The following is a 52885-nucleotide window of genomic DNA, read 5'->3' on the forward strand; positions in this document are numbered from 1 at the left end:
ACCGGCCCCACGCTGGCGGGCGGGGCGATCGTGGTCGCCGGGGTCTGCCTGGTGGTGAGCGTCAGCCGGCGGCCCGCCAAGGCGCCCTCGCGCCGCTGAGGGCTCGGCCCCTGCCTTCCTGTCCGCCCCGGCGCCTTTTGCGCGCCGGGGCTCTCGTCAATTGCGCCAACCAGGTTCCGTTTATGGGCCCGTTCGAGTGGAATCCATTCGTCAACGAACATTTGCGTGGATAGGCGTCCGGTCCGATCCGGTTTGATCCCCACCGATCCCGACCGATCCCGACCGATCCCGGCCATTGTGGAGATATCCGGTCATTGTCCCGATGTGCCGCATGAGTCCGGCGATCCCGGGATATTCCTAGTATCTGTTCGGTGGAATGCAGATGACGCACCAGGTAACGCGCGGGCGCAACGGTCGCCGCGCAACGTTCCCAGGGCCTTCCGGGTCGGCCGCCACAGCCGTTGACCAGGGAGGTCGAAGGCGCCGAAAATCCCACGGGAGTCCGGAGAATGGACAGTCAAGGCACCCTTGAGCTCGACTCCGACCAGGTCGCGGAGTTCTTCAGGCTCGGCTTTCTGGTACTCCCCGCTTTTCTTCCGGCGGAACTGATCGGAAGACTGGAGCCGGAGGTCGACCGATGGGTGGACACCGGTCTTCGGGACCACTCGATCGCGGCCTGCCTCGATCCGGAGTTCTCGGGTGCCCCCGGCGTCCTGGAGATAGAGCTGGCCGCCCACGGTGAACTGGTCGCATTCCCGCCACTGCTCTCGATGATCTCCCGGCTGATCGGTCCCGATTTCGTCTTCCACCACATGCACAGCAATCGCCAGGCCCCGGGCGCGGCCGGCAAGGAATGGCACCACGACTACGAACAGGGCCAGCTGGCCGACCGCTCGAAAATCATGGTCCACGCCCTGCACTATCTCGGCGGCCTCGACCGTACGGTGGGCGGTCTCGCGGTACTTCCCGGTTCGCACCGGGAACTCGCCGGGAAACGCGCCAAAGCCCATCTCGGCACGGCCGAAATCCCCGGCGAGGTACTGATCGAGGAGCTGCCGGCCGGCTCCACCGTCCTCCTCCACTCGGCGCTCTTCCACGCCCGCCGCCCCTCACCCGCAGGTCAGCGCCGCGAGCGGTACATGGTGGACAGCTCGTACTGTCAGTGCGGCGTCAGCTGGCCGCCGGTGAAGCCGTACTGGCGGCACCTGCTCGCCCGCGGCCGGGCGCTCGGACTGGACGGCGGCCGGTGGCCCGAACTCTTCGCCGAACGGCACTTCGCCGAATACGTCCGGCCGAACTGAAAGGACCCGACAGGCCGTACCCGCGATCCGAACCCGCCGCGCCCCGACAGCGAAGGAACCGCCCCCGATGAGAATTCTCGCCAGGACCGATTTCGAGACCGTGCTCCGCCGCTACCGGCGCGACCACCCGGTGGACCGGGAGCACGAGGACAACTCCAACAGCGACGGCGACGCGCACCTGCTCGCCGCCGAGGGGCTGTTCGGCGGCTGGGGGAAGGTCCTGCTCGACCGCGCGGACGTGCTGGACACCGTGCTGCCGTGGCACCTCGGCGAGGGGGGCGAGCTGGAGCTCGTCCCCGCCACCGGGATGACCGTCGCCGAAGCGGTGGAGCGGCTGCGGGGCATCGGCGACGGCTACGGCGGGCTGAACCCCTCCTGCGGCCGCAAGCTGCGCCGTCAGGCCGATGCGCCCTTCACCCCGGTCTTCCTGAGCGTCCCGGCCATCGGCAGCACCGACTACCAGGGGCTGCTGCGCTCCGACGGGCTGACCCACCTCGACGGGCTGCACCGCATGATCGCCTGGGAGCTGTACGGCAGGCTCGGCCCGGGCGTCGAGATCGAGGCGTACGTCGCGGGCCTTCCCGGTGCGACCGCGACCGCGACCGCGACCGCGCCTGCGACCGGGACCGCGACTGCGACCGTGACTGAGAGTACGGCCGTGACTGAGACTGCGGCCGGCGCCGGGACCGGACGGGACGCCCGGCGGACCGGTTAGGGCTGCCGGGCTCACCGCCCTAACCCCGGCCGGCGTTGTACGGCATGGCACTCGGCATCACCGTGACCGACGGGATGTTCACCCCGAGCGGGAGCGCGGCCATCGCCACCACCATCTCCGCCACATGGCGGACGTCCATGGTCGGCTCGACCCGGAGGCTGCCGTCGGCCTGCCGGGCGGCGGGCTGCTCCCGGTCCGGTGGCGTCACGTTGCCGATGTCGATCTGACCGCAGGCGATGTCGTACCGGCGGCCGTCCAGGGAGAGCGACTTGGTCAGACCGGCCACCGCGTGCTTGGCGGCGGTGAACGCGATCGAGTCGGGGCGGGGGACGTGGGCGGAGGGCGCGCCGTTGTTGATGATCCGCCCACCGCGCGGCGACTGCTCCTTCATCATCCGGTAGGCGGCCTGGGCGCAGAGGAAGCCGCCGGTGGCGATGGACCCGAGCACCCGGTTCCAGTCCTCGATGCCGACGTCCTCGGTGGGCAGGTAGGGCATGGTGTCGGCCGCGTTGTTGAGCAGCAGGTCGAGCCGGCCGAACCGCAGGGCGACCTGGGCGAACAGGTCGGCCACGGCGACCGGGTCGGTGATGTCGGCCGGGACCGGCACCAGCCGCTCGGCGAGTGGGCGCCCGCCCAGCCGGGCGGTCTCCTCCAGGGCCTCCTTGCGGCGGCCGACCAGGACGACCGTCCAGCCGTCCGCCGCCAGCGCCAGGGCGCAGGCCCGGCCGACGTTGCTGCCCGCCCCGGTCACCACGGAGACCTTCACCGCCATCGGTGCAACTCCTCGAATATTAAGTGAACATGACGAGAGATCAGTTTTTGGATGACGGTGACCGCCGTCAAGAGCGCAGATCCGGTCAGGCGGCGGAGAGCCGCCGGCCGGCCGCGCGATCAGGCGGTCCGGACACGGGATCCGCGCCAGGGGATCCGACCTACTGGGACAGGACGAGCGAATGACCACTCAGCAGACCTTCGGCGCCGGACCCGACTCCGGGGTGCCGGTGGGCCCGCGGACCGAAACCAGCCGGGCCCTGTTCGAACGGGCCAAGAAGTCCCTTGCGGGCGGTGTCAGTTCGTCGTCCCGGATCACCTCCACGGGTCCGCACCCGTACCCGCTGTACATCGAGCGCGGCGCCGGGGCGCACATCTGGGACGTGGACGGCAACGAGTACGTGGACTTCCTGATCTCCTACGGCAGCGCGGTGGTCGGCCATGCCGACCCGGGGATCACCCGGGCCCTGGGCGAGGTCCTGCTGACCGGCACGATGTTCGGCACCTGCAACCTGCCGGAGGTCGAACTGGCCGAGCAGATCCAGAAGACGGTGCCGTGTGCCGATCTGGTGCGCTATGCCAACTCCGGCTCGGAGGCGATCCAGGGCGCGGTCCGGGCGGCCCGCGGCTTCACCGGGCGGTCCAGGATCGTCAAGTTCGAAGGGCACTACCACGGTTGGGTGGACACGCTGGCGATCTCCAACCGGCCCACCGCCGCCGAGGTGGGCCCGTACGAGGCGCCGGCGGCGGTGCCGCACTCCCCGGGCATCCCGGTGGGGGTGGTGGACGACGTGGTGGTCTGCCCGTGGAACGACCCGGACGCCCTCCGCACCGTGCTGGACGCGTACCGGGGCGATCTCGCGGCGGTGATCTGCGAGCCGATCGTGGCCAACAACGCCTGCACCATGCCGGATCCGGGCTTCCTGGAGCTGCTGCGCGAGGAGTGCACCAGGCGGGGGGTGGTGCTGATCTTCGACGAGGTCTGCACCGGCTTCCGGACCGGCCCGGGCGGCGCGCAGTCGCTGTTCGGCGTCGTCCCCGACCTGGCGGTCTACTCCAAGGCCCTCGGCGGCGGCCTGCCGATCGCCGCCTTCGCCGGTCGCGCCGACATCATGGGCGAGGTGGCGGCCAACCGGGTCAAGCACGGCGGCACCTACAACGGGTCCCCGCTCTGCTCCGCCGCCGCCCTGGTGACGCTCACCCGGCTCGCGGACCCGGCGGTCACCGGGTGGATCGACGAGGCCGGCCGGCGCCTCATGACCGCCGTCCGCCGGGCGTCCCGCGACCACGGGGTCCCGTGCGCGGTCCAGGGCGTCGGCGCGATGTTCCAGGTGGTGTTCTCGGCCGACGGCGCGCCGACCCGGCAGTACCGCGACACCCTCACCCTGGACCAGCGACGCTACGAAGCCTTCCGGCACGCCCTGTTGGAGCGCGGCATCCACGTGAACGCCTACGGGCTGGCCTGCTGGTTCGTCTCGGCCGCGGTGACCTCGGACGACGTGGAGGCGGCCTGCGCGGCGATCGACGAGGCCTTCGCGACGATCCGCTGAGCGGGCGGCCGGCTTCGCCGGCCCTCCTGCGGAGGCCCTTCCCGAGCCCGGTCCCTCCTGAGCCCGGCCCCGGCCCGGGAGGGGCCGTTCCGCGCGCCCTCAGTGCGCGGCGGCGAGCAGCTCCCTGGTGTAGTCGGTGTGCGGGGCGGCGAACAGCCGGTCGCGGTCGGTGCTCTCGACCAGGCGGCCGTGGTGCATCACGGCCACCCGGTCGCAGAAGTGCCGGACCACCGCGAGGTCGTGGGAGACGAACAGGAAGGCGACGCCCAGCCGGTCGCGCAGCTCCATCAGCAGGTTGAGCACCTGGGCCTGCACCGAGACGTCCAGCGCGGAGACCGGCTCGTCGGCGATGATCAGACGCGGCTCGGGCGCGAGGGCCCGCGCGATGCCGATCCGCTGGCGCTGCCCACCGGAGAACTCGTGCGGGTAGCGGTCCAGGTGGGCGGCGGTCAGGCCGACCTGCTCCAGCAGTTCGGCGGAGCGCTCCCGCCGCTCGGGCGCGGTCAGGGCGGTGTGCAGCCGCAGCGGGGTGTCCAGGGTCTGGGCGACGGTGCGGCGCGGGTTGAGCGAGGCGTACGGGTCCTGGAAGACCAGCTGGATCTCCCGGCTGAGGCGCCTGCGCAGCGCCCGGTCGGGGCGGGTGGCGTCCACGCCGTCGTACCGCAGCCGCCCGGCGGTCGGGGTCTGCAGTCCGGCCAGTACCCGGGAGGTGGTGGACTTGCCGGAGCCGGACTCCCCGACCAGGCCGACCGTCTCGCCGGGCGCGATCCGCAGGCTGACGTCCTCCACCGCCCGGACGGGCGTGCCGCGCCGCCCGCCGAGGCCGCGCCGGCCGGGGAAGTGCACCGAGAGCTCGGCCGCCTCGACCAGCCAGCGCTCCGGCGGGGCCGTCGGGCGTACGGCGAAGGAGAACGAGGGTGACGGATCGTCAACTGTCGGCAGTGGGGTGCCCGGTACCGTCTCCAGGGTCAGTGCGGCGCCCACCAGGGCCCGGGTGTAGGGCTGTTGCGGTGCCGCCAGCAGCTCGGCCGTCGGCGCCGACTCGACCTGCCCGCCGTCGCGCAGCACCAGGGTGCGGTCGGTGGTGCCCGCGACCACGCCCAGGTCGTGGCTGACCAGCAGCACCGCCGTACCGTGCTCGCGCTGCAACTCCCCGAGCAGGTCGAGGACCTGGCGCTGCACCCGGGCGTCCAGCGCGGTGGTGGGCTCGTCGGCGATCAGCACGTCCGGGTCGTTCATCAGCGCCATCGCGATCATCACCCGCTGGCGCATGCCGCCGGAGAACTGGTGCGGGTAGTCGCGGACCCGGGCGGTCGGGATGCCGACCCGGTCGAGCATCGCGGCCGCCCGCCGCCGGGCCTCGGCCCGGCCCGTGCCGGGGTGGTGCAGCCGGTACATCTCGGCCAGTTGGGCGCCGACGCCGTGGAACGGGCTGAGCGAGGTGAGCGCGTCCTGGAAGACCAGGGCCACCCGGCCGCCGCGCACGCCGCGCAGCACGGACTCCGGCGCGCCGACGAGTTCCTGGTCGCCGAGCCGGATCGAGCCGGTGACGGTGGTGGTGCGCGGGTCATGCAGGCCGAGCACGGCCAGCCCGGTCGCGGACTTGCCGGAGCCGGACTCGCCGACCAGGCCGAGGACCTCGCCCCGGGCGAGGTCGAAGGAGAGCTCGCGGACGGCGGCGACGGGGGCGCCGCCGCGCGGGTCGGCGAAGGTGACGGACAGGTCGCGGACGCTGAGGACGGGAGCGCCGGAGGGAGTGGCACCGGGGGCGCTGGGGACGGCAGTCATGGCAGGGGCTCCGAAGCGGGGAGGCGAGGTCAGCTGAGGCGGATGCGCGGGTCGAGCCAGGCGACCGCCAGGTCGGCCAGCGCGACGAACAGCACCACGAAGCAGGCGGCCAGCAGGACGGCGCCGACCACGGCCGGCAGGTCCTGGCCCGCGACCGCCTCGGCCGCGAAGGTGCCGACGCCGTTCAGCCCGAACACCGTCTCGGTGATCACCGCGCCGCCCAGCAGCGCACCGGCCTCCAGGCCGAGCAGCTGCACCAGCGGTCCGGCGGCGCCCCGCGAGGTGTACTTGAGGTGGGCGCGCAGCCGGCCGAGGCCCTTGCCGCGCGCGGTGCGGACGTACTCCTCGTTCATCGTCTCCAGCAGCTGGGAGCGGGAGAGCCGGGCGAACACGGCCGAGTTGACGAAGCCGAGGACCAGCCAGGGCAGCAGCATCCCGCCCGCCCAGGCGGCCGGGTCGTCGGCCGGCGGGGTGTAGGAGGGCAGCGGCAGCAGGCCGGTCGAGTACACCAGCGCCCACTGGGCGACGTACCCGAGGAAGTAGATCTGCACGCTCGCGCCGACCAGGGTGAAGCCGGACAGCAGCCGGTCGGTGCGGGTGCCGTGGCGCAGCGCGGAGACGAAACCGGTCCCGAGGCCGAGCACGATCAGCACGGCCAGCGCGCCCGCGGTGAGCGAGAAGGTGACCGGCAGGTGGTCGACCAGCGCCTCGGTGACCGGCTGGTGCAGCCGGTAGGAGTAGCCGAGGCAGGGCGCGTCGCAGTGGATGACCGAGCCGTCGACGTCGCTGATGTCCCGGCCGGCGACCACCCCGGTCAGGTAGTCGGTGTACTGGGCGAGCAACGGCTGGTCCAGGCCCATGCTCTGGCGGACCGCCGCGACCTGGCCGGAGTCGCAGCGCGGGCCGCAGGCGGCACGGGCCGGGTCGGCGGGGGCGGCGTAGAAGAGGGCGAAGGCGGCGGCGGAGACCGCGACCAGGACGGCGAGGGCCTGGAGGGTCCGCCGCAGGGCGAAGGAGAGCATGGCCGGTCCGGGGTCGTCGGGGCGGGAAGGGGCGGGAAGGGGAGGGGCGGGGAGGGAGAGCGGTGCGAAGGCGTGGGGTGGTGGCCCCGGCCGCGTCAACGGCCGGGGCCACCGGAGTACTTCGGGCGATCAGGACTTCAGGTACACCCAGGCCAGGCTGACCGTCCCGTAGATCGGGTGGACGAACGCCCCGCCGAGGTTGCTGCCGTGCAGCTGGTTGATGTTCGGGTAGGCGAACGGCAGCACCGGCAGGTCCTTCATCACGGTCTGCTCCAGCGCGTACAGCTCCTTGGCCTTCTGCCGGGGCTCGCCGATCTGGTTGATCCGGTCGATCTCCTTGTCCACCTCGGCGTTGTGGTACCGGGCGGAGTTGAGGTCGCTGTTGGCGCGGCCGTCGAAGGAGAACGGGATCAGCGTGGAGGGCGTCGGCCAGTCCACCGAGCTGGTCTCCTCGAACAGGTCGTACGGGGAGTCGGGGCGGTGCGCCTCGTCCAGCAGGGCCTTGGGGTCGACCGGCTTGGGCACGATGGTGATGCCCGCCTTGGCGAAGCCCTCCACCAGCACCTGGGCGACCCGCTGCCCGTTGGGGGTGTTGGCGTACGCGTAGGTGAGGGAGGCCGGCGCCTGCTTGGCCTTGGCCAGCGCCTGCTTGGCGGCCTCCGGGTCGCCCTCCGGCTTGGCCGGGTACAGGTCGTACTTCTGCCAGTCGACCAGCGCGGGCGAGCTCAGCGTGGTGGCCAGCTCGCCGACCCGGCTGCCGCCCTGGACCTGCCGGGCCTGCTGGCGCGGGTAGGCGAGGTGCAGGGCCCTGCGGACCTCGACGTCCGGCACCCGCTCGTTGTTGATCATGAGCTGGGTGACGAAGGCGCCCTGCCGGCCGGAGACCACCAGCTCCTTGGCCTTCGGGTCGGTGTCGACGGTCTGGTACAGCTCGGGGGAGAGCACGGTGGAGACGGTGGTGGCATCGGCGCCGCCGTCGCGGCCGGAGAGGATCTCCTGGTTGATGTTGAGCGCCTCCTTGCCGAAGCTGAAGACGAACTTCTCCGGGTACTGGTTGCGGATCGGGTCGGTCTCCGGCTTCCAGTGCGGGTTGCGCTCCAGCACCATCCGGGTGTTCTGGACGTGCTCGGCGATCCGGTAGGGACCGCTGGAGAACGGCAGCCGGTCGTAGTCCGTCCCGGTGTCCTTGTCCTTGCGCACCGGCGAGGAGGAGGACTGCGCGGCCATGTACGGCACGTCGGCCTGCGGCTGCGGGAAGTGGAAGACGATGGTGCGCTCGTCCGGGGTCTCGATCGCGGCGAGGTCGCCGTCCTGCGGGCCGGCGTACTTCTTGCGGGCGTCCTCGTAGCTGGCCTCGCCGGTGAGCCACTGCGGCCAGTACGGCGGGCCGACCTCGTAGCCCTTGCCGAAGCTGCGCTCGATGCCGTACCGGACCTGCTGGGAGGTGATCGGCTGGCCGTCCTCCCAGGCCACGCCCTCCTTCAGCCGGTACGTCCAGGTGCGGCCGCCGTCGGCGGACTGCCCGGTGTCGGTGGCGAGGTCGCCGACCAGCCTGGCCTTGCCGTCCACCACCTGGTACTGGGTCAGCTGGCGGCCCCAGAGCAGCGAGGTGTTGTACGCGGCGCCGGCGTACACCTTCTGCGGGTCGAGGTGGCGGAACTCGGTGGTGTTGTAGACGTTGACCGTGCCGCCCGCGCGGGCCCCCGGCACCGCGGGGGCGGGGCCGGCGCTCTCCTTCTCGGAGCCGAGCGCGGCGGTCAGCGGGGAGGTGTCCTTGGCGGCGGCGGTGCTCCCGCCGGTGCTGGAGCCCGCGCCGGCCGAGCAGGAGGTCGCCAGCAGCGCGGTGGCGATGACGGCGAGGGACGGTTTGATCCAGCGCATGGCGAATCTCTCCTTGCCCCGGGATCCGGGGCGGCTAGGTGAAGGGGGAGCTGGGTGAAAGGGGAGGAGGAGGGGGTGCGGTGTCAGCGGGCGGCGCGCGGATCGAGCGCGTCGCGCACCGCGTCCCCGAGCAGGTTGAAGGCGAGCACGAACAGCAGCAGCGCCACACCGGGGAAGAACATGTACGTCGGGTCGGCCTGGAAGACCTCGGACCCGCGGGCGATCATCCGGCCCCAGTCCGGGACCGGCTCGTTGATGCCGACCCCGAGGAACGAGAGCACCGCCTCGGTGGCGACGAACGTCGGCACCGCCATGGTGGCGTGCACCAGCAGCTGCGCCCGGACGTTCGGCAGCAGTTCGCGGAAGACGATATGGAATCCGCTCGCGCCCTGGGCCCGGGCGGACTGCACGAAATCCCTTTCCCGGAGTGACCGCACGGAGGCGCGCAGGGAAAGCGCGAGCGGAATCCAACCGAACGCGGAGAACACCAGGATCAGGACCAGGAACTGCATCCACTCCGGTTCCGCGGCGTCCGGATCGACCAGTCGGGACTGGATGACCGGGCTGAGCGAGAGCAGCAGCAGAAGTGTCGGAAAGGCCAGCAGCACATTGGAGAGGAATCCGAAGAGCCGGTCCGTGATCCCGCCGAGGTAGCCCACCGCGACCCCGGCCAGCACGCCGAGCGCGGTGGTGACGGTCGCCGCGGCGAAGGCGATCAGCAGCGAGGTGCGCATGCCGTAGAGCAGCTGGGTGAACACGTCGCGGCCGAGCCCGGGCTCCAGGCCGAACCAGAAGTCCCCGGAGATCCCGCCGTTGGGCAGGACCGGCAGTCCACCGTCGCTGAGCAGGCCGGGAGTGTTCTGACCGTAGTGCTCGACCGGGTTGCGCCCGTACAGGGCGGCGATCAGCGGGGCGGCCAGCGCGAGCAGCAGGAAGAGCAGGACGACGGCGAGGGCGGCGGTACCGGTCCGGCTGCGGCGGATACGGCGCAGCAGGCCCTGCGGGGCTGGTGCGGCGGCCGGCGCTTGGGCGGCCGGCTCTGCGACTGTCTCGACCACTGCCATGAGAGGCGTACTCCCCGAATTCTCCGCCGCCCCGTGGGTGAGGGTGCGCTGATGTGCATTTCCGGGCGGATGCCGGGGGTTTCCCGGCGGCCCGCCGAACGCCATCAGATCGGATGCGCCGGGAGTTCCGCAAATCATTCCGACCCGAACTCACCGGCCGTGTTGCGGGGATTGTGACGGCGTCATTCCGCCGCAATACTGCCGTCGCAATAGAACGGACATTTGGCCGCAAAAGGTGCGCCCTGGCGGGCCTGTCCCGCATGTTGAGATCTCCGCCACAGCGCGCCGGGCGTTGGTACGATCCCGGTGAGCCGCGACTGGCGCGCAGGGATGGAATCAACCATCGGGAAGCGGCTCCGTGAATCCTCACGTCAGTTGCCGTGCGCCTGGGCCGTCCGTATCCCGACGAGGAGACAGCCTTGGCCATCCCCGGTACCACCGACGCCGCCCAGCCGCCGCACACCGCCGCGAGCGCCACCGCCAACACCGCCTTCCGCAGCGCCCTCGACGTCGTCCGCGAGGTCGAACCGCGCATCGCCGCCGCCATCGGCCAGGAGATAGCGGACCAGCGCTCCTCGCTCAAGCTGATCGCCAGCGAGAACTACGCCTCCCCGGCCGTCCTGCTCGCCATGGGCAACTGGCTCAGCGACAAGTACGCCGAGGGCACCGTCGGCCGCCGCTTCTACGCCGGCTGCCGCAACGTCGACACCGTCGAGTCCATCGCGGCCGAGCACGCCCGCGCCCTGTTCGGCGCCGACCACGCCTACGTCCAGCCGCACTCCGGCATCGACGCCAACCTCACCGCCTTCTGGGCCGTGCTCTCCCAGCGCGTGGAGAGCCCCGCCCTCGAGCGCGCCGAGGTCCGCAACGTCAACGACCTCACCGAGCAGGACTGGGCCGAACTGCGCCGCGAGCTCGGCAACCAGCGGATGCTCGGCATGTCCCTGGACACCGGCGGCCACCTCACCCACGGGTTCCGACCCAACATCTCCGGCAAGATGTTCGACCAGCGCAGCTACGGCACCGACCCGGCCACCGGCCTGATCGACTACGACGCGCTGCGCGCCACCGCCCGGGAGTTCCGCCCGCTGATCCTGGTCGCCGGCTACTCGGCCTACCCGCGCCGGGTCGACTTCCGCCGCATGCGCGAGATCGCCGACGAGGTCGGCGCCACCCTGATGGTCGACATGGCGCACTTCGCCGGACTGGTCGCGGGCAAGGTGTTCACCGGCGACCACGACCCCGTCGCCCACGCCCACATCGTCACCACCACCACCCACAAGTCGCTGCGCGGCCCGCGCGGCGGCATGGTCCTGTGCACCTCGGAGCTGGCCGAACACGTCGACCGGGGCTGCCCGCTCGTCCTCGGCGGCCCGCTCTCGCACGTGATGGCCGCCAAGGCGGTCGCCTTCGCCGAGGCCCGCCGCCCCGAGTTCCAGGACTACGCCCGCCGGGTCGTCGACAACGCGCAGGCGCTCGCCGAGGGCCTGCTGCGCCGCGGCGGCCGCCTGGTGACCGGCGGCACCGACAACCACCTGGTGCTCGCCGACGTCTCCGGCTACGGCCTGACGGGTCGTCAGGCCGAGTCCGCCCTCCTGGACTCGGGCATCGTCACCAACCGCAACTCCGTCCCGCAGGACCCGAACGGCGCCTGGTACACCTCCGGCGTCCGGGTCGGCACGCCCGCGCTGACCACCCGGGGCCTGGGCACCGCCGAGATGGACGAGATCGCCGGCCTGATCGACACCGTGCTGCGCGGCACCACCCCCGCGGCCGGCCCGGGCGGTGCGCCGTCCAAGGCCCAGTACGTGCTGGACGAGGCGCTGCGCGACGGCGTCGCCAAGCGGGCGGCCGACCTGCTCGGGGCCTTCCCGCTCTACCCGGGCGTCGACCTGGTGTGACGGCGCAGTCCGATGCCTGAACAACCGCGCAGCCGCACGGCTGCGCAGCTGAGCACCTCGGGGGTGCGGGCCGACCGGCCCGCACCCCCGGCGTGCTTCCACCTCCCCGCGCTGCGGGTCGAGTTGACGGGCCCGCGTGCTGTGCGGGCGCCCGGGCCCGCGGACGGCTTCGGCCCCCCGCGGGCGGTCCGGTGGGAGGGTGCGGGCGGTGGAGATCATTCCGGCAGATGATGACAAACCGGTCGTGAGGCGGCAGGATGGAGAGCTGCCTTCGCGTTGCCGTGTTCACCGTCCGGTCGTGAAATGACGGTCTACGAAACTCTCTCGCCGAAAACCGTCTCACAGCCGATCGCAGAGCTGTAGATTGCAGCGAACTCGGGCGCGTGGGACTACTGTTGCCGTTGGGTTGAAGTGGCGTGGACTCCATCAGAACGGCAGGCCACCCGGAACGCAGACGAGGTTTCCCCGCCGCCGAAGAGAGTCGCCGAAGTGAGTCCGAGACCGTTCCCGCAGGTCCTCCGTACCGCGTAAGGAGCATCCCAGTGACCGACACCGCGTTGACCGGTGAGCAGCCACGGCTTGTCGAGCCCGCCGTGCTGGACGATGTACCCGGTTGGTTCTGGGACCACGACCGCCATCTCTTCGAGTGGTTCCTCGGTCGGCAGGAGAAGGCCGGGGTCACCGGCGACCTGCTGGAGATGGGCGCCTACCTGGGCCGCAGCGCCATCGTGATCGGCGAGCACCTGCAGGACGGCGAGACCTTCACGGTCTGCGACCTGTTCGACTCGGACGCCCCGGACGACGAGAACGCCGCCGAGATGGACATGTCCTACCGCAAGACGCTCACCCGGTCCGCCTTCGAGTCCAACTACCTCTCCTTCCACGAGCGGCTGCCGGAGATCATCCAGGCGCCGACCTCGACCCTGGCCGGCGGCCGGGTACCGGCCGGCTCGTTCCGCTTCATCCACATCGACGCCTCGCACCTGTACGAGCACGTGGTGGGCGACCTCCAGGTCGCGCGGGTGGCGCTGGAGCCGCACGGCGTGGTGGTCCTGGACGACTACCGCTCCGCGCACACCCCCGGGGTCGCCGCCGCGACCTGGGAGGCGGTCTTCAACCACGGCCTCAAGCCGATCGTGCTGACCGAGTGCAAGTTCTACGGCACCTGGGGCGACCCGGACCAGGCCCAGCTGGACCTGCTGCACGGGGTCGACCTGGCCGAGGGCTGTCAGCTCAGCGTGGAGACCGTGAACGAGCGGCGCGTCCTGCGGATCACCGGAAGCTCGGAGGGCATCGAGCCGTTCCGCGTCTCCCGCCACCACGACCGGCTGACCGCCGAGGCCGCCCGCCGCGAGGCGGTCGAGGCCCGCCGTGAGGCCGAGCGGGCCCAGGAGCAGGCCGCCGCGGACCTCGCGGGCCGCCGCGCCCGGGCCGCCGAGCGCCGCCGCCCGACCAACGTCGCCAAGCGCGTCGCCGGGGACCTCCTGCCGCCGGTGGTCACCTCCGCGATCCGCCGCGCACGCCGCGGCTGAACCCCCTCACGCGTGCGCCGACCGGGAGGACCGGTCGGCGCACGCGGTGTGTCCGAACGACTCAGACCCGCGCGGCCTCCGGCTCGCCCGCCGGCCGCTCCGCGTCGCCGCCCGCCGCGCCCTCACCATCCGCCGCAGCGGTGAGCTCCTGGCGCACCTGCGCCAGCGAGGGGTTCTGCCAGGCGCTGCGCACCCCCCACCGGTAGAAGGCCAGCGCGATGACGGCGACGGTCAGCAGGTCCCAGCCCGGCGCCAGGTAGCCGCGCCCGCCGAACTCCGTGCCGCCGGCCCAGGACACACCGGCCATGACGAAGAGGTAGGCGATCACCCAGACGCCGGCCAGCAGGTGAGGCCTGAGCTCCGCCCACGGCTTGCGCAGCTCGTACCAGGCCCAGATCGGCAGGCCGGCGGCCATCAGCAGGATGACCTTGCCGGTCAGCGGCCAGCGCGCCCAGTACAGCACCAGTGAGCCGAACACCATCGCGATCGGCGCGATCACCGGCATCGCCCGCAGCTTCACCGGGCGGGGCAGGTCCGGGGCGAGCCGGCGCAGCGCCATCACGGCGACCGGACCGGTGATGTACGAGATGACGGTCGCGACCGAGACGATCTCGGCGAGCGAGCCCCAGCCGCGGAAGACCGCGAGGAAGAGGAAGGCGATGAGCAGGTTGAGCAGCAACGCCGGCCGCGGGATGCCGGTCCTGCGGTCCACCCGGCCGAAGATCGCCGGCAGGTGCCCGTTCTCCTGCACCCCGTGGATCATGCGCGAGGTGGTGGCGGCGTAGATCATGCCGGTGCCGCTGGGGGAGACGAAGGCGTCCGCGTAGAGCAGCAGGGCGAGCCAGTTGAGGCCCCAGGCGATGGACAGGTCGGCCAGCGGCGAGGTGTAGCCGAGGCCGCTCCACCCGTCGGCGAGGTCGGCCGTCGGCACGGCGCCGAGGAACGCGACCTGCAGCGCGACGTAGATCACCAGGGCGATCAGGATCGACCCGATCACGGCCTTGGGCAGCGACTTCCCGGGGTTGCGGGCCTCACCGGCCAGGTTGAGCGGGGACTGGAACCCGTTGAACGCCCAGACGATGCCGGAGACGGCGACCGCCGTGAACACCGCGCTCCAGCCGTTCGGCGCGAAGCCGCCGTGGTCCTGGAAGTGGGCGGTGTCGAAGTGCGCCAGCAGCAGGCTGCCCGCGGTCAGCGCGGGGACGACCACCTTGAACACCGTGATCGCGGTGTTGGTCTTCGCGAACAGCGTGATCGCGAACCAGTTGAGCAGGAAGTACCCGACCAGCAGCACACTGGCCAGCGCCACCCCCGTGACCGTCAGCTCCTCGCCGTCGAACAACCCCTGCGCCCACCCGAAGTGCCAGGAGCTCATGTACTGCACCGACGCGGTGGCCTCACCCGGGATCACCGAGACGATGGCGATCCAGTTCGCCCAGGCGGCCAGGTACCCCGCCAGCGACCCGTGCGAGTACTGCCCGTACCGCACCATCCCGCCGGCCTTGGGGAACATCGAGCCCAGCTCGCTGTACGTCAGGGCGATGGTCAGCGCCACCACGGCACCGATCACCCACGCGACGATCGACGCCGGCCCGGCCAGCCGGGCGGCCCGCTCGGCCCCGAAGAGCCAGCCCGACCCGATGATCGAGCCCAGACCGACAGCGGTGAGGCTGATGGTTCCGAGCGAGCGGCGGTAGTTCTGGTGGGATGCCGTCGTCGACTCAGGCGCGCTCAACTATCAGTCCTCCATCTGGGTAAATTCCGGGCAAACGGGAAACACCCTACGAGGAAGAAACGGGCGAAAGCCTCAGATCAAGCTCAGACGGCACCGATCGTTGCTGTCTCGTGTCCGGTTATCGGACACCTGATGAGCGGGGAAAACAAAAATTCCCCGTGGGCTCCTGGGAGCCTCACGGGGAATTCCTTGGTGTCCGAGGGGGGACTTGAACCCCCACGCCCGATAAAGGGCACTAGCACCTCAAGCTAGCGCGTCTGCCATTCCGCCACCCGGACAGGGTGTGTGCTTCGGGGGTTTCTCTCGGCGCCCCCTCGGCGACAAAGAGAACATTACCAGGGTTCTGGAGTGCTTCTCACCTGCGTTTCTTGGCGGTGCGGAGGCCGGGGGAGCCGGCCGCGGCGGAGGCCCGGAGGGGAGGGAAGGGAAGGAAGGGGAAGGAAGCGGTCGAGTTGGGGGCCGGGGGCGATCGGGATCGGACGGGAGCGGTCCGACACGGGCAAGTTGTCGACGCTGCCGCGGTGCCGGGGGCCGCTCTCCTAGCCTCTGTGGACCGAGGGCGCCATGGGCGGAACGCCTGATTCCCGGGGTCGCGGACGAAGGGCGGCTGGACGTGGAGCAGATCAGCGGGGCGGCGAAGGCCGAGCCGAGACGGGGGGCGGCCGGACCGGCCGCGGGGGTGTGGCGGTTCCGGGTGCCGGCCGTGGAGGCCTCGGTGCCGCGGACCAGGCACGCGGTGCGGGACCGCCTGCTGGCGCAGGGGATGGCCGGGGTTCGCTACCAGGAGCTGGTGGACGACCTGCTGCTGATCGTCTCGGAGCTGGTCAGCAACGCGGTGACGCACGCGGCGGAGCTGTCCCCTGAGGTCACCACGGAGCTGCTGGTGCAGCGCGGCTGGGTACGGGTGTCGGTCGAGGACGGCGACCCGTACCGGCCGAAGGCGCTGGAGAGCGACACCGGGCGGACCGGCGGACGCGGACTGCTGCTGGTGAAGAGCGTGACCCTGCAGGCCGGCGGGGTCTGCGACGTGGAGCGGACCGGGGAGGGCGGCAAGGTGATCTGGGCCTCGCTGCCCGTCCCCCCGGAGGCGGACGTCTAGGCGTCCGCACCTGCTTGGCTACCAGTCGTGGCCGGCGATCTCGCGGATCCCCGGCAGGGCCGCCTCGAAGACGGTCTGGAACCAGACCGAGAACGGCCGCTCCGCCTGGAGCTCGCGCAGCTCCTGCGCGCTGACGAAGGCGTAGTCGTCGACCTCGTCCGGGTTGGGCACCACCGGGGCGGTGACCAGGCCGACGAACAGGTGGTTCCACTCCCGCTCGATCAGGCCGGACGCCTCGTCGGGGAGGTCGTAGCGCACCGTCCCGGCCTCGCAGAGCAGCGCCGGGGCGACGCCCAGCTCCTCGGCGGTGCGCCGGGCGGCGGCCACGAAGGGGGGCTCGTCCGGGTACGGGTGGCCGCAGCAGGTGTTCGACCAGACCCCGGGGGAGTGGTACTTGCCGAGGGCGCGGCGCTGGAGCAGCAGCCGGCCCTGGCGGTCGAAGAGGAACACGGAGAAAGCCCGGTGCAGCCGACCGGGCTGCTGGTGGGCCCAGTGCTTCTCGGCGGTGCCGATGGTCGCGCCCTCGTCGTCGACCAGCTCCAGCAGGATCTCGGTGGAGACGGAGCCCGGACCCGAGGCGGCGGAGTCGGCAGCGGCCGCCGGGAGGTCGGTCTCCACGTCGAGACCGGTGTCGATCTCCGCGCTGAAGTGCGTCGGGTTGGTCGGCGGACTCTGGGGCATGAGGCCTCTTTCGGGGGCGGTCGGAGCACCGGTGGCGTCGGGCTCCAGTCTGCCGTATGGGTGGCGGTGCGTACGGGTCCGACGCAGAACGGGGCGGATCATGGCGTTTCAGGGCCGATTCCGGCCGTTGGAATAGCAGGAGAGTTCGGTACGCGTTCGGAGTCCGTTCGATCCGGGGTCGGATGGCGAGTCGGCGCGAGCAGAACGAACACCGCGGCGACACCCCTCCTCCACGGCGATCACGCCGATCCGCACCGCCTCGCGCCCCTGCGCACCGCCGCGCGGCCTCCCGGCCCCCGGACCCCGCCCACAGCCCCCCGGCCGCGTTCCGGCTGGTCGCCACGGTCGCCTACCATCACATACGACACGGTGCCCGCATCTGCGGCGGGACCGGCGCGCCACCCGAGGGGCTCGACCCCCGTGGGCGCCGGGCACACCAGCGCACAGCACGACGGATCAGGAGACACCGCATGATCGGCCTCGTTCTGGCAGCCGGCGCCGGCCGCCGGCTGCGCCCGTACACCGACACCCTTCCCAAGGCGCTGGTGCCGGTCGACGGGGAGCGGACCATCCTGGACCTCACGCTCGCCAACTTCGCCGAGGTCGGCCTGCAGGACGCGGCGATCGTGGTCGGCTACCGCAAGGAGGCGGTGTACGACCGCAAGGCGGCCCTGGAGCAGAAGTACGGCGTCAAGCTGACCCTGGTCGAGAACGACAAGGCCGAGGAGTGGAACAACGCCTACTCCCTCTGGTGCGCCCGCGAGCTCTTCGCCGAGGGCCTCCTGCTGGCCAACGGCGACACCGTCCACCCCGCCTCCGTCCAGCGCACCATGCTGGAGGGCAACCGCCGCCTCGTCGAGGCGGGCGAGGCCCCCGGCATCCTGCTCGCCCTGGACACGGTGAAGAAGCTCGCCGACGAGGAGATGAAGGTCGTCGTCGACCCGGCCACCGGCATGCGGCGGATCACCAAGCTGATGGACCCGGCCGAGGCGACCGGCGAGTACATCGGCGTCACCGTGATCAACCCGTCCGCGGCCGCCGACCTCACCGACGCCCTGCGCGCCACCTACGAGCGCGACCCGCAGCTGTACTACGAGGACGGCTACCAGGAGATGGTCGACCGCGGCCTGCGGATCGCCGTGCAGCCGATCGGCGAGGTGTCCTGGGTCGAGGTCGACAACCACGACGACCTGGCGAAGGCGCGGGAGATCGCGTGCCAGTACTGACCCGACTGGTACCGTCGCCGGTCTTCGTCGAGATCCGCGCCGGGGCGCTGGACGCGCTGGCGGGCATCCTCGCCGACCAGCGGCTGTCCACCTCCGGCCGGATCGCGGTGGCGATCAGCAACGGCTCGGGCGCGGTGCTGCGCGAGCGCCTGGAACCGGCCCTGCCCGGCGCCGACTGGTACAACGTCGACGACGGCAGCCTGGACAGCGCGGTGCGGCTGGCGGACGAGATGCGCGGCGGCCACTACGACGCCGTCGTGGGCCTCGGCGGCGGCAAGATCATCGACGCCGCCAAGTACGCCGCGGCCCGGGTCGGCCTGCCGCTGGTCGCGGTCGCCACCAACCTCGCCCACGACGGCATCTGCTCACCGGTCTCCACCCTGGACAACGACGCCGGCCGGGGCTCCTACGGCGTGCCCGGCCCGATCGGGATCGTCGTCGACCTCGACGTGATCCGCCAGGCCCCGCCGCGCTTCGTCGCGGCCGGAATCGGCGACGTCGTCTCCAACATCTCGGCCTGCGCGGACTGGGAACTGTCCCACGCCGAGACCGGCGAACCGGTCGACGGACTGGCCGTCGCGATGGCCCGTTCGGCGGGCGAGAACCTGCTGCGACACCCAGGAAACCTTCAGGATCAGGACCTCCTCACGGCCCTCGCGGAAGCCCTGGTACTGTCCGGCATCGCGATGAACATCGCGGGCAGCACCCGGCCCTCGTCGGGCGCCTGCCACGAGATCTCGCATGCCCTGGACGTGCTGTATCCCAAGCGGTCCGCCCAGCACGGCGAGCAGGTCGGCCTCGGGGCCGCCTTCGCCAGCTTCCTGCGGGGCGAGCGCGAGCTGACCGGTCTGATCGTGGAGCGCCTGGCGCGCCACGGACTGCCGGTGACCGCGGATCAGATCGGCTTCACCGAGGCGGAGTTCACCGAAGCGGTGCACTACGCTCCGAACACCCGACCGGGCCGCTTCACCATCCTTGAGCACCTCGACCTCTCCCCATCAGCAATCAGGGACGCGTACGCCGACTATGTCCAAGCCGTCAACAGCTGACCCCTCCACCACGGGCGCCCAGACCTCCACCCCGCCCCCGGTCGACCTGACCCGCCGGCCCTCCATCGAGGAGCTCCGCTCGGTCATCCACCCGGAGGGCATGCTCCAGCGCCGAAGCGCCGAGCACTGGGCGGGCCGCCTGTACATGCGGAAGATCTCGCTGCGGATCACGCGCGTGCTCTCCACCGTCACGGCGATCACGCCGAACGGCCTGACCTACCTGATGATGTTCACCGGCATCCTGGCCGGCGCCGCCCTGGTCGTCCCGGGCATCACCGGCGCGATCCTCGGCGCCCTGCTCATCCAGGTCTACCTGCTGCTGGACTGCGTGGACGGCGAGGTCGCCCGCTGGCGCCGGCAGACCTCGCTGACCGGCGTCTACCTGGACCGGGTCGGCCACTACATGTCCGAGGCGGCCCTGCTCACCGGCCTCGGCCTGCGCGGCTGCGACCTGTTCCACAAGGCCGGCGACGCCTCGCACTGGGAGTGGGCCTTCCTCGGCACGCTCGCCGCGCTCGGCGCCATCCTGATCAAGTCCGAGACGGACCTGGTGGACGTGGCCCGCGCCCGCAGCGGGCTGACCGCGGTCGAGGACAGCGCCTCGGTGCCGCGCTCGGCCGGAGTGGCCAAGGCCCGCCGGGCGGCCTCCCTGCTCAAGTTCCACCGCCTGGTCGGCGCCGTCGAGGCCTCGCTGTTCATCCTCGCCGCGGGCGTCGCGGACGCCGTCCACGGCGGCCTGTTCTTCACCCGGGTCGCGGTGGTCGTGCTCGCCGCGATCGCCATGCTGCAGACCGTGCTGCACCTGCTGAGCATCGTCCTGTCCAGCAGGCTCCGGTGAGCGCCGTGACGGAGCCCACCCGGACCGGCGCCGCCGCCTTCAGGCTCGGCGCGGTCATCATCACCATGGGCAACCGCCCGGCCGAGCTGAACGCCCTGATCGAGTCCGTCCGCGCCCAGGAGGGCCCGGCGGTCGAACTGGCCGTGGTCGGCAACGGCGCCCCGCTGCCGCCGCTCCCGGCGGACGTGCGCGGCGTCGAGCTGCCGGAGAACCTCGGCATCCCCGGCGGGCGCAACGTCGGCATCGAGCTGTTCGGCAAGGACGGCCGGGACGTCGACGCCGTCCTCTTCCTGGACGACGACGGCCGGCTGCCGGGAACCGACTCCGCCCGACTGCTGCGCGAGGCCTTCGCCGGAGACCCGGAGCTGGGCATCGTCAGCTTCCGGATCGCCGACCCCGACACCGGCGTCACCCAGCGCCGGCACGTCCCCCGGCTGCGCGCCAGCGACCCGCTGCGCTCCTCCCGGGTGACCACCTTCCTGGGCGGCGCCAGCGCCGTGCGCTGCACGGTGTTCGAGCAGGCCGGCCAGCTGCCCGCCGAGTTCTTCTACGCGCACGAGGAGACCGACCTCGCCTGGCGCGCGCTGGACGCCGGCTGGGCCATCGACTACCGGGCGGACGTGGTGCTGCACCACCCGACCACGTCCCCCGCGCGGCACGCCTCGTACTTCCACAACGTGGCCCGCAACAGGGTTTGGCTCGCCAGGCGGAACCTTCCGGCCCTGTTGGTGCCTCTCTATCTGGGAACCTGGTTTCTGCTGACCCTGGCCCGCCGCCCCTCCCCGGAGGCGCTGAAGGCCTGGTGGGGCGGGTTCCGGGCGGGCTGGCGCGAACCCTGCGGTACGCGACGGCCCATGCGATGGCGTACCGTTTGGCGACTGACCAGGCTGGGCCGACCGCCGGTCATCTGACCGTATGGTCGGGCGGCTATGCGGTGATTTGAACCGCGCGGTTCAAACGTCGTACGGTCGTCCGATCGCAGCGGCCGGTGACCACACACCGGCCGGACTCCCCCGTGATCCGAGTGGATCCCCCTCGGCGCAAGGCCGGCGGACCCCCGTCGACCGGCCGCCCCGACCCGATCCCGCGCGAAGGACGAATGTGTCGACAGTGAGTGAACCCGTCAGCCTCTCAGCCCCGAGGGGGGCGGACGCGGGCCTGACCCCCAAGCAGCTTGCGGACAAGTACGGTCTGGCGGTCAGCGGCAGACGGCCCGGCCTCATCGCCTACTCCAAGCAGCTGTGGGCCCGGCGGCACTTCATCTGGGCTTTCGCCACCGCCCGCCTGGTGGCCCAGTACACCGACGCCAAGCTCGGCCAGCTCTGGCAGGTCGTGACCCCGCTGCTGAACTGCGCGGTGTTCTACCTGGTCTTCGGTGTGATCCTGAAGAGCAAGGACGGCTTCCCGGAGGACACCTACACCGCGTGGCTCTGCATCGGTGTCTTCGTCTTCCAGTTCACCCAGAACGCGGTGCAGTCCGGCACCCGGGCGATCGCCGACAACCTCGGGCTGATCCGCGCGCTGCACTTCCCCCGGGCCTCGCTGCCGATCGCCTTCACGGTGATCCAGCTCCAGCAGCTGCTGATCTCGATGGTGGTGCTGGTCGGCGTCGTGCTGGCCAGCGGCATCGAGCCGGGCCGGACCTGGCTCGCGGTCGTCCCGGCCCTGCTCCTGCAGTCGCTGTTCAACACCGGCGTGGCCCTGGTGATGGCGCGGGTCGGCGCCAAGACCAGTGACATCTCCCAGCTGATCCCGTTCGCGATGCGCGCCTGGATGTTCCTCTCCGGCGTGATGTTCAGCATCCAGGACAAGATCAGCACCTGGCCGGAGTTCTGGCAGAAGGTGATGCAGTTCAACCCGGCCTCGGTCTACATGGACCTGGTCCGGCACGCCTTCGCGCCGGTCATCTACAACAAGCACGTCCCCCAGCACCAGGTGTTCCCGCCGCACCAGTGGGCGTACGGCATCGCCTGGGCGGTCGGGATGTTCGTGATCGGATACGTCTTCTTCTGGAAGGCCGAGGAGGAGTACGGCCGTGGCTGACACCGACCTGCGAAAGGGCCTGTCCGTGCAGGACACCGACGTCGCCCGCGAGCCCACCGTCGTCGTCGACGACGTGCACATCGTCTACCGGGTGCACGGCGCCGGCTCCGGCAAGGGCAGCGCCACCTCCGCCGTCAGCCGCATCCTCAGCCGCAAGCGCTCCGCCGGCGTGCGCGAGGTGCACGCGGTGCGCGGGGTCAGCTTCACCGCCTACAAGGGTGAGGCGATCGGCCTGATCGGTTCCAACGGCTCCGGCAAGTCGACCATGCTGGCCGCCATCGCCGGCCTGCTGCCGACCGAGCGGGGCGGCATCTACACCAACGGCCAGCCCTCGCTGCTGGGCGTCAACGCGGCGCTGATGAACGAGCTGACCGGCGAGCGCAACGTCGTCCTCGGCTGCCTGGCGATGGGGATGACCCCGGCCCAGGTGAAGGAGCGCTACCAGGACATCGTCGAGTTCTCGGGCATCAACGACAAGGGCGACTTCATCTCGCTGCCGATGCGCACCTACTCCTCCGGCATGGGTGCCCGCCTGCGGTTCTCCATCGCGGCGGCGAAGACCCATGACGTGCTGCTGATCGACGAGGCGCTGGCCACCGGTGACCAGGCGTTCCAGCAGCGCAGCAAGAAGCGGATTGACGAGCTGCGCGGGTCCGCCGGTACGGTCTTCCTGGTCAGCCACGACAACAGCTCGATCCGCGAGGTCTGCGAGCGGACCATCTGGATCGAGGCCGGCGAGCTCGTGATGGACGGCCCGACCGAGGAGGTCGTGGGCCGCTACGAGCGCGGCGAGCGCCCGTAGCGCGGACAGGCCCGTACCGAGGGGCCGGTGCCGGGGAGTCCGCCCGGCACCGGCCCCTCGTCGCGCGTCCGGCACTTTGCAAAGTGTGGGAGGCGCGGCGCCGTGCCCACCCGGGGCCCTTCGCGGCGCCCTCCGGGCACTTTGCAAAGTGCCGGACGCGCGGCTGCACCCCCGGCCTCTCGTGGCGTCCCGTGCTCTTTGCAAAGTCCCTGGCTGTTTGCAAAGAGCACGGCCCGGCCCCCGCGTCCGGGCGGGCGTGCGCCCCCGGCGAGCAGGGGTGCCCGGTCGGCCGTCGGCTGTGCGGGTGAGCGCCCCGTGCGCCGGGCGGGGCGCCCTTCTCCGGCGAGCCCGGTGGTGTCAGGCTGTATGCGGGGGAGTGGTGTGCCGGGCGTGGCGGCCGAATCGGACGCGTGTCCGAGTGGGGTCGATGGCGCAGAGCGGTGTAGAACGGGGGAGTGACAGCAGTGTCGGCTTCGGCCCAGCCCAGTAGTGAGTCAGCAGACCGTTCGGCAGGTGGGACGCTGGAGAAGGCGGACGCGGAGAACTTCCCGGTCGCCCCGTTCTTCCTGCCCGCCGCCTGGCGCGGCGACCTGATGGCGGTCTACGGCTTCGCCCGGCTGGTGGACGACTCCGGCGACGGCGACCTGGCCGACCCGGCCGGCACCGCCCGCCTGCTCGGCGTCGAGACGGCGCCCCCGGCGACCCCGACGCCCCCCGCCACCCGGTCCGCCACTCCTTCGGCGCGTTCCGCCACTCCTTCGGCCCAGCCGGGCCCGCCCGGTCCGGCGGAGGTCGCGTTCCGGCTCGCACTGCTCGACGGGCTGGAACAGGACCTCGACCGCGTCTTCGAGTCGGCCCTGCGCCCCGCCGCCGCCGAGGCCCCCCGGCACCCGCTGATGCGCGCCCTCGTCCCGCTGGTGGACCGGCACGGGCTGACCCCCGAGCCGTTCCGCCGACTGATCGAGGCCAACCGGGTGGACCAGACCACCACCCGGTACGCCCGCTACGAGGACCTGATCGGCTACTGCACGCTCTCCGCCGACCCGGTCGGCCGCCTGGTGCTGGCCATCGCAGGGGTCTCCACCCCCGAGCGGATCGAGCTCTCCGACGCCGTCTGCAGCGCCCTCCAGGTGGTGGAACACCTCCAGGACGTCGCCGAGGACCTGGCCTGCGGCCGGATCTACCTCCCGGCCGAGGACCTGGCCCGCTTCGGCGTCACCGAGCAGGACCTCGCCGCCCCCGCCGCCGGCCCCGCCGTGCGCGAGCTGATCGCCTTCGAGGTCGGCCGGGCCCGCACCCTGCTCGACCGCGGTGCGCCATTGGTAGGTACGGTTCGGGGGAGGCTTCGACTGCTCCTGGCGGGATTCACCGCCGGCGGCTACGCGGCCCTGGCGGCCATCGAGGCCGCCGGGTACGACGTGCTCGCCCAGCAGACGAAGCCTGACAAGCGCCGCCTCGCAGCGAAGGCGGCGGCCATCTTCGCGAAGGGAAGGTGAACGCCCGAGTGGCGGCATCACCACTGGCGTCGGCGCAGGTCATGGCGGCGTACCGGTACTGCGAGGCAGTGACCGGACTGCAGGCCCGCAACTTCAGCTACGGCATCCGTCTGCTGCCCGAGTCGAAGCGGCTGGCCATGTCGGCCCTGTACGCCCTGGCCCGCCGGGTCGACGACATCGGCGACGGCGAGCTCCCCGGCGACCGCAAGGCCGAGGCCCTGCTGCGCACCCGCGAACTCCTCGACGAGATCCGCAGGGGCGTGGTCGCCGAGGACGACACCGACCCGATCAAGGTCGCCCTGGCGGACGCCGCCCGGCGCTTCCCGATCCCGCTCGGCGGCTTCGACGAGCTGATCGACGGCGTCGAGATGGACCTCAAGGGCGCCGAGTACCAGACGTACGAGGAGCTCAAGGTCTACTGCCGCTGCGTCGCGGGCGCGATCGGCCGGCTCTCGCTCGGCGTGTACGGCTGCGACGACCCGGAGCGGGGCGCGCAGTACGCCGACACCCTGGGCCTGGCGCTGCAGCTCACCAACATCCTCCGCGACCTGCGCGAGGACGCCCTGAACGGCCGCACCTACCTGCCCACCGAGGACCTGGTCCGGTTCGGCTGCGAGCAGGGCTTCGCACTGCCCAGGCCGCCGGTCGGCGCGGACTTCGCCGGACTGGTGTCGTTCGAGGCCGCCCGGGCCCAGGCCGCCTTCGAGGAGGGCCTGCGGCTGCTGCCGATGCTCGACCGGCGCAGCCGGGCCTGCACCGCGGCGATGGCCGGCATCTACCACCGGCTGCTCGGCCGGATCGCCGCCGACCCGGAGTCGGTCCTGCGCGGCCGGGTCTCGCTGCCGGGCTGGGAGAAGGCGTATGTCGCGCTTTCCGGGCTCGCCGGGGGGCGTTCTTGATTCTCGCCGCAGTTCTGTCACGCTGTGTCAGCGGGGAATCACTGATGGGTAGAGCCGTGTTGACCACGGCGGTGGGGAGCACGACCGTGCCGACCACGAGTGCGCCGGCCCCGAGCGGGCCGGGCGCCGGATACGAGGGGGAGGGCCGATGACCGGGCGAGCCGATGCCGCGCGCCCGGCCGCCGTCGTGGTCGGCGGCGGCCTTGCCGGGATCACCGCCGCGCTGCGGCTGGCCGAGGCCGACCACCGGGTCACCCTCGTCGAGGGCCGCCCGCGACTGGGCGGGCTGGCCTTCTCGTTCCAGCGCGGCGAGCTGACCGTCGACAACGGCCAGCACGTCTACCTGCGCTGCTGCACCGCCTACCGGGGCCTGATCGAGCGGCTCGGCGCGACCCGCCTGGTCCACCTCCAGGACCGGCTGGACGTCCCCGTGCTCGGCGTCTCCGGGCCATCGGGCGCCCCCGTGCGCACCCTCGGCCGGCTGCGGCGGGCCGGCCTGCCCGTCCCGCTGCACCTGGCCGGCAGCCTGGCCCGCTACCCGCACCTGGGCCCGGCCGACCGGGCCCGGGTGGTGCGCGGCGCCCTCGCCCTGCAGGGCCTGGACCTCGCCGACCCGGCGCTGGACGCCGTCTCCTTCGGTGACTGGCTGCGCCGCAACGGCCAGAACGAGCGCACCCTCGCCGCCATGTGGGACCTCGTCGGCGTCGCGACCCTCAACGCCCGGGCCGACCAGGTGTCGCTGGCCCTGGCCGCGATGGTCTTCAAGACCGGCCTGCTCTCCGATCCGGGCGCCTCCGACATCGGCATGGCCGCCGTCCCGCTCGGCGCGATCCACCACGACGCCGCGCTCGCCGAGCTGGAGCGCGCCGGCGTCAAGGTACGGCTGCGGACCCGAGCGGCGGAGCTCAAGCCCGGTGCGCCGCAGCACGCCGTCCACCTGGAGGGCGGCGAGCTGCTCACCGCCGACACCGTGGTGCTGGCCGGCGCCCAGGACGCCGCGGCGGCCCTGCTGCCGCCCGACGCCATCGACGGACAGCACCGGCTCGGCGAGTTCGGCACCGCGCCGATCCTCAACGTCCACGTGGTCTACGACCGCAAGGTGCTGCGCCGCCCGTTCTTCGCCGCGCTCGGCTCGCCGGTGCAGTGGGTCTTCGACCGCACCGCGCACTCCGGTCTGGCCGGGACGGACCTCGGCCGCGCCCACCCCGGCGCCCAGTACCTGGCACTGTCCCAGTCCGCCGTGCAGAGCGAGATCGAACTCCCGGTCGCCGAGCTGCGCCGCCGCTACCTGCCGGAGCTGGCCCGCCTGCTCCCGGCCGCCGGCGGTGCCGAGGTGCTGGACTTCTTCGTCACCCGCGAGCGCACCGCCACCTTCGACCCGGCCCCCGGCACGGCCGCGCTGCGCCCGCAGGCCCGCACGAACGTCCCCGGCCTGCTGCTGGCCGGCTCGTGGACCGCCACCGGCTGGCCCGCGACCATGGAGAGCGCCGTGCGCAGCGGCCACGCCGCCGCCGACGCCGCCCTCGCCGGCCTCGGCACCCGCTGTCCGGTGGACCGGGGTGACGGGAGGTGGCCCAGGTGACGCAGGGCCCCGCCGCCGGTGACCCCGGCGACCCCGCGAGATCCGGTGGCCGCGCCGCCGGCCCCATCGATATCGCAACCGCCCGGCCGCCCCGCGCGGTCCGGCACCACCAGGGAGAGGGAACGTACGTGGAGTCACGCACCGGCACTGCCGTCGGAGGCACGGCACACGCCGAACCGGTCTCGGTGCCGGAGCTGCTCGCCCGTAGCCGCGCGCTCTGCACCCCGCCGCTGAAGGCCACCGTCGCCCGTTTGGCGGCACCGATGGACACCGTCGCGGCCTACCACTTCGGCTGGATCGACCGGGACGGCACGCCGTCCGCGGGAGACGGCGGCAAGGCCGTCCGGCCCGCGCTGGCGCTGCTCTCCGCCCAGGTGACGGGGGCCCCGGCGGAGGCCGGCGTGCCGGGTGGGGTCTCCGTTGAACTGGTGCACAACTTCTCGCTGCTCCATGATGATCTGATGGACGGTGACGAGACCAGACGCCACCGGGCCACCGCCTGGACGGTCTTCGGTCCGGCCCAGGCGATCCTGGTCGGCGACGCCCTGGCGACGCTCGGTACGGAGGTGCTGCTCGACGCTGCCGTGACCGGTGGCGCGAGCCCCGTCGACGCCGCGCGCGCCGTCCGCCTGCTCACCACCGCCACCCGGCGCCTCATCGACGGCCAGGCCATGGACGTCGCCTTCGAACAGCGCGACACCGTGACGGTCGCCGAATGCCTGGAGATGGAGGGCGGCAAGACCGGTGCGCTGCTCGCCGCCGCCTCGGCGGTCGGTGCCGTCCTGACCGGCGCCGACGACCGGGTGTCCGACGCCCTCCAGCGCTACGGCCACCACCTCGGCCTCGCCTTCCAGGCGGTCGACGACCTGCTCGGCATCTGGGGTGCCACCGAGGTCACCGGCAAGCCGCACTGGGGGGACCTGCGCCAGCGAAAGAAGTCCCTGCCGGTCGCCGCGGCGCTCGCCGAGGGCGGCGCGGCCTCGCGCCGGCTCGCCGACCAGCTGGCCGACCCGAAGGGGCGCGGCGAGGAGAGCGAGCCCGAGCTCGCCGCCCGCGCCGCCCTGATCGAGGACGCCGGCGGCCGGGCCTGGACCCAGGAGGAGGCCCGCCGCCAGCACAGGACTGCCCTCGCCGCCTTGGACGAGGTGCCCATGCCCGACGGGGTGCGCGAGCACTTCGTCGCACTCGCCGAATTCGTGGTGGTACGAGAGAGGTGACGTTACGTTGACAGCAACCGCGGACGGCCGGCTCGACCCTGAGTACGATTCCGAGCCGGTCGCGGTGGGCGACCGCCCCCCGGCCCTGCCGAGTGCCGGGCGGTGGCAGCCCGAAGGGCCCGAACCGCTCCGGCCTGACGGCCGGGACCAACAGCAGTCCGGGCCCGCCTCCGCCGAGGAGGCGCTGGCCCGTGCCACCACCCACCTGCTCTCGCTACAGAGCTCGGAGGGCTGGTGGAAGGGTGACCTGGAGACCAACGTCACCATGGACGCCGAGGACCTCCTGCTGCGGCAGTTCCTCGGGATCCGAACGGAGGAGCAGACCAAGGCCACCGCCGAGTGGATCCGCTCCCAGCAGCGCGAGGACGGCACCTGGTCCACCTTCCACGGCGGACCGCCCGAGCTGTCCACCACCGTCGAGGCGTACGTCGCCCTCAAACTCGCGGGCGACGACCCGGGCGCCCCGCACATGCTCGCCGCCGCGCGCTACGTGCGCTCCGCCGGCGGAATCGCGTCCGCCCGGGTGTTCACCCGGATCTGGCTCGCGCTCTTCGGCTGGTGGCCCTGGGCACGGCTGCCCGAGATGCCGCCGGAGATCATCTTCCTGCCCAAGTGGCTCCCGCTGAACATCTACGCCTTCGGCTGCTGGGCCCGGCAGACCATCGTGCCGCTGACCGTCGTCTCGGCCCACCGCCCCGTGCGCCCCGCGCCCTTCCCGCTCACCGAGCTGCACACCGACCCGGAGAACCCCTTCCCCGAGCGCCCGCTCGCGCCGGCCACCACCTGGGACGGCATCTTCGAGCGCCTCGACAAGGTGCTGCACGCCTACCACCGCCGCGCGCTGCGCCCGCTGCGCCGACTGGCCGTCTCGCAGGCCTGCCGCTGGATCGTCGAACGGCAGGAGGCGGACGGCTGCTGGGGCGGCATCCAGCCGCCCGCCGTCTACTCGCTGATCGCCCTGCACCTGGAGGGCTACGAGCTGGAGCACCCGGTCGTGCAGGCCGGGCTGACCGCCTTCGACCGCTTCACCGTGCACACCGAGGACGGCCGGCGCTGGCTGGAGGCCTGCCAGTCCCCGGTCTGGGACACCTGCCTGGCCACCATCGCGCTGGTCGACGCCGGCCTGCCGGCCGACCACCCGGCGCTGGTCTCCGCCGTCGACTGGATGCTGGGCGAGGAGATCACCCGGCGCGGCGACTGGTCCGTCCAGCGCCCCTCGCTCGCCCCCGGCGGCTGGGCCTTCGAGTTCGAGAACGACACCTACCCCGACATCGACGACACCGCCGAGGTGGTGCTCGCACTGCGCCGGGTCGTCCATCCCGACCCGGCGAAGGTGGCCGGGGCGGTCGACCGGGGCGTCGGCTGGAACCTCGGGATGCAGTCCAAGAACGGCGCCTGGGGCGCGTTCGACGTCGACAACACCAGCACCCTGCCGAACAAGCTGCCGTTCTGCGACTTCGGCGAGGTGGTCGACCCGCCGTCCGCCGATGTCACCGCCCACGTGGTGGAGATGCTCGCCGAGGTCGGCAAGGGCAGGGACCCGCGGACCAGGCGGGGCGTGGAGTGGCTGCTGCGCAACCAGGAGGCCGACGGCTCCTGGTTCGGCCGCTGGGGCACCAACTACATCTACGGCACCGGCTCGGTGCTGCCCGCCCTGGTCGCGGTCGGCGTCCCGGAGGGGCACCCGGCGATCCGCCGCGCCGTCCGCTGGCTGGAGGACCGGCAGAACGCCGACGGCGGCTGGGGCGAGGACATGCGCTCCTACGAGGACCCGGCCCGCTGGGCCGGGCGCGGTGACTCCACCGCCTCGCAGACCGCCTGGGCGCTGATGGCGCTGCTCTCGGTCGGCGAGGGCCCGGACGGCCGGGCCAACCCGGCCGTCGAGGGCGGTGTCGACTGGCTGGTCCGCACCCAGCTGCCGGAGGGCACCTGGGACGAACCACAGTTCACCGGCACCGGCTTCCCCTGGGACTTCTCCATCAACTACCACCTCTACCGACTGGTCTTCCCGGTCACCGCGCTCGGCCGGTACCTGCACGGCAGCCCCGCCACCGGCCGGGAGGCCACCGGCACCCCGGCGATCGGGGCGGCCCGGTGACCCCCGCCCCCCTGCTGGTGCTCTGCGCGCTGGGCCCGGAGGTCTGGGCCCTGCGCGGCGGGGACTGGCGCGGCCCGGTCGGCGGTCCGCCCGTCCTGGTCCGGACCGGCATGGGCCGGCGGCGGGCCGCACACACCGTCAGACGGCTGCTCGGCTCGGCGCCCGGCGGCTACGGCGCCGTCGTGGTGGCCGGCTTCGGGGCCGCCGTGGCGCCGGGCATGGCTCCCGGCGACGTGATCGTCGCGAACGGGGTGCGCGATGCCGAAGGCCACCTCTTCGCGATCGACTCGGGCCCGGATCTCACCCGGGCCCTCAAGGTGCGCGGCCTGACGGTCCACACCGGCGTGCACCACACCGCCGACCACGTGGTGCGCGGCCTGGAGCGGCGCGCGCTGCACCTGCAGGGCGCGCTGGCCGTCGACATGGAGGCCGCGGCCGTGCTGGCGACCCTGAAGGAGCTGCGTCCGGCGCTGCCTGCGGCCGTCCTGCGGGTGGTCGTCGACACCCCGGAGCGGGAACTGTTCCGCCCCGGCACCCTGCCCGCCGGCGTCCGCGCCTGGCGGACCCTGCGCGCGACCGTGCCTGCCCTGGTCGCCTGGTACCACGAGAGCCGCCCGGCGGATCCGCAGCCGGACGCCGTCCACCACCCCACACCCTCGACGCTCCCTCAGGAGGCGAGCTAGCCATGGCCATGCCGTTGCGCCAAACCGTGCGGGTCGGCACCTACCTCATGCAGCAGAAGCTCAAGCGGCGGGACAAGTTCCCGCTGATCGTCGAGCTGGAACCGCTGTTCGCCTGCAACCTCGCCTGTGAGGGGTGCGGCAAGATCCAGCACCCGGCCGGGGTGCTGAAGCAGCGGATGCCGGTGGCGCAGGCGGTCGGCGCGGTGCTGGAGTCGGGTGCCCCGATGGTCTCGATCGCGGGCGGCGAGCCGCTGATGCACCCGCAGATCGACGAGATCGTGCGGCAGCTGGTCGAGCGCCGCAAGTACGTCTTCCTCTGCACCAACGCGCTGCTGCTGCGCAAGAAGCTGGACAAGTTCAAGCCCTCGCCGTACTTCACCTTCACCGTGCACATCGACGGGCTGCGCGAGCGGCACGACGAGTCGGTCGCCAAGGAGGGCACCTTCGACGAGGCCGTGGCGGCGATCAAGGAGGCCCAGCGGCGGGGCTTCCGGGTCACCACCAACAGCACCTTCTTCAACACCGACACCCCGCAGACCATCATCGACGTGCTGGACTACCTCAACGACGACCTCAAGGTCGAGGAGATGATGATCTCCCCGGCGTTCGCCTACGAGAAGGCCCCCGACCAGGAGCACTTCCTCGGCGTCGAACAGACCAGGGAGCTGTTCCGCAAGACCTTCGCCGGCGGCAACCGGCGGCGCTGGCGGCTCAACCACAGCCCGCTCTTCCTGGACTTCCTGGAGGGCAAGGTCGACTTCGAGTGCACCGCCTGGGGCATCCCCAACTACTCGCTGTTCGGCTGGCAGCGCCCCTGCTACCTGATGTCCGACGGCTACGTCCCCACCTACCGCGAGCTGATCGAGAAGACCGACTGGGACAAGTACGGCCGGGGCAAGGACCCGCGCTGCGCCAACTGCATGGCGCACTGCGGCTACGAGCCGACCGCCGTCCTCGCCACCATGGGCTCGCTCAAGGAGTCGCTGCGCGCGCTCACCGAGACCATCGCCTCCAACCGCGGCCACTGACCGCACCGCGCCCGGCACGGGAGGCGTCTTCCGTGCCGGGCGACCCCGCCACAGGGGGGGACCATCGCACCGCTCCGAGTCGTGAGGTGAACGCATGTCACTGCTCTCCAGCGTCAAGTCCCCGGCCGACCTGCGGAAGATTCCGGCCGCCGACCTCCCGCTCCTCGCCGAGGAGATCCGCGGCTTCCTGATCGACGCGGTCACCAGGACCGGCGGCCACCTCGGCCCGAACCTCGGCGTGGTCGAACTGACCATCGCACTGCACCGGGTGTTCGACTCCCCCTATGACCGCATCGTCTGGGACACCGGCCACCAGAGCTACGTCCACAAACTGCTCACCGGTCGCCAGGACTTCTCGAAACTGCGCGTCAGGGGCGGCCTCTCCGGTTATCCCTCGCGCGCCGAGTCCGAACACGACCTGGTCGAGAACTCGCACGCCTCCACCGCGCTGTCCTATGCCGACGGGCTCGCCAAGGCCGCCCAGCTGCTCGGCCAGCACGACCGGCAGACCGTCGCCGTGATCGGCGACGGCGCGCTCACCGGCGGCCTCGCCTGGGAGGCCCTCAACAACATCGCCGAGGCCCGCGAACGCCCCCTGGTCATCGTCGTCAACGACAACGAGCGCTCCTACGCCAAGACCGTCGGCGGCCTCGCCAACCACCTCGCCACGCTGCGCACCACCCAGGGCTACGAGCGGTTCCTCGCCCTCGGCAAGGGGGCCCTGCAGCGCACCCCGCTGGTCGGCCAGCCGATCTTCGACGCGCTGCACGGCGCCAAGAAGGGGTTCAAGGACGCCTTCGCCCCGCAGGGCATGTTCGAGGACCTCGGACTGAAGTACCTCGGCCCGATCGACGGCCACGACCCCGCCGCCGTCGAACAGGCGCTGCGCCAGGCGCGCGGCTTCGGCGGCCCGGTCATCGTGCACTGCCTGACCGTCAAGGGCCGCGGCTACCGGCCGGCCGAGCAGGACGAGGCCGACCGCTTCCACGCCGTCGGCCCGATCGACCCGTACACCTGCCTGCCCATCTCGCCCAGCGGAGGGGTCTCCTGGACCTCGGTGTTCGGCGAGGAGATGGTGGCGCTCGGCGCCGACCGGCCGGACGTGGTCGCGATCACCGCCGCGATGCTCCAACCGGTCGGACTCGCCAAGTTCGCCAAGGCCTACCCGGAGCGGACCTTCGACGTCGGCATCGCCGAGCAGCACGCCGTGACCAGCGCGGCCGGGCTGGCCACCGGCGGGCTGCACCCGGTGGTCGCGGTCTACGCGACCTTCCTGAACCGGGCCTTCGACCAGGTCCTGATGGACGTCGCCCTGCACCGCCTGGGCGTCACCTTCGTGCTGGACCGCTCCGGGGTGACCGGGCCGGACGGCGCCTCGCACAACGGCATGTGGGACATGTCGATCCTGCAGGTCGTCCCGGGCCTGCGGCTGGCCGCGCCGCGCGACGCCGACCAGCTCCGCGCCCAGCTGCGCGAGGCCGTCGGCGTCCCCGACGCGCCCACCGTGGTGCGCTTCCCCAAGGCCGACATCGGGCCCGCCGTCCCGGCCGTCGAGCGGATCGGCGGGGTGGACGTGCTGCTGCGCACCGGGGAGCTGCCGGAGATCCTGCTGGTCGCCGTCGGCACCACCGCCGCCGCCTGCCTGGACGCGGCCGCGCTGCTGCTCGCCGAGGGGTTCACCGCGACCGTGGTCGACCCGCGCTGGGTCAAGCCGGTGGACGCGGCGCTGCCCGTGCTGGCCGCCGCGCACCGGCTGGTCGTCACCGTGGAGGACAACGGCCGCACCGGCGGGGTCGGCGCGGCGATCGCCCAGGCACTGCGCGACGCCGGGGTGGACGTCCCGCTGCGGGTGCTCGGGCTGCCGCAGGAGTTCCTGGGCCACGGCTCCCGGGGAGAGATCCTGGAGGAGACCGGCCTCACCGGGACGGGAGTCGCCGCCCAGACCGCGGTCTTCGCCAAGCACCTGCTACCGATCCGAGGAGCGAACCAGCGCCATGCCGGCTGACCCCGACAGCACCGAAGCCCGCTTCGACCTCGCCGCCCTGATCGCCGAACGGGGCTCCGAGCGTTACGAGCTGCACAGCCGCTACCTCAATCCGCAGCTGCCGCGGATGCTGCACACCATCGGCTTCGACAGGTACTACGAGCGCGCCGAGGGCCCGTACTTCTACGACGCCGAGGGGCACGAGTACCTCGACATGCTGGCCGGGTTCGGCATCTTCGCGCTCGGCCGCCACCACCCGGTGGTGCGGTCGGCGATCCAGCAGGTGATGGACCTCGACCTGCCCGACCTGGTCCGCTTCGACTGCTCCCCGCTGCCCGGTCTGCTGGCCGAGCGGCTGCTCTCCCACGCGCCCGGGCTGGACCGGGTGTTCTTCGGGAACAGCGGGACGGAGGCGGTCGAGACGGCGCTCAAGTTCGCCCGGTACGCGACGGGGCGCAAGCGGATCCTCTACGCCGACCACGCCTTCCACGGGCTGACCACCGGGTCGCTCTCGGTCAACGGCGAGAGCGGATTCCGCAAGGGCTTCGACCCGCTGCTGCCGGACACCGCCATCCCGCTGGGCGACCTCGGCGCGCTGGCCAGGGAGTTGAAGAAGGGCGACGTCGCGGCGCTGATCGTGGAGCCGATCCAGGGCAAGGGCGTGCAGGCCGCCCCGCCGGGCTGGCTGCGCGCGGCGCAGGAGCTGCTGCACGACCACAAGGCGCTGCTGATCTGCGACGAGGTGCAGACCGGCATCGGGCGCACCGGGGAGTTCTTCGCCTACCAGCACGAGGAGGGCGTGCTGCCCGACCTGGTGTGCGCGGCCAAGGCGCTCTCCGGCGGCTACGTGCCGGTCGGGGCGACGCTCGGCAAGGGCTGGATCTTCGAGAAGGTCTACTCCTCGATGGACCGGGTGCTGGTCCACTCGGCCAGCTTCGGTGCCAACGCCCAGGCCATGGCGGCCGGGCTGGCGACCCTGGAGGTGCTGCGGGACGAGAAGGTGGTGGAGAACGCCCGCCGGATCGGCGACCTGTTCCGGGAGCGGCTGACCGCGCTGGTCGACCGGTACGAGCTGCTGGCCGACGTCCGGGGCAGCGGTCTGATGATCGGCATCGAGTTCGGCCGGCCGCGCTCGCTGAAGCTGCGGACCGGCTGGACGGCGCTCCAGGCGGCCCGCAAGGGGCTGTTCGCGCAGATGGTGGTCGTACCGCTGCTGCAGCGCCACCGGATCCTCACCCAGGTGTCCGGCGATCACCTGGAGGTGATCAAACTGATCCCACCCCTGATCATCACCGAACGGGACGTGGACCGGTTCATGGACGCCTTCGTCGACGTCATGGACGACGCGCACCGGGGGAGCGGCCTGATGTGGGACTTCGGACGGACCCTGGTCAAGCAGGCGGTCGGCAACCGCTGAGCGCCGCCGCGGTGCGGTCGGGGTGGGGTGGGGTGGGCCGGGGTGGGAGGTCGGCGGGGCCGGCTTCCCACTCCGTGGGAGACACCGCGTCAGAGCTCGGTCCGGCGGCGGCGGATGACGACCGCGAGATCGACCACGGCGAACAGGGTGAGAATCCCGCAGGCCACGGCGAAACCGGTCAGCGTGCCCCGGCTGGGGGCGCCGTTCTCGGGGGCGGCGGCGGCCCAGATCGCGAAGGCCGCGGTGGCGATCGCGAACAGCGGCGTGAAGGTGAGCGACAGCAGATAGCGGAGCTTCAGATCGCTGCGGGCGGTGGTGGGCTCGGTGCCGCTGCGCCAGCGCCTCGGTGTGGTGGTGCGCACGGGTGTTCACCTCCCGCCCGTCCGGTGCGGTCTACCATTCCAGCGTACGTCCGGGCGACCAGGGGAGGGGCGATGACGGACGCCGACGCCGAGGGCTACGCGGGGCTTCGGGTGGAGCGGGCCGAGGAGCTGGCCCGCCGGCACGGCTGGGCCTCGGTGCGGGTGCTCCCGCCCGGGGCGGCGATGACCATGGACTACCGGGAGGGCCGGCTCAACCTCGCCGTGCGCGACGGGGTGGTGCAGCGCAGCTGGGAGGGGTGAGAGCGCCGCGGTCGGCGGGGGCGGGTATGGGGCGGCCGGGAGGGTGCGGGGTGTCGCGGTACGGCGGGTGGGGCGCGCGGCGGCTGCGGGCGATCCGGTCCTCGGTGGCCGTCACCAGCGGCTCCAGCTTCACCGAGCCGACCGTTCGCGGCGGGTGTTCAGGTTCTCCGGAAGTTCACTCGGCGCTTGCACGGTGGTGACCCTACCCACCGCGGCGGCGCTGTTCCGGGGGAATTCCAATGTGTCGGGGAAAGCGTTATCGCGATCGAAAGTCGGCTGGTCAGGGCCGGTTTCCCGGTATTCTCCGATCGAATTTTCTGGCAGTTTTCGAAAAGAGGTTCAGTGGGGTCGGGAAAGCGGACGGAGTGGGAGTCCGGCCGGGCCGGCTTCCCACTCCGTGGTAACCCTGGGTAGCTCGGTCGGTCAGTCGAGCGGGCCGCCGGCGACGTAGATGACCTGGCCGGACACGAAGCCGGCGCCCTCGCTGGCCAGGAAGGAGATGGTGTGCGCGATGTCCTCGGGGACCCCGACCCGCTGCACCGGGATCTGCGAGGCGGCGGCGAGCTTGAAGTCCTCGAACTCCATGCCGACCCGGGCGGCGGTGGCGGCCGTCATGTCGGTGGCGATGAAGCCCGGGGCGACGGCGTTGGCGGTGATGCCGAACTTGCCCAGCTCGATGGCGAGGGTCTTGGTGAAGCCCTGCAGACCGGCCTTGGCGGCGGAGTAGTTGGCCTGGCCGCGATTGCCCTGGGCGGAGGAGGAGGAGAGGTTGACCACCCGGCCGAAGCCGGCGTCCACCATGTGCTTCTGGACCGCGCGGGTCATCAGGAAGGCGCCGCGGAGGTGAACGTTCATGACCGTGTCCCAGTCGGACTCGGACATCTTGAAGAGCAGGTTGTCGCGCAGTACGCCCGCGTTGTTGACCAGGACGACCGGGGCGCCGAGTTCGGCCGCGATCCGGTCCACGGCCGCCTGGACCTGTCCGGCGTCGGAGACGTCGGCGCCGACCGCGAGGGCCCGGCCGCCGGCCGCGGTGATCCGGTCGACGGTGTCCTTGCCGGCGGCCTCGTCCAGGTCGACCACGGCGACCGCGTAGCCGTCGGCGGCGAGGCGCAGGGCGGTGGCGGCGCCGATACCACGGGCGGCGCCGGTGACGACCGCGACCTTCGGGGCGGTGCTCTGCTCGGTCATGCTCGCTCTCGTCTCTCTCGGAGGGTGGACCGCTGAGGGTGCCATACCCTACCGGCCAGTAGGGTTCGCGGCCAGAGCAGAGAGTCGCAGGTGACCGTGGGTAAGGACCGACCGGTCGGCTTTCTCCTGCGAACGGGTTACCGCCGGTGTGGCACGGCGCGTAAATATGCCAATGTTGCCGAACCTGCGTCTACTATCCGCCCCTGCCTGCCAGCGAGGGCCTGCCGTTTGTATAGTGTCCGCCAGCAGCCACCGGCTGCACGGCTGGAGCGCCCTCCCTCATAGCGGGACGCCCACTCGCCGTTACTGCCCCACCCGGGTGTCCCACACACACCGGGTGTGACATCGGGACGGATACATGGTGCTGGGGGAGATCCCGACGACCCGCGTGTCTGCGCGACTGCAGCAGTCGCCCGGACACCTCATCCGCGTTGCACAGCAGGTTCACACCCGTCTGTGGTCCGAACACGTCGGAGCCGATCTCACGGCTCCGCAGTTCGCCGTACTGCTGGTCCTCGCCCTGGAACCGGGTGCTGACCAGCGGACGGTCGGCGAGCGCGCCTCGCTGGACAAGGCCACGATGGCCGAGATGGTCGCGCGGCTGGTCCGCCGCGGCCTGGTGCTGCGAAGGCGCGATCCGGCCGACGGCCGGCGCAAGCTGCTCGCTCTTTCGCAGAGTGGCGCCCAAGCGGTGCGCGAGGCCACCGGCGGAGTGGTCCGCGTGCAGCGCACGCTCTTCGAGCCGCTCACGGCGGAGGAGCAGCTGGAAATCGTCCGCGTGATGGCCAAGATAGCCAGGTTGGAGCCCGCCGCGGTCGCCGTCCTCACCGACGCGCGACCGATGCTGGACGCCCAGCGGGCGATCGGCTACCTGATCAGGGTGAGCCAGCAGGTTCACACCAAGCTCTGGTCGGAGCACGTCGGTTCGGAGCTGACGGCGCCGCAGTACGCGGTGCTCGACGCGCTCGAACTGGAGCCGGGCGCCGATCAGCGCACGGTGGGCGAGCTCGCCTCGCTGGACAAGGCGACGATGGCCGAGATGGTCAGCCGTCTCGTCCGCCGCGGCCTGGTGCAGCGCCGGCGCGACCCCTCGGACGGGCGGCGCAACCTGCTGTCGCTCTCGCCGGCGGGCCAGGACCTGCTGCACCGCTCGGCCGCGGGTGTGGCCCAGGTCCAGCGGCTGTTGCTGGCTCCGTTGGAGGAGGAGGAACACGAGCAGGCCTTGGCGCTGATTGCCAAGGCGGGCCGGCTGTAGGCTCCGTCTTTCGAGCGCCAGCCAAAACGATTCGCCAACATACCGAAGGCCGTCGACCCGTCAGCGGGAAGGCGGCCTTCGGTGTTGACGCGGCCCCGGGGCGGGTGCGGGCGGTGGTGAGCGGGGCCCTGGGGGCCCGGGGCCGGCCGCACGCCGCAGCCGCGCCCGGGGAGCGGCGCGCCGGTGGCCCGGGTGGCGCCGGGGGTCCTGCTCACGGGTGCCCTCCTGCTCGTCTGCTCGTCCAGATGGCTTGCTCGTCGTCGGCCGGTCGTCGTCGCGCCCGTCGGCCGGTCGTACGCCCGGTCGCGGCTCGATCGTTCAGATGCGTGCTTGTTAAGGGAGTTCTCATGGAGCCAACCGGTGGCGGCCCGGATTTTGTTCCCGGCCGGACCGGGATTCTCCGCGGACCCGTACGGGTGTGCGGAGGGGCGAGACCCCCTCCCGGGGGCGGGGGAGCGCCGCTCCGGGGTGCGGCGCTGGTCCGGGGCGGGATACCGCGCGGGGAGGGGCGTGCGGGGGGGCGTGCGGGCCGGTAAAACCTGTTGCGCAGGTCACACCGGGGTTGGCAGGCTCGCTGCCATGACCTCCTGACCCGCACCCCGCCGGAGCGGCCGTGACCACACCGGCCGCCCGCCGCGCCCATGCCCCGCGCTCGCGCCACCACGCCCGTGGCGCGTCGCCCCGACACCACCCGACGCCGCGCCGCCGTGCCCGAGACCCGGGCCCGAGCGTGCCCGGCGCGTGCTCGCGCCACCCGTCCGTACCACCCTGCAACGGAGCGTCATGCCGCTCAAGACCCTGCCGCTGGCCGACCCCGGCAGCCCCGACCTCTCCTCACCGCTCGCCTTCCTGCGCTGGCTGCAGCGCAGCCAACGGCGCGGCCAGGTGCTCTCCACCTGCTGGGCGCTGCTGGAGATGGGCGGCCAGGCGGCCCTGCCGGTACCGCTGGGCCGAGGCGTCCAGGCCGCCGTCGACGGGGACGGCGCCGGCATCTGGTCGGCCGGCGCCGCCGCGCTGGCCCTCGCCGTGGTCTCCGCCGTCGGCAGCGTGCTGCTGCACCGCCAGGCGGTGTGGAACTGGATCACCGCCGCCACCCAGGTGCGCCAGCTGGTGGCCCGCCAGGCCTCCCGGCTCGGCGCCGGACTCTCCCGCCGGATCGCCACCGGTGAGATCGTCGCCGTCGGCAGCGGGGACGTCGAGAAGATCGGCTGGTACGTCGAGCTGGTCGCCCGGGTCCGCGCCGCGGTGCTGGTCTGGCTGGCGGTCAGCTGCGCCGTCCTGGTGACCCAGCCGCTGCTCGGCCTCGCCGTGCTGCTCGGCGTCCCGGTGCTCGCCGCCGCCGTCTGGCCGCTGCTCGGGCCGTTCGAGAGGCGCTACTCGGAGCAGCGCGCGCTCGGCGGCAAGGCCACCGAGCTGGCCGCCGACACCGTGGCCGGGCTGCGGGTGCTGCGCGGCATCGGCGGCGAGGAGCTGTTCCTCGACCGCTACCGGGCCGCCTCCCAGAAGGTCCGGGCCGCCGCCGTCCGCTCGGCCCGGCTCTGGTCGCTGATGCAGGCCCAGCAGGTGCTGCTGCCGGGACTTTTCGTGGTCGGTGTCACCTGGTACGGCGCGCACCTGGCGGCCACCGGGCGGATCGGCATCGGCACCCTGGTCGCGGTCTACGGCTCCACCGCGTTCCTGGCCGCGCCGCTGCGCATCCTCGGCGAGGCCGCGCACGCCTGGAGCGTCGCCCGGGTCTCCGCCGGGCGGGCCGCCCGGGTGCTCTCGCTCAACCGGACCGACGGCACCGCCGAGGCCGCGCTGAGCCGGCCAGGGCAGGGCGACCTCCACGACCCGGCCAGCGGGCTGACCGCCCGCGCCGGCCGGCTGACGGCCGTGGTCTGCGGGGATCCGGACTACGCCGGCGCGCTCGCCGAGCGGCTCGGCGGGCACGTCCCGCTGGCCGAGGGCGAGTCGGCGCAGCCCTCCGCCCGGCTCGGCGGCATCGAGCTGGACACCGTCCCGCTGGCCGAGGCCCGCGCCGCGGTACTGGTCCACGACAAGGAGCCGGTGCTGCTCTCCGGCACCCTGGCCGAGCTGCTGGACATCCCGGCCTCCGGCCGGGTCGAGCCCGCCGTCGCGCTGGCCGCCGCCCGTGCCGAGGACGTGCTGGAGGCCCTGGTGGACGGCTCGCCCGACTGCGCGGGGGACGCCATGCAGGCGCGGATCACCGAGCGCGGCCGCTCGCTCTCCGGCGGCCAGCGCCAGCGGCTGGCGCTGGCCCGCTCGCTGCTGGCCGACCCGCCGGTGCTCGTCCTGGACGAGCCGACCAGCGCGGTCGACGCCCACACCGAGTCCCGGATCGCGGCCGGGCTGCGCAAGAGCCGCGAGGGGCGCACCACCGTGGTCTTCGCGACCAGCCCGCTGCTGCTCGACCAGGCCGACCGGGTGGTGCTCGTCCAGGACGGCCGGGTCGCCGCGACCGGCGTCCACCGGGAGCTGATGCGCACCGAGCCCCGCTACCGCGCCGTGGTCACCCGCGACGAGGAGCCCGCCCCGGTCGGGGAGGGCGTGTGAACCGCAGGACCGCACACCGGACCGGACCGTCGAGGAGTACGTCATGAAGCCCCCCGTCCATCAGGAGCAGGGGCCGGCCACCACCCTGCCGGTCGGCTCCCCGGCCGCCGTGCGCGCCTACCTGCGGTTGCTGGCCCGGCGCCACCGGTCCGGCTTCTCCTCGGTGGTGGCGCTGCACTCGGTGGCCACCGTGGCCGGGCTGGTCGGGCCGTGGGTGCTCGGCACCCTGGTCCAGTCGCTGGCCACGGACACCGCGGAGAGCACCATCGCGGTCGCCGTCGGCTGGTACGTGCTGGCGCTGCTGGTGCAGTCCGCCTTCACCTGGTGGTCCCGGCTGCGCGGCAGCGTCCTCGGCGAGCGGGTGCTCGCCGACCTGCGGGAGGACTTCCTGGTCCGCTCGGTCGCCCTGCCGCCCGGCGTGCTGGAGCGGGCCGGCACCGGGGACCTGGTCTCCCGGGGCACCACCGACATCGACCGGCTCGACAAGTCCGTCCGCGAGGCGGTGCCGGAGCTGGCCGTCGCGGTGGTCTCGCTGCTGCTGGTGCTGGGCGCCCTGGTGGTCACCTCGCCGCTGCTCGCGCTCACCTCGGTGATCGGGCTGCCGCTGCTGCTGGCCAGCTCCCGCTGGTACTTCCGGCGCGCCCCGCAGTCCTACCGGAACGAGTCGGCCGGCTACGCCGCGGTGAACACCGTGCTGGCGGAGACGGTGGACGCCGGGCGGACGGTCGAGACGCTGCGGCTGGGCGACGACCGGATCCGGCTGACCGACCGCAAGCTCGCCGAGTGGCTCGCCTGGGAGCGCTACACGCTCTGGCTGCGCTCGGTCTGGTTCCCGACCATCGACGTGGCCTACACCCTGGCGGTGCTCGGCACCCTGGTGATCGGCGGGCTGTTCACCCTCCGCGGCTGGATCACCGTCGGCGAGCTGACCACCGGCGTGCTGTACGCCCAGGCGCTCACCGGTCCGGTCGACCTGATCCTGCGGTGGTACGACGAGCTGCAGATCGGCCAGGCCTCGCTGGCCCGGCTGGTGGGGGTGCGGGAGGTGCCCGAGCAGGAGAGCGACCTGGACATGCACCCGAAGGGGCGCCAGGTCGAGGCCAAGGATGTCCGGTTCGGCTACCGGGAGGGCTCGGACGTCCTGCACGGCATCAGCCTGGACGTCGCCCCGGGCAGCCGGGTCGCGCTGGTCGGGCCGTCGGGCGCGGGCAAGTCCACCCTCGGCCGACTGCTGGCCGGGATCTACGCGCCCGGCCGGGGTACCGTCACGCTGGGCGGGGCGGCGCTGTCGCGGATGCCGGCCGAGCGGGTCCGGGCGCAGGTGGCGCTGGTCAACCAGGAGCACCACGTCTTCGTCGGCACCCTGCGGGACAACCTGCGGCTGGCCGCGCCGGACGCGGACGACACCGAGCTGCGCAGCGCGCTGGACGCGGTGGACGCCGGCGAGTGGGTGGACGCGCTGGCACAGGGCCTGGACACCGAGGTCGGCTCGGGCGGCGCCGTGCTGACCCCGCCGCAGGCGCAGCAGCTGGCGCTGGCCCGGCTGGTGCTGGCCGACCCGCACACCCTGGTCCTGGACGAGGCCACCTCGCTGCTGGACCCGCGGGCCGCCCGGCACCTGGAGCGCTCGCTCTCCCGGGTGCTGGAGGGCCGCACGGTGATCGCCATCGCGCACCGGCTGCACACCGCGCACGACGCGGACGTGATCGCCGTGGTCGAGGGCGGGCGGATCAGCGAGTACGGCAGCCACCCCGAGCTGGTGGCGGCCGGCGGCCCGTACGCGGCGCTCTGGCGCTCCTGGCGGGACGAGCGGTAGCCGGGGCCCACGGCCCCGCGCGGGAAACCCGTGCGGGGCCGTATTGCCCCGTGCGGGTTACTCCCGGGCGCGTAACCGGACACAACGGCCGACAGGCCCGCAGACTGCGCGTGTGACCAAGATTTCAGACGGCTCGTCCGGTTCGAAGCGCAGCGAGATCGGGGGAATCCCCACCCGGTACATCGGGATCGGCGTCATCGTCGTCCTCGCTGTGTGGTTCCTGTTCGCCAACCTCGACAAGGTGAAGATCCAGTTCTGGGTGTTCACCGTGACCGCGCCGCTCTGGATCGCGCTGCTGGCCACCCTGGTCGCCGGGGGTGCCCTGGGCTGGCTGCTGAAGGGCCGGCGCGGGAAGTGACCGCCCCTGTCGCCCGGTCCGGCGCCGAGATGTCCGCCTTCACCCCGCTGATCGAGCTGCGCGGCGTCAACAAGCACTTCGGCGACCTGCACGTGCTGCAGGACATCGAGCTGACGATCGGCCGCGGCGAGGTGGTCGTGGTGATCGGGCCCTCCGGCTCCGGCAAGTCCACCCTCTGCCGGGCGATCAACCGCCTGGAGCCGATCGAGGCCGGCACCATCGTGATCGACGGCCGCCCGCTGCCCGAGGAGGGCAAGGGGCTGGCCGGTCTGCGGGCGGACGTCGGGATGGTCTTCCAGTCGTTCAACCTGTTCGCGCACAAGACCGTGCTGCAGAACGTCTCGCTGGCGCAGATCAAGGTCCGCGGCCGGTCCAGGGCGGAGGCGGACGCCAAGTCCCGTGCGCTGCTGGACCGGGTGGGGCTCGCCTCGCAGGCCGACAAGTACCCGGCCCAGCTCTCCGGCGGCCAGCAGCAGCGCGTGGCGATCGCGCGGGCGCTGGCGATGGAGCCGAAGGCGCTGCTCTTCGACGAGCCGACCTCGGCCCTCGACCCCGAGATGATCAACGAGGTCCTGGACGTGATGCGCCAGCTCGCGCACGAGGGCATGACGATGGTGGTGGTCACCCACGAGATGGGGTTCGCCCGCGCCTCCGCGAACCGGGTGGTCTTCATGGCCGACGGGCGGATCGTCGAGGACCGCGCCCCCGAGGACTTCTTCGGCGCCCCCGAGAGCGAGCGCGCCCGGGACTTCCTGTCCAAGATCCTGAAGCACTGAGGCCGCCGTGAAGAGGATCACGACCGCCGCGCTCCTGGTGGTGCTGCTCGCCGGCTGCGGCAAGGACGGCACCCCGCCGCCCAAGGGGCCGCAGCCCAGCGCCCTGCCCAGCTACCAGGTGCGGAGCGGCGCGGAGATCACCGGCTCGCCCACCCTGGACGCCGCGCGCAGCCGCGGCCACCTGGTGGTCGGCGCCAAGGAGGACCAGCCCTACCTCGGGCAGAAGAACCCGGCCACCGGCCAGTACTCCGGCTTCGACATCGAGATCGCCAAGATGGTCGGCGCCGACCTGGGGTTCGCGCCCGACCGGATCGAGTTCAAGACGATCGCCTCGGCCAACCGCGAGACCGCCCTGCAGAACGGCCAGGTCGACTACTACGTGGGCACGTACACCATCAACGACAACCGAAAGAAGCTGGTCGGCTTCGCCGGGCCGTACTACCTGGCGGGCCAGTCGCTGCTGGTGCGCAGGAACGACGACACCATCCACGGTCCCGAGGACCTGGACGGCAGGAAGGTCTGCTCGGCGGCGGGCTCCACGCCGGCCCAGCGGATCGAGAAGCAGTACCCGAAGGCCAGGCTGGTCACCTACGACACCTACTCGGCCTGCGTGGACAACCTGATCACCGCCCAGGTGGACGCCGTCACCACCGACAACACCATCCTGATGGGCTACGCGGCCAAGGTGCCGGACGAGCTCAAGGTGGTCGGCCCGCTGTTCTCCCAGGAGCCGTACGGGATCGGCACGCCGAAGAACGACACCGTGCTGCGCGGCGCGCTGAACGACGCGCTCGCGCACCACGAGGAGAACGGCGACTGGAGGAAGGCGTACGACGCCACCCTCGGCCTCTCCGGGGTGCCCGCGCCCACCCCGCCGCCGATCGACCGGTACTGAGAGGAGCCGCGCTGTGAAGACGCTGACCGACAACTGGTCGACCTACTGGCACGGCTTCCTCGGGACGCTCTCGCTGTTCCTGGTGAGCGCCGTGCTGTCGCTGGCGCTCGGAGTGCTGATCGCGAGCTTCCGGGTCTCGCCGGTGAAGCCGCTGCGGGTGTTCGGCACCGCCTGGGTGACGCTGCTGCGCAACACCCCGCTGACCCTGCTGTTCTTCATCGTGGTGCTGGGCCTGCCGCGGTTCGACATCACGCTGCCGTTCTTCACCTTCGCGGTGCTCGCGCTCGGCTGCTACACCTCGGCGTTCGTCTGCGAGGCGATGCGGTCGGGCGTCAACACCGTGCCCGTCGGGCAGGGGGAGGCGGCCCGCAGCCTGGGCATGACCTTCGGCCAGACGATGGGCCTGGTGGTGCTGCCGCAGGCCTACCGGTCGGTGGTCGCGCCGATCGGCAGCGTCATGATCGCGCTGGCCAAGAACACCGCGATCGCGGGCTCCTTCAGCGTGACCGAGCTGCTCGGCTCCTACCGGACCATCAACGAGCTCGGCTACGGCATCGTCTGGACCTTCGTCTGGATCGCCGTCGGCTACCTGATCATCACCCTGGCCGTCAGTGCCGTGTTCACCCTGCTGGAACGACGACTGGCGGTGTCGCGATGACGGCGGAATCCTCGGCGCTCTACGACATCCCGGGGCCCAGGGCGCTCGCCCGGCACCGGCTGTACGGCGCGATCGCGCTGGTGGCCATCCTCGGGCTGGTCGGGTGGATCGTCTACATGCTCTTCCACACCGACCAGTTCACCGCCGAGAAGTGGACGCCCTTCGAGTACAAGGGCGTCCAGGAGCTGCTGCTGCGCGGTCTCGGGAACACGCTGAAGGCCTTCGGCTGGACGGTGCTGTTCGCGCTGCCGTTCGGTGCGCTGTTCGCGGCCGGGCGGCTCTCCGACCACCGGGTGGTGCGCTGGCTCTCCACGCTGGTGGTGGAGTTCTTCCGGGCGATGCCGCTGCTGGTGATGATCTTCTTCATCTTCGTCGCGCTCAAGGTGGAGCCGCTCTGGGCGCTGGTGGCCGGGCTGGTGCTCTACAACGGATCGGTGCTGGCCGAGGTGTTCCGGGCGGGCGTGCTGGCGGTGCCCAAGGGACAGAAGGAGGCGGCGTTCGCGCTCGGCATGCGCAAGACGCAGGTGATGGCCTACGTGCTCGTGCCGCAGGCCAACCGGGCGATGCTGCCGGCCATCATCAGCCAGCTGGTGGTGGCCCTCAAGGACACCTCGCTGGGGTTCCTGATCACCTACGAGGAGTTCCTGCACGCCGGCAAGCTGATCGCCACCAACCTGGACTACGACCTGCCGTTCATCCCGGTGGTGCTGGTGATCACCCCGATCTACATCGGGATGTGCCTGTTGCTCTCCTGGCTGGCCCGCTGGGTCGAGCGCCGCAGCCGGCGCAGCCCGAGCATGCGCGGCGGGGCGCCGGTGGCCCGGGCCGAGGTGTCGATGGGCCTGCCACCGACTCCCCGGCAGTGATGGGGCGGACGGTTCGCGGGTAAACCATAGGTGCTGCCGGGGTTATCTCCGAGACCTCCAAAATCTGCTTATGATTACCCCGAACGGGGGCAAGCAGACGGGTGGTCGGAGGGTCAGTGGAGCCGGTGTTCGACTCACGGCACATCAGGACCTTCCACGAGGTCGTGCGGGCCGGCTCCTACTCGGCGGCCGCCCGCGAGCTCGGCTACACCCAGCCGGCCATCACCCAGCAGATGAAGGCCCTGGAACGGTCCGTCGGCGTACCGCTGTTCACCCGGGCCGGGCGCGGACTGCGGCTCACCGAGGCCGGCGAGGCGCTCTCCCGGCACGCCGAGGTGATCCTCGGCAGCCTCTCCGCCGCCCAGCAGCAGCTCGCCTCGCTGGCCCGGCTGCGCGCCGGCCGGGTCCGGGTCTGCGCCTTCCCCAGCGCCAACGCCACCCTGATCCCCGAGGCGATGGCCCGGCTGCTCGCCGAGCACCCCGGGGTCCGGGTCGAACTGCTGGAGGCCGAACCGCCGGACTCCCTCCAGCGGCTGCTGCGCGGCGAGTGCGACATCGCGCTGGCCTTCCGCTACCCCGGCGCGCCCGCCGAGCCGCCGGACGGCCTGGACGAGATCCCGCTGATGGAGGACCTGCTCACCGTCCTGCTGCCGGTCGGGCACCCGTTGGGCCGGCGGCACGCCGTCCGGCTGGCCGACCTGGACGGCGAGCGGTGGATCGCCGGCTGCCCGCGCTGCCGCGCCAACCTGCTGCACGTCTGCGCGGAGGAGGGGTTCGCGCCCGACATCGTCTTCTCCACCGACGACAACCTCGCCGTGCAGAGCCTGGTCGCCGCCGGGGTCGGCATCGCACTGATGCCCGCGCTGGTGCTCTCCTTCATGTGCCACCGCAAGGTCACCGGCCGGGCCGTCGAACCGCACCTGCGCCGCCAGGTCAGCGCCTACGTGCTGCGGGAGCACCGCCGGATCCCGGCCACCGCGCTGGTGCTGGACCACCTGCGGTCGGCGGCGGCCGCGCGGGTGGGCTGCTGACGCCCGGCCGTCCCGCTCGGACACCCCGCTGGGGCCGGCCGGCGGGCCTGCTCGCAGGCTCTTCGGATCCGGTCCGCGGGTCGGGCCCCGGGCGGGATCCGGCCGGTGGGGCCCGGCGATTCATAAGCTGGATTTTGGGGATCGCGAAAGAACCCTCGTTGGACGTGATAGGTCCGCCGGGTCGAACCTGCTGCCATGACACCCTCAGCCACGGTCGGCAGCGACCGGCTCACCGAGCGTATGACCGCCCTGGTCGGCGAGATCCGCGCGGTCGTGGACCGCGGCCTGCCTCCGGAACTCACCGCCTACCTGGTCGGCGAGCGCCTCGCCCCGCACCTGGGCGATCCCGGACTGCTCACCGCCGCGCAGCGCGAGGGTGACCCGGACCGCTACCGCCAGCACGTCCTGCACGCCGAGGATGACGGCGGCTTCTCCGTCGTCGCGCTGGTCTGGCTGCCCGGCCAGCAGACCCCGATCCACGACCACGTCTCCTGGTGCGTGGCCGGCGTCCACCAGGGCCAGGAGAGCGAGACCCGCTACCGGCTGGTCTCCGACGGGCGCACCGCCCACCTCGTCGAGACCGAGCACGTGGTCGGCCCGGCCGGCAGCGTCGCCGCCTTCGCCCCGCCCGGCGACATCCACCTGGTACGCAACGCCTGCAGCTCCACCGCCATCTCCATCCACGTCTACGGCGCGGACGTCGCCCGGCTCGGCACCAGCATCCGCCGGGTCTACCGGCTGCCCGCCGACGAGCAGCGCTGAGCGCGGCGTGGCACTGACCATCCGGGAGCGGCGCACCCGCACCCGCCTGCTGCCCCCGCTCGGCGGGGACGCCCCCGGCCTGCTGCTCGCCGCGCTCGGCGTGGCCGCCGCGGTCGCCGTCCACCAGGCCGTCCCGGCCGTGCCCAAGCTGACCGCCGCCGTGGTGCTCGGCATCGCCGCCGCCCACCTGCCCGGGCTGCGCCCGGTGGTCCGCGGCGTCGCCCGGCCCGGTCTGTCCACCGCCGGGCGGCGGCTGATGCGGATCGGCATCGTGCTGCTCGGCCTCAAACTCGGCCTGGACGACGTGCTCGGCCTCGGCTGGGCCACCGTCCTCATGGTGCTCGCGGTCGTCGCCGCCACCTTCGCCGGGACCTGCTGGCTCGGCCGCCGGCTCGGCCTGCCCGGCGACCAGCCGCTGCTGGTCGCCACCGGGTACTCGATCTGCGGGGCCTCGGCGATCGGCGCGGTCAGCCAGGCCGCCGGCAGCGAGGAGGAGGACGTCGCCGCCTCCGTCGCCCTGGTCACCCTCTGCGGAACCCTCGCCATCGCCGTACTGCCGCTGCTCCAGCAGCCGCTCGGACTCGGCGAGGCCGAGTTCGGGCGCTGGGTCGGCGCCAGCGTCCACGACGTCGGACAGGTGGTCGCCACCGCGCAGACCGGCGGGGCGGGCGCGCTGCGCGAGGCGGTGCTGGTCAAGCTGATGCGGGTGGTGCTGCTCGCGCCGCTGGTCGCCGGGGTGGCCGTCGCGATGCGGCGGCGGGCGCGGAAGTCGGGGGAGCAGGCCACGGCCGGCAAGCGACCGCCGATCGTCCCGCTGTTCGTGGCCGGCTTCCTGGGGATGATCGCGCTGCGCTCCACCGGGCTGCTGCCGGACGGAACGCTCACCCTGGCCGGGGACGCCCAGGAGCTGCTGCTGGCGGCCGCGCTGTTCGGCCTCGGCAGCGCCGTCCACCTGCCCACCCTGCTGCGCACCGGTGGGCGGATCGCCCTGCTGGGGCTCGGCTCCTGGGTGGTGGTCGCGGGCGTCTCGTACGCCGGGGTGCTGCTCACCACCTGACCGGGGCGGGCGCCGGACCCGACCGGGGCGGGTGCGGGCTCCGCTATTGTCGGGCGGGTCAGTCCGTACCCGAGCCCTCCGAGGATGACCGAATGGCCACCGCACTGCCCGAACGGGACGGCCTGGACGCCGTCGTCACGCTCGACCGGCGGGAGGGCCCGTACGGCGAGGTGGCGCTGCGCAGGCGCGGGCGGCACTTCGAGATCATCGCGAACGGCTGCTTCCTGATGGACACCGCCGACGGGCGCTCGGAGCGGCTGCTGGTCCAGGCCGCGCTGGACGAGCTCGACCCCGGCCAGCAGCGGCCGGCGGTGCTGATCGGCGGCCTCGGGGTCGGCTTCTCGCTGGCCTACGCGGCGGCCGAGCCGCGCTGGGGGCGGATCGCGGTCGTCGAGCGCGAGGGCGCGATCATCGAGTGGCACCGCAGCGGTCCGCTGGGTGCCTTCTCGGCGGGCGCGCTGGAGGACGAGCGGGTGGCGGTGCTCCACACCGACCTGCTGGACTACCTGGCGGCGGCGGACGGCGAGCGCTACCACGTGCTGTGCCTGGACATCGACAACGGCCCGGACTGGACGGTCACCGACGCCAACGCCGGTCTGTACGGCACGGACGGGCTGGCCGGGATCTGGCACCGGCTGCTGCCGGGCGGGGTGCTGGCGGTCTGGAGCGCGCAGCCGTCCCCGGCCTTCGAGGAGGCGCTGCGGGCGGCGGGCTTCGCGGACGTGGTCACGCGCGAGATCCCGGTGGCCCGCGGGGTGCCGGACGTCGTGCACCTGGCCCGCCGCGCGCGGTGAGCGCACGACGGGCCAGGCGGGTCCGGTTGTGACGGGTCGGGCTGCTTCGGGCCGTCGGGCTACTTCAGGCCGTTGTCCACGGCGGCCATCAGCTCGCCGTTGGGGGTGTCGCCGTCGAAGGCCCAGACCATCGCGCCGGCCAGCCCCTGGGACTTGATCCAGGAGGTCTTGCGGGCGATCTCGGTCGGGTCGTCGTAGGTGTAGAAGACGGTCCCGTTGTAGATGTAGGAGTGGCCGGCCACCGGGTCCCGGTAGATGGTGTAACCACCGCCGGTGGCCATCTGCTTGAGCTTCTTGTAGTCCTCGAAGCCGGCCTCGTAGGTGCCCGGGCCGGGGCCCGTGGCGGACTGGAACAGGCCGTTGGTGGTGCCGCGCGGCACCCCGGTCCAGCCGCGTCCGTAGAACGGGATGCCCAGGGTCAGCTTGCTCTTCGGGGCGCCGCCGTTGACGTACGCGCCGATCGCGATCTCCGAGCTGAACTGCCGGTCCGGGGTGCTCGGGTCACCGGCCGCCAGCTTGATGGCGGACTGCTGGTTGGTGCTCATCTCCCAGCCGCCGTGGTAGTCGTAGCCCTGGATGGTGGCGAAGTCGAAGGCGCCGAACAGGCCGGGGATGTCGATGCCCGCGGTGATCTTCGCCGGGTCGGCCGGGAGGAAGGCGCTCAGCGTGTAGTGCTTGCTGGTGGTGGTGCCGAGCGCGTCCAGCTGGCGGCGGAACTCCTGGGCCAGCAGGGTGTAGTTGGCCTTGTCGGTGGGCCGGAAGATGTTCCCGTCGTGCCCGCCGGAGGCCGGCCACTCCCAGTCGAGGTCGATGCCGTCGAAGATGCCGGCCGCGCTGCCCGCGCCGCCGCGTCCGTCGATGACCGGCAGGTTGCCCTTGATGTACATGTCGATGCAGGAGCTGACCAGCGCCTTGCGGGAGGCGTCGGTGGCGGCCGCGTCGGAGAACCACTTGCTGTAGGACCAACCGCCCAGCGAGATCTGGATCTTGAGGTTGGGGTACTTGGCCTTGAGCTGCTTCAGCTGGTTGAAGTTGCCGGCCAGCTTCTGGTCCCAGGTGTCGGTGGTGCCGGCCACCGAGCTGCCCGCGTCCCAGCCCTTGCCGAAGTCGGCCCACGCGTCACCGGCGCCGTCACCCGCGTTCGGGTCGTTGTCCGGCCCGGCCGCCTTGTTGGTGATGAAGCACTGCTTGGTGGTCGGGTGGATGTTGGCGAAGGCGTAGTTGAGCGTGGTGAGGCGGCCGGCCGAGCCCGAGGTGTCGAGCTGCTTCACGCTGTAGCCGCGGGCGTAGATGCTCCACTGGGTGAAGTAGCCGATCTTCAGCGCGCCGGGGTTGGTCCCGCCGGGCTGGGTCTTGCCGGTCACCGCGTTCGAGGCCGCGGAGACGTTGCCGGCCGCGTCGCGGGCCTTGACGGTGAAGGTGTACGAGGTGTCCGGCGCCAGGTTGCCCACGGTGGCGGACGGGCCGGTGACGGTCGCGGCGACCGCGGTGCCGTTGTAGACGTCGTAGGCGGTGACGCCGACGTTGTCGGTGCTGGCCCCCCACGTCAGCGAGATGCTGTTGGCGTCCGAGCCGGTGACGACCGGGGTGCCGGGGGTGCTCGGGGCCTGCTTGTCCGGGTCGACCGGCGGCTTGGTGGTGGCGCTGACCGGGCCGGCGGCGGCCGAGCGGTTGCCCGCGGCGTCGAAGGCCTGGACGGTGAACTGGTAGGCGGTGCCGGCGGTCAGGCCCTGGACGGTGACGCCGGTGGCGGAGCCGTCCGTGGTGGCCACCTTGGTGGTGCCCTGGTACACGTCGTAGCCGGTGACCCCGACGTTGTCGGTGCTCGCCGTCCAGGACAGGTCGACCGTGGTCTGGGTGGTGCTGCCGGCCTGGAGGCCGCCCGGCACGCTCGGCGCGGTCTGGTCCCCGCCGGTGCCGTCACACGGCTGCCCGTTCAACTTGCAGTTGGCCAGCGGCTTGTAGGTGCCGGAGTAGGCGATGTTGAAGCCGAAGTTGTACGTGCCGCCGGGCGGCAGGGTGGCGGCCCAGCCGGGGTTCTTGACCGTGACGTGCGAGGCCGCGGTGGTGTAGCCCGCGTTCCACAGCGAGGCGATCGTGTTGCCGGACGGCAGGTCGAACTCCAGGGTCCAGCCGTTGACCGGGGCGCTGGAGCCGTTGGTGATGGTGTAGCTGCCCTCGTAGCCGCTGCCCCAGTCGCTGCCCTTGGTGAGGGCCGCGGTGGCGGAGCCCGCGGCGTGGGCGGCGGTGGTGGGCAGGGTGACGGCGAGCAGGGGGACGAGCAGGGTCCCGGCCGCCAGCAGCGGCAGCTTGATCCGACGTCTGCGCATGGGTGTGGCTCCTGTCCTGGGGCCTCCGGGCATGCCGGGTCGCCCCGTTACCTGTGGGGAGGTGTCAGGTGCGTGGAGCAGCGTGCGAGCGCTCCGGCCGTGGGGTGGCGCGGAGCGGGAGACCTCGGGCCGTCGGGGTGCCGCGGAGGATCCTGTGCTCCCCGAGAGTAAAGAGCCGACCGGCAACTGGCAATAGGTCTGTACCAGTTGTCGGTCGTGGGCATGGCAGGCCTTGCGGGGCAGGGCAGTTGACCTGGGCGGCGGCGGGTCCGGGGGTTTCGGCGGTTCGCCCGGCGGCGGTGTCGGAGTCGGCGCCGGCCGCGGGAACGACGACGGTGGCCGCCCCCCTCCGAAGTGGGGGACGGCCACCGGGGCGACTCGCCGGGGGACTTCCGGCAGGGCCTGGGCCCTGGTCCGGACCTAGTGCTGGATTCCTTAAAGGCGGTATACAAATCGGCGTCGGAGTTGGCGGGTCGGTGGTGGTGGTCTGCCCCAGACCCAGGGCTTGGCACGTG

Annotated in this window: 45 protein-coding genes, 1 tRNA gene and 1 riboswitch (1 of these 47 cut by a window edge); of the genes, 35 read left to right on the plus strand and 11 right to left on the minus strand. The window is 72.4% G+C overall.

The features are described from left to right. From ACFVVX_RS16935 to ACFVVX_RS16945, 3 genes are all read left to right on the plus strand, one after another. Nucleotides 1–99, plus strand: partial view of an EamA family transporter gene (locus tag ACFVVX_RS16935; RefSeq protein WP_387946121.1) — the final stretch only. It extends 870 nt beyond the left edge of the window; the window shows 99 of its 969 coding nt (coding positions 871–969); its start codon lies off the left edge, out of view; the stop codon is at nt 97–99. 410 nt (nt 100–509) lie between these two features. Beyond that, nucleotides 510–1301 carry a phytanoyl-CoA dioxygenase family protein gene (locus ACFVVX_RS16940; protein ID WP_387946123.1) on the plus strand — a complete coding sequence of 264 codons (792 nt, stop codon included), beginning with the start codon at nt 510–512 and terminating at the stop codon, nt 1299–1301. A 67-nt stretch (nt 1302–1368) separates the two neighbouring features. After that, a complete protein-coding gene (locus tag ACFVVX_RS16945; protein ID WP_387946125.1) occupies nt 1369–2016 on the plus strand; it encodes a DUF6309 family protein in 648 nt (215 codons plus the stop codon). Between the two features lie 19 nt (nt 2017–2035). On the opposite strand, the gene ACFVVX_RS16950 is transcribed toward ACFVVX_RS16945, so the two are convergent. Further along, entirely contained in the window at nt 2036–2788 is a 753-nt protein-coding gene (locus ACFVVX_RS16950) for an SDR family oxidoreductase (RefSeq protein WP_387946127.1), read from the minus strand. Nucleotides 2789–2969: 181 nt separating this feature from the next. Here ACFVVX_RS16950 and ACFVVX_RS16955 point away from each other — a divergent pair, with 181 nt between their 5' ends. Continuing rightward, entirely contained in the window at nt 2970–4337 is a 1368-nt protein-coding gene (locus ACFVVX_RS16955; RefSeq protein WP_387946129.1) for an aspartate aminotransferase family protein, read from the plus strand. Between the two features lie 99 nt (nt 4338–4436). Here the strand turns inward: ACFVVX_RS16955 and ACFVVX_RS16960 are convergent, their stop codons facing one another. From ACFVVX_RS16960 to ACFVVX_RS16975, 4 genes are all read right to left on the minus strand, one after another. Beyond that, nucleotides 4437–6125, minus strand: coding sequence for a dipeptide ABC transporter ATP-binding protein (locus ACFVVX_RS16960; protein ID WP_387946131.1), 1689 nt, complete (start codon nt 6123–6125; stop codon nt 4437–4439). Nucleotides 6126–6154: 29 nt separating this feature from the next. Next, nucleotides 6155–7147, minus strand: a complete 993-nt coding sequence (locus ACFVVX_RS16965; protein ID WP_387946133.1) for an ABC transporter permease — start codon at nt 7145–7147, stop codon at nt 6155–6157. A 129-nt stretch (nt 7148–7276) separates the two neighbouring features. Then, nucleotides 7277–9028 carry an ABC transporter substrate-binding protein gene (locus tag ACFVVX_RS16970; RefSeq protein ID WP_387946135.1) on the minus strand — a complete coding sequence of 584 codons (1752 nt, stop codon included), beginning with the start codon at nt 9026–9028 and terminating at the stop codon, nt 7277–7279. An 83-nt stretch (nt 9029–9111) separates the two neighbouring features. Next, nucleotides 9112–10092 carry an ABC transporter permease gene (locus ACFVVX_RS16975; protein ID WP_387946137.1) on the minus strand — a complete coding sequence of 327 codons (981 nt, stop codon included), beginning with the start codon at nt 10090–10092 and terminating at the stop codon, nt 9112–9114. A gap of 303 nt (nt 10093–10395) precedes the next feature. Beyond that, nucleotides 10396–10491, plus strand: a riboswitch (ZMP/ZTP riboswitch). A gap of 26 nt (nt 10492–10517) precedes the next feature. Between ACFVVX_RS16975 and ACFVVX_RS16980 the strand changes: the two genes are divergently transcribed. Continuing rightward, complete coding sequence (locus ACFVVX_RS16980; RefSeq protein ID WP_387946209.1) at nt 10518–11993, plus strand: glycine hydroxymethyltransferase; 1476 nt, start codon at nt 10518–10520, stop codon at nt 11991–11993. Nucleotides 11994–12535: 542 nt separating this feature from the next. Then, nucleotides 12536–13525: a class I SAM-dependent methyltransferase gene (locus tag ACFVVX_RS16985; RefSeq protein ID WP_387946139.1), complete on the plus strand. Its 990-nt coding sequence runs from the start codon at nt 12536–12538 to the stop codon at nt 13523–13525. A gap of 61 nt (nt 13526–13586) precedes the next feature. On the opposite strand, the gene ACFVVX_RS16990 is transcribed toward ACFVVX_RS16985, so the two are convergent. Together ACFVVX_RS16990 and ACFVVX_RS16995 are read right to left on the minus strand one after the other, a co-directional pair. Beyond that, nucleotides 13587–15260, minus strand: coding sequence for an APC family permease (locus tag ACFVVX_RS16990; protein WP_387946141.1), 1674 nt, complete (start codon nt 15258–15260; stop codon nt 13587–13589). A 190-nt stretch (nt 15261–15450) separates the two neighbouring features. Beyond that, nucleotides 15451–15538, minus strand: a tRNA-Leu gene (locus tag ACFVVX_RS16995). A gap of 344 nt (nt 15539–15882) precedes the next feature. On the opposite strand from ACFVVX_RS16995, the gene ACFVVX_RS17000 reads away from it, so the two are divergent. Then, a complete protein-coding gene (locus ACFVVX_RS17000; protein ID WP_387946211.1) occupies nt 15883–16359 on the plus strand; it encodes an ATP-binding protein in 477 nt (158 codons plus the stop codon). Nucleotides 16360–16377: 18 nt separating this feature from the next. Here the strand turns inward: ACFVVX_RS17000 and idi are convergent, their stop codons facing one another. Next, nucleotides 16378–17040, minus strand: a complete 663-nt coding sequence (gene idi, locus ACFVVX_RS17005) for an isopentenyl-diphosphate Delta-isomerase (RefSeq protein ID WP_387946143.1) — start codon at nt 17038–17040, stop codon at nt 16378–16380. A 470-nt stretch (nt 17041–17510) separates the two neighbouring features. On the opposite strand from idi, the gene ACFVVX_RS17010 reads away from it, so the two are divergent. From ACFVVX_RS17010 to ACFVVX_RS17080, 15 genes are all read left to right on the plus strand, one after another. Then, on the plus strand, nt 17511–18266 hold the full coding sequence (locus ACFVVX_RS17010; protein WP_387946145.1) for a sugar phosphate nucleotidyltransferase: 756 nt from the start codon (nt 17511–17513) through the stop codon (nt 18264–18266). Continuing rightward, nucleotides 18254–19315, plus strand: a complete 1062-nt coding sequence (locus ACFVVX_RS17015; protein ID WP_387946147.1) for an iron-containing alcohol dehydrogenase family protein — start codon at nt 18254–18256, stop codon at nt 19313–19315. Before ACFVVX_RS17010 ends, ACFVVX_RS17015 begins: the two co-directional genes overlap by 13 nt. 100 nt (nt 19316–19415) lie before the next feature. Continuing rightward, nucleotides 19416–20153: a CDP-alcohol phosphatidyltransferase family protein gene (locus ACFVVX_RS17020; protein WP_387946213.1), complete on the plus strand. Its 738-nt coding sequence runs from the start codon at nt 19416–19418 to the stop codon at nt 20151–20153. A 65-nt stretch (nt 20154–20218) separates the two neighbouring features. Then, nucleotides 20219–21064, plus strand: a complete 846-nt coding sequence (locus ACFVVX_RS17025) for a glycosyltransferase family 2 protein (RefSeq protein WP_387946215.1) — start codon at nt 20219–20221, stop codon at nt 21062–21064. 190 nt (nt 21065–21254) lie between these two features. Then, nucleotides 21255–22196 (plus strand): ABC transporter permease, encoded by a 942-nt coding sequence (locus ACFVVX_RS17030; RefSeq protein ID WP_387946149.1) that lies wholly within the window; start codon nt 21255–21257, stop codon nt 22194–22196. Then, a complete protein-coding gene (locus ACFVVX_RS17035; protein WP_387946151.1) occupies nt 22189–22998 on the plus strand; it encodes an ABC transporter ATP-binding protein in 810 nt (269 codons plus the stop codon). Before ACFVVX_RS17030 ends, ACFVVX_RS17035 begins: the two co-directional genes overlap by 8 nt. A 464-nt stretch (nt 22999–23462) precedes the next feature. After that, nucleotides 23463–24494, plus strand: coding sequence for a squalene synthase HpnC (gene hpnC / locus ACFVVX_RS17040; protein ID WP_387946217.1), 1032 nt, complete (start codon nt 23463–23465; stop codon nt 24492–24494). 41 nt (nt 24495–24535) lie between these two features. Then, nucleotides 24536–25393: a presqualene diphosphate synthase HpnD gene (gene hpnD / locus ACFVVX_RS17045; RefSeq protein WP_387946219.1), complete on the plus strand. Its 858-nt coding sequence runs from the start codon at nt 24536–24538 to the stop codon at nt 25391–25393. 148 nt (nt 25394–25541) lie between these two features. Further along, nucleotides 25542–26975: a hydroxysqualene dehydroxylase HpnE gene (hpnE, locus tag ACFVVX_RS17050; protein ID WP_387946153.1), complete on the plus strand. Its 1434-nt coding sequence runs from the start codon at nt 25542–25544 to the stop codon at nt 26973–26975. 128 nt (nt 26976–27103) lie between these two features. Continuing rightward, nucleotides 27104–28192 (plus strand): polyprenyl synthetase family protein, encoded by a 1089-nt coding sequence (locus tag ACFVVX_RS17055; protein WP_387946155.1) that lies wholly within the window; start codon nt 27104–27106, stop codon nt 28190–28192. Nucleotides 28193–28199: 7 nt separating this feature from the next. Next, nucleotides 28200–30290 (plus strand): squalene--hopene cyclase, encoded by a 2091-nt coding sequence (gene shc, locus ACFVVX_RS17060; RefSeq protein ID WP_387946157.1) that lies wholly within the window; start codon nt 28200–28202, stop codon nt 30288–30290. Further along, nucleotides 30287–30973, plus strand: a complete 687-nt coding sequence (locus tag ACFVVX_RS17065) for a 1-hydroxy-2-methyl-2-butenyl 4-diphosphate reductase (protein ID WP_387946159.1) — start codon at nt 30287–30289, stop codon at nt 30971–30973. The genes shc and ACFVVX_RS17065 overlap by 4 nt, the downstream gene beginning before the upstream one ends. Nucleotides 30974–30975: 2 nt before the next feature. After that, nucleotides 30976–32001 (plus strand): adenosyl-hopene transferase HpnH, encoded by a 1026-nt coding sequence (hpnH, locus tag ACFVVX_RS17070; RefSeq protein WP_387946161.1) that lies wholly within the window; start codon nt 30976–30978, stop codon nt 31999–32001. 94 nt (nt 32002–32095) lie between these two features. Further along, nucleotides 32096–34006 (plus strand): 1-deoxy-D-xylulose-5-phosphate synthase, encoded by a 1911-nt coding sequence (dxs, locus tag ACFVVX_RS17075; protein WP_387946163.1) that lies wholly within the window; start codon nt 32096–32098, stop codon nt 34004–34006. Continuing rightward, complete coding sequence (locus ACFVVX_RS17080) at nt 33996–35402, plus strand: aspartate aminotransferase family protein (RefSeq protein WP_387946165.1); 1407 nt, start codon at nt 33996–33998, stop codon at nt 35400–35402. The genes dxs and ACFVVX_RS17080 overlap by 11 nt, the downstream gene beginning before the upstream one ends. An 89-nt stretch (nt 35403–35491) precedes the next feature. Here the strand turns inward: ACFVVX_RS17080 and ACFVVX_RS17085 are convergent, their stop codons facing one another. Next, nucleotides 35492–35764, minus strand: a complete 273-nt coding sequence (locus ACFVVX_RS17085) for a DUF6343 family protein (protein ID WP_387946167.1) — start codon at nt 35762–35764, stop codon at nt 35492–35494. Nucleotides 35765–35836: 72 nt separating this feature from the next. On the opposite strand from ACFVVX_RS17085, the gene ACFVVX_RS17090 reads away from it, so the two are divergent. Further along, entirely contained in the window at nt 35837–36025 is a 189-nt protein-coding gene (locus ACFVVX_RS17090) for an I78 family peptidase inhibitor (RefSeq protein WP_387946169.1), read from the plus strand. Between the two features lie 423 nt (nt 36026–36448). Here ACFVVX_RS17090 and fabG read toward each other — a convergent pair whose 3' ends face one another. Then, on the minus strand, nt 36449–37216 hold the full coding sequence (gene fabG / locus ACFVVX_RS17095; protein ID WP_387946171.1) for a 3-oxoacyl-ACP reductase FabG: 768 nt from the start codon (nt 37214–37216) through the stop codon (nt 36449–36451). 358 nt (nt 37217–37574) lie between these two features. On the opposite strand from fabG, the gene ACFVVX_RS17100 reads away from it, so the two are divergent. The 12 genes from ACFVVX_RS17100 (at nt 37575) to ACFVVX_RS17155 (ending at nt 50040) form a co-directional block, all read left to right on the plus strand. Then, nucleotides 37575–38471: a MarR family winged helix-turn-helix transcriptional regulator gene (locus ACFVVX_RS17100; protein ID WP_387946173.1), complete on the plus strand. Its 897-nt coding sequence runs from the start codon at nt 37575–37577 to the stop codon at nt 38469–38471. A gap of 783 nt (nt 38472–39254) precedes the next feature. Beyond that, nucleotides 39255–41027 carry an ABC transporter transmembrane domain-containing protein gene (locus ACFVVX_RS17105; protein ID WP_387946175.1) on the plus strand — a complete coding sequence of 591 codons (1773 nt, stop codon included), beginning with the start codon at nt 39255–39257 and terminating at the stop codon, nt 41025–41027. Between the two features lie 43 nt (nt 41028–41070). Beyond that, entirely contained in the window at nt 41071–42843 is a 1773-nt protein-coding gene (locus ACFVVX_RS17110) for an ABC transporter ATP-binding protein (RefSeq protein WP_387946177.1), read from the plus strand. A gap of 112 nt (nt 42844–42955) precedes the next feature. After that, complete coding sequence (locus tag ACFVVX_RS17115) at nt 42956–43201, plus strand: LapA family protein (protein WP_387946179.1); 246 nt, start codon at nt 42956–42958, stop codon at nt 43199–43201. A gap of 29 nt (nt 43202–43230) precedes the next feature. Further along, nucleotides 43231–43977: an amino acid ABC transporter ATP-binding protein gene (locus ACFVVX_RS17120; RefSeq protein ID WP_387946221.1), complete on the plus strand. Its 747-nt coding sequence runs from the start codon at nt 43231–43233 to the stop codon at nt 43975–43977. A gap of 7 nt (nt 43978–43984) precedes the next feature. After that, a complete protein-coding gene (locus tag ACFVVX_RS17125; protein ID WP_387946181.1) occupies nt 43985–44872 on the plus strand; it encodes a glutamate ABC transporter substrate-binding protein in 888 nt (295 codons plus the stop codon). A 13-nt stretch (nt 44873–44885) separates the two neighbouring features. Further along, nucleotides 44886–45530: an amino acid ABC transporter permease gene (locus ACFVVX_RS17130; protein ID WP_387946183.1), complete on the plus strand. Its 645-nt coding sequence runs from the start codon at nt 44886–44888 to the stop codon at nt 45528–45530. Then, nucleotides 45527–46396 carry an amino acid ABC transporter permease gene (locus ACFVVX_RS17135; RefSeq protein WP_387946185.1) on the plus strand — a complete coding sequence of 290 codons (870 nt, stop codon included), beginning with the start codon at nt 45527–45529 and terminating at the stop codon, nt 46394–46396. The genes ACFVVX_RS17130 and ACFVVX_RS17135 overlap by 4 nt, the downstream gene beginning before the upstream one ends. Before the next feature lie 125 nt (nt 46397–46521). Beyond that, nucleotides 46522–47427 carry a LysR family transcriptional regulator gene (locus ACFVVX_RS17140; protein WP_387946187.1) on the plus strand — a complete coding sequence of 302 codons (906 nt, stop codon included), beginning with the start codon at nt 46522–46524 and terminating at the stop codon, nt 47425–47427. Nucleotides 47428–47622: 195 nt separating this feature from the next. Further along, nucleotides 47623–48189: a cysteine dioxygenase gene (locus ACFVVX_RS17145; RefSeq protein WP_387946189.1), complete on the plus strand. Its 567-nt coding sequence runs from the start codon at nt 47623–47625 to the stop codon at nt 48187–48189. 13 nt (nt 48190–48202) lie between these two features. Next, nucleotides 48203–49246, plus strand: a complete 1044-nt coding sequence (locus ACFVVX_RS17150) for a YeiH family protein (RefSeq protein ID WP_387946223.1) — start codon at nt 48203–48205, stop codon at nt 49244–49246. A gap of 92 nt (nt 49247–49338) precedes the next feature. After that, the gene (locus ACFVVX_RS17155) at nt 49339–50040 is read left to right on the plus strand and encodes a spermidine synthase (RefSeq protein ID WP_387946191.1); all 702 of its coding nucleotides are present in this window, start codon (nt 49339–49341) and stop codon (nt 50038–50040) included. A 59-nt stretch (nt 50041–50099) separates the two neighbouring features. Here ACFVVX_RS17155 and ACFVVX_RS17160 read toward each other — a convergent pair whose 3' ends face one another. Further along, the gene (locus ACFVVX_RS17160) at nt 50100–52370 is read right to left on the minus strand and encodes a glycoside hydrolase family 18 chitinase (protein ID WP_387946193.1); all 2271 of its coding nucleotides are present in this window, start codon (nt 52368–52370) and stop codon (nt 50100–50102) included. Nucleotides 52371–52885: the final 515 nt, after the last annotated feature.

Origin of the sequence: Kitasatospora sp. NPDC058170, assembly GCF_042883905.1 — a bacterium.
Lineage (GTDB): Bacteria > Actinomycetota > Actinomycetes > Streptomycetales > Streptomycetaceae > Kitasatospora.

Coding starts and splice junctions, on each gene's coding strand:
- ACFVVX_RS16940 (WP_387946123.1), top strand. CDS start 510: ATGGACAGTCAAGGCACCCTTGAGCTCGACTCCGACCAGGTCGCGGAG.
- ACFVVX_RS16945 (WP_387946125.1), top strand. CDS start 1,369: ATGAGAATTCTCGCCAGGACCGATTTCGAGACCGTGCTCCGCCGCTAC.
- ACFVVX_RS16950 (WP_387946127.1), bottom strand. CDS start 2,788: ATGGCGGTGAAGGTCTCCGTGGTGACCGGGGCGGGCAGCAACGTCGGC.
- ACFVVX_RS16955 (WP_387946129.1), top strand. CDS start 2,970: ATGACCACTCAGCAGACCTTCGGCGCCGGACCCGACTCCGGGGTGCCG.
- ACFVVX_RS16960 (WP_387946131.1), bottom strand. CDS start 6,125: ATGACTGCCGTCCCCAGCGCCCCCGGTGCCACTCCCTCCGGCGCTCCC.
- ACFVVX_RS16965 (WP_387946133.1), bottom strand. CDS start 7,147: ATGCTCTCCTTCGCCCTGCGGCGGACCCTCCAGGCCCTCGCCGTCCTG.
- ACFVVX_RS16970 (WP_387946135.1), bottom strand. CDS start 9,028: ATGCGCTGGATCAAACCGTCCCTCGCCGTCATCGCCACCGCGCTGCTG.
- ACFVVX_RS16975 (WP_387946137.1), bottom strand. CDS start 10,092: ATGGCAGTGGTCGAGACAGTCGCAGAGCCGGCCGCCCAAGCGCCGGCC.
- idi (WP_387946143.1), bottom strand. CDS start 17,040: ATGCCCCAGAGTCCGCCGACCAACCCGACGCACTTCAGCGCGGAGATC.
- ACFVVX_RS17010 (WP_387946145.1), top strand. CDS start 17,511: ATGATCGGCCTCGTTCTGGCAGCCGGCGCCGGCCGCCGGCTGCGCCCG.
- ACFVVX_RS17020 (WP_387946213.1), top strand. CDS start 19,416: ATGCTCCAGCGCCGAAGCGCCGAGCACTGGGCGGGCCGCCTGTACATG.
- ACFVVX_RS17025 (WP_387946215.1), top strand. CDS start 20,219: ATGGGCAACCGCCCGGCCGAGCTGAACGCCCTGATCGAGTCCGTCCGC.
- hpnD (WP_387946219.1), top strand. CDS start 24,536: ATGGCGGCGTACCGGTACTGCGAGGCAGTGACCGGACTGCAGGCCCGC.
- hpnE (WP_387946153.1), top strand. CDS start 25,542: ATGACCGGGCGAGCCGATGCCGCGCGCCCGGCCGCCGTCGTGGTCGGC.
- hpnH (WP_387946161.1), top strand. CDS start 30,976: ATGGCCATGCCGTTGCGCCAAACCGTGCGGGTCGGCACCTACCTCATG.
- dxs (WP_387946163.1), top strand. CDS start 32,096: ATGTCACTGCTCTCCAGCGTCAAGTCCCCGGCCGACCTGCGGAAGATT.
- ACFVVX_RS17080 (WP_387946165.1), top strand. CDS start 33,996: ATGCCGGCTGACCCCGACAGCACCGAAGCCCGCTTCGACCTCGCCGCC.
- ACFVVX_RS17090 (WP_387946169.1), top strand. CDS start 35,837: ATGACGGACGCCGACGCCGAGGGCTACGCGGGGCTTCGGGTGGAGCGG.
- fabG (WP_387946171.1), bottom strand. CDS start 37,216: ATGACCGAGCAGAGCACCGCCCCGAAGGTCGCGGTCGTCACCGGCGCC.
- ACFVVX_RS17100 (WP_387946173.1), top strand. CDS start 37,575: ATGGTGCTGGGGGAGATCCCGACGACCCGCGTGTCTGCGCGACTGCAG.
- ACFVVX_RS17105 (WP_387946175.1), top strand. CDS start 39,255: ATGCCGCTCAAGACCCTGCCGCTGGCCGACCCCGGCAGCCCCGACCTC.
- ACFVVX_RS17110 (WP_387946177.1), top strand. CDS start 41,071: ATGAAGCCCCCCGTCCATCAGGAGCAGGGGCCGGCCACCACCCTGCCG.
- ACFVVX_RS17120 (WP_387946221.1), top strand. CDS start 43,231: ATGTCCGCCTTCACCCCGCTGATCGAGCTGCGCGGCGTCAACAAGCAC.
- ACFVVX_RS17135 (WP_387946185.1), top strand. CDS start 45,527: ATGACGGCGGAATCCTCGGCGCTCTACGACATCCCGGGGCCCAGGGCG.
- ACFVVX_RS17145 (WP_387946189.1), top strand. CDS start 47,623: ATGACACCCTCAGCCACGGTCGGCAGCGACCGGCTCACCGAGCGTATG.
- ACFVVX_RS17155 (WP_387946191.1), top strand. CDS start 49,339: ATGGCCACCGCACTGCCCGAACGGGACGGCCTGGACGCCGTCGTCACG.
- ACFVVX_RS17160 (WP_387946193.1), bottom strand. CDS start 52,370: ATGCGCAGACGTCGGATCAAGCTGCCGCTGCTGGCGGCCGGGACCCTG.